The sequence below is a fragment of the Paenibacillus sp. p3-SID867 genome (genome assembly GCF_025142895.1).
Lineage (GTDB): Bacteria > Bacillota > Bacilli > Paenibacillales > Paenibacillaceae > Paenibacillus_AQ.
Genome location: NZ_JAMBDM010000001.1, coordinates 633,250 through 690,920, shown reverse-complemented (window position 1 = coordinate 690,920; position 57,671 = coordinate 633,250). Strand labels below are relative to the sequence as shown.

Sequence of the window (57,671 nt, the reverse complement as noted above, 5' to 3'; positions counted from 1 at the left end):
CGCAAAGAGTTTGCAAAAGCGTGCGGATGCAATGGGAACATCAGAACCTGAGGTTACGCCGGAAGGAACGAACCGGATTCGCTTAAAGGTGGCAGGCGTAACGGATGAGGCTGAAGTTCGAAAAACAATGAAAGAACCTGCAAACCTCACATTCCGAAGCAATGACGGCTGCAAAGAAGGCGAGGAGTTCTGTAAAATTGAGCTCCGCGGCGACGATTTCGTCGAGAACGGCGCATCGGTTGCCTATGATCAGCTTAATCAGCCTATGATAGATATTAAAGTGAAGGACAAAGGGAAGTTTGCTGAAATTACAGAACGTCTTCTCGGTCAAGAGCTGGCTATCTTCATGGACGACCAATTGCTGTCAGCTCCGACGGTACGAGCCGTATTAACGGACGGTACCGCTCAAATTACGGGGAATTATTCGCTGGATGAAGCAAAGCAGATCCGGGATACGATCAATCTCGGTGCCCTGCCGCTGAAACTGGTTGAGAAATATTCGCAGAGCGTAGGGGCTACGCTTGGCATGCAATCTCTTACAAAGACCTTACAAGCCGGTCTGATCGCTTCTGTTGCGATCCTGCTGTTCATGATTATCAGATATCGTGTACCGGGCTTGCTGGCAAGCTTTGCACTTATTTTGCATACATGGCTTCTGATCCTTATTTTCGTATGGGCTGACTTTACGCTGACGCTTCCAGGTATTGCGGCATTTATTTTAGGTATTGGTATGGCGGTTGATGCCAATATCATCACCTATGAGCGCATTCGGGAAGAGATCAGAACTGGCAAGAGTGTTCCATCCGCGGTGAAAGCAGGCGGTAAGTCATCCCTGCGAGCTATTATGGACTCCAACTTGACGACGATACTCGTTGCCGCTGTTATGTTCGGATTTGGTACTGGCGCGGTCAAAGGTTTTGCGCTTGTATTGATTCTGGAGATCATCGTGAGTATTGCCACGAACGTTTATTTCTCCCGTTTCTTGCTCAATCTGCTTGTGAATATTGGTTGGGCCCGCAAACCGAGCCAATATGGCGTAAAGGAGCGTGACATTCGTGAGCTTTAAGAACTTCGATTTCGTAGGCAAAAGCAGGTTTTTCTATATACTGTCCATTGCAATTACGATTCTGGGCTTGGTATTCCTCTTGACTCGTGGTCTTAACTACGGCGTTGATTTCCAATCCGGCTCGAACGTGGACATTTCCCTCTCCAAAACGCTGACTACGGAGCAGATTGATACCGTGTTAGAAGAGGCGGGAATCGGTGAAGATGCGAGCATTACACCTGGTAATGACCGCGTGAATATCCGATTCAGAGAGGTGCTGACCGAGGATCAGGATATGAAGATGCGTACCGGCATCGAGAAGCTGGATGAAAAGGCTACTTTCGAGGTCAACACGGTGGACCCCGAGATGGCAAAAGAGCTGGGCCGAAACGCAATTTATGCCGTATTGATCTCCTGTATCGGAATTATCATCTATGTCAGCATCCGCTTTGAATGGCGCTTTGCGATAGCAGCCATCGTAGCCCTGCTGCATGATGCGTTTGTGGTTATCAGTATTTTCTCTATCCTCGGTCTTGAGGTAGACCTGACATTCATTATTGCCGTTCTGACGATTATCGGTTACTCAATTAACGATACGATCGTCATCTTTGACCGGATCAGGGAAAATCTAAGGTTTGCCAAGATCAAGCGGTACTCGGATCTTAAGGATCTGGTAAACAAAAGCTTATCTCAGACACTCGGCCGTTCGATATATACGGCACTTTCCGTGTTTATTGCAGCGTTCTTCATACTTCTGCTTGGCGGTGAGTCGATTCAGATGTTCTCGCTGGCGATTTGTATCGGGTTGTTATTCGGCGCGTACTCTTCGATCTTTATCGCGAGTCCGTTGTGGCTCCTCCTTAAAGGGCGCAATGTCAGCAATAAACCAAATTCGCCTAAGCCAAGCAAAGATAAGATTGAAATCTAATTGAGCCGCTGTTGGTGTAACAGTCTAGATAGCAGAGGATCCTATACAAGTGGAAAGCCGCGTCGCTGGCGACGCGGCTTTCTAAAGTTAACAGCGTGATAAGCACAGGATCAATAGTGACATTGAGGGGGGCCTCAAGTGAGCAATGAACGTTTGAATCATACGGAGACTGTCCTTTGGACAGGCATTGTAACGGATTTTGCATTGGCCTTGTGCAAAGGGATCGCCGGTTATTTATCCGGGAGTAAGGCTCTAATCGGAGATGCTCTGCATTCTGCTGCGAATGCCGTAACTTTATTGGTGGACCGTTTGCCAAGCCTCGGTATATTCGGCAATAAAAACTTAATTCGGGACAAACGGAACGTTTCGGGCACAACGGAACCGGTCATCTCGATCCTATTTGCGGTTTTATTGATCATGGGTGGTATTCAAATTGCGGTATCCGCGATCCAAACCATGGCATCAGGCGACCTGGAGCCGCCGACCGAATCGGCATTGCTTGCAGTTTTTATATCACTCGCGGTGAATGAAGCCGTGTTTCAGTACCAATCCCGGCAGATAAAAAGAAACAATGACCCCAGGTACGAGGTGCTGTCCGCTGATCATCGATATACCTTGTACTCTTCGCTAACGGTATTGATCGGCGTGTCACTAGCGATGGGGGGCTCCTACTTCGATTGGACACCCCTGCTCTATATGGATTCGGTTGCGGCTCTGATTGTGGCTTGTCTCGTGATCCGCAAGGGGTATATATTAATCGTTCATTCCGTTTATGGTACCCTCGTGGAAGAGAAGCGGCATGAGCACGAAGCCGAATTCATGGATACGATTCAGCGGGTACATGGCGTGATCACGATCGAGGAACTGAAGGTTCAGGAATACGGGCAGATCCGTCATGTGAATATTGAAGTGAAAATTACCGTGAATCCCCGGACGTCCGTGTTGGAGGCTCAAGAAATTGCCGAGCGTATCCGGAAGCTGTTAACTCATCGTTTTATTCAGGTTACGGATGCCAAGGTTCACGTTGTACCCTATGAACCGGGTTATCCGTATAAATCGAACTTTGACTTGATGGACAACGATATGCCGACACTGCCGCAGTAGCGTCTGGAGCTAACAGGTATAAGACAGCAGGAAAAAGGCAGGAAAAGGAAGGTGAGTCCCTGTGCTGTATTCCAAATATGAATGGAGAATACACTCGGCAGAGTCATCGATCACCGATAGGCTGGCCCAGGATCTGTCGTTGCCACCGATGGTGGCTTCGCTCATGGCGTCACGAGGGATACATTCAGCCGAGGATGGACGGAGATTTCTATATGGAACGTTTGAGCTGACGCATGACCCTTATCTTATGCAAGGGATGCAGGAGGCTGTACCGCGTATTCGTAAAGCGCTGGAGGATCGGGAGCATATTCTAATCTACGGCGATTATGATGCAGACGGTGTTTCCAGCACGTCATTGATGATTCATCTGATGCGTTACTTGGGTGCATCTTATGATATTTATATACCTCACCGATCCAATGAAGGTTATGGTTTACATAATCACGCGCTGGATTGGGCCCATCAGCAAGGGGTCAGTCTGGTCATTACCGTCGATACTGGGATTAGCGCAGTCGAACAGATTGCGTATGCCAACAGCCTTGGCATCGACGTAATTGTCACGGACCATCATGAGCCGCCTGAGGTGCTGCCAGAAGCTTATGCGCTGATCAACCCGAAAATCCCTACATGTCCCTATCCCTTTAAGGGACTGGCGGGCGTAGGCGTGGCTTACAAGCTGGCACAGGCTCTCGTTGGAGACCCGCCGGAGGAATGGCTTCAGATTGTTTCTATCGGAACCATTGCTGACTTGATGCCGCTCACGGGGGAGAATCGGGTGCTTGTGAAGCACGGGATCGAATCGATGCGGAATACGAAGTATGAAGGCATTCGATGCCTGCTTGAGGTATCAGGGATCCATGTGGAGCAGGTGACAGCCGTTAATGTGGCATTCTCGATGGCACCACGGATTAATGCCAGTGGCCGTCTGGATCATGCAGGCCGTGCCGTTACGCTGCTTACAACAGAACACCGGGAAGAAGCGGAGCGGCTTGCCTGGGAATTGGATGGGCTGAACAAGGATCGGCAGCAAGTGGTTGAAAACATCGTCCAGGAAGCGCTGGGCATGGTTCAAAACCGCTGGAGAGGACAGGAGGTTCCTCCTGTAATCGTGTTGGCGGGGGAAGGCTGGAACGTGGGCGTAGTTGGCATTGTGGCCTCCAAAATACTGGAGCGATTCTATAGGCCCGTTGTTATTCTCGGGATTGATCCCGAGACGGGGAACTGCAAAGGTTCCGCCCGATCGATTCCAGGATTCGATATTTATGCGGCTCTGCATTCCTGCAAAGACGTCATGGACCACTTTGGGGGTCATCCATCCGCAGCGGGCATGAGCCTCCATCGGGACCGTTTGGAGGAATTTGAACAGGGACTTCATCGATATGCGGAAGAAGCGCTCGAAGAAGAGCATCTGATTGCAATCTGTGAAGCGGACCTGGAGGCTAGCTTGTCGGAGGTATCGGTGCCTGTTATTGAACAAATTGAACAGTTAGGCCCGTTTGGCATGGCCAATGCTGTGCCGAAGATTGTCTTTCGGGATGTTGTCATCAAGGATGTCCGCAAAATCGGCAAAGAGGGGAAACATCTGAAGCTTCGTTTGCAGCAAAAGCGGGAGGTTATCGATGCAATCTCATTCGGCTGGGGACATCTAGCCGATATTTTGCCGGTGGGATCGGTTGTGGATGTGCTTGGCGAGCTTTCCGTGAATGAATGGAACGGGAGCCGTAAAGTACAGCTCATGATTCAGGATATCTGCGCCCCTTATCAACAGGTGTTTGACTACCGCGGGATCAAGGAGCCGATACAGGAAATTCAGAGGTGGAGAGCGGAGCTGGAGCCGCATCTGCGCTGCACGGCAGTCCGTTCGGCAGTGGTGTACGCAAAAGATTCACATCCGGAAATAAAAAGTCAATTGTATGATATGTGCCTTTGGGTATATGATAGGAATGCTGGCATCATGCCGGATAATGATATTGCTGAGAACAGTCAAGAAGATATTTCCGTTTTGTTCGTACTGGATGTACCGGAGACGGCTGAACAATTGGATGCATTCATGTCAGCCTTCCATTCCGTTCCTAATATATTCATGCTGCATCCGACCCGGAACCTGCGCGAACGACTGCAAATTCCGGACCGCGAACAGTTTAAAAAGCTGTACGTTTCACTTGCCGGAATGACGTCCGCTCCCGTGTCGGAGAATGAGGTTGTAGCACGTCTGCAGAAGCAGACGTCCTTGTCCGAACGCATGCTGCTCAAAGTACTGGATGTGTTTGAGGAATTGGCGTTCATCCAGCGTGATGAGGGACAGATTACCTTTATACCGAAGCCGGAGAAAAAGCCGCTGGATGCTTCCCGTCACTTCCGTGAACTAAGCGATTTGGCAGATATGGAGCAGCATCTGCTGCATGCCGGTACGGAACAATTAACCCAATGGATGATGTCCCGCACAAAAGGCGTATCTTAACCGCAACTATACAGGAGGAGATTATTTTGGATTTTAAAGATTATATTCGTGTCATTCCCGATTTTCCGCAGGCGGGGATCAGCTTCAAAGATATTACTACACTGCTGAAGAATGGTGAGGTGTATCGCAAAGCCATCGAAGAATTGAAGGTCATGGTATCCGATCTCAAAATTGATGTGATAGCTGGTCCCGAAGCCCGTGGATTTGTTGTAGGTGCTCCGCTGGCTTATGCTCTTGGGGTAGGATTCGCGCCCATTCGCAAAAGCGGAAAGCTTCCCTACGAAACGATCGAAGTGGGATATGACCTCGAATATGGTAAAGATCGCTTGGCGATGCATACCGATGCAATCGAGAAGGGTCAAAATGTATTGATTGCGGATGATCTTCTTGCAACAGGCGGTACGATTGCGACTTCGGTTAACCTCATTCGTCAATTGGGCGGAAACGTTGTTGGAGCAGCATTCATGATCGAACTGGCTGATCTCAATGGCCGTTCGAAGCTGGATGGAATCGATGTATTTACATTAATGCAATACGAGTAATCGACAACATTCTCCCTGATTTTCCCGGGAAATAATAAAATGCCCTGAGCAGTCAGCTTAGGGCATTTTTCTATTTTGCAATCGAGTTGTCGTTTCAATCCGGCGTTTTTTCTACGAGCGGCTCATCATTTTTTTCATTGGAGAGGCCGGTAATCTCGAAGACTTTGAAGAGGAGGGCCATGAGAACACCTACGATAGTAGCCAGGGCCATACCTTTTAGCTCGATGTTAGCGATCTTCAATGTCACGCCGCTAATTCCTGTTACCAGAACTAGCGTAGCCAGGATCATGTTGCTTGCTTTGGAGAAATCGACCCTTTGCTCAACAAAGATCCGAAGACCGGAAGCTGCGATAACCCCGAACAGCAACAGAGATACGCCGCCCATTACAGGCGTAGGAATGTTGGCTACAACGGCGGAGAACGTTCCAGAGAAGGAGAGCAGAATCGCAATAACGGCTGCTCCGGCAATTACGAATATCGAGTATACCTTTGTGAGTGCCATGACCCCGATATTTTCACCATAGGTGGTATTGGGTGTGGAACCTACGAATCCTGACAGGATGGTGGATATACCGTTACCGAGAAGGGAACGGTGCAGGCCAGGGTCTTTGGAAAGGTCTCTGCCCACGATATTACTTGTTACCAGCAAATGCCCGATGTGCTCAACGATCACAACGATTGCCACCGGAATGATGGACCAGATCGCTCCGTTATCGAATACCGGGGTTGTCAGCTCAGGAGCAGACAGGAACTTCGCGTTCGCGATTTTCTCGGTGTCTACCACGCCTAGCGCGAAGGAGAGAGTGTAACCGACAACAATTCCGATCAGGATGTGAATGATTTTGGCGAAGCCGCGGAACAGGATGGATCCGAGTACGGTGACACCAAGTGTCACTAGTGAAATCGTAATGGTTGTAGGATCAATGGATTGTCCCTCTTCTGGCAAGAAGCCGGCCATACCAGCGGCAACCGGTACAAGCTCAAGCCCGATCATGGCAATGACGGCACCCATAACCGCTGGAGGGAATAAGAAGTCGATCCATTTGGTGCCCGCATATTTAACGAGGAGAGCTACCAGACAGAAGATAATCCCTGTTACGATAAAGGCGCCCAGTGCCTTGCTATAATTGGCTTCCGGATCGCCGGCGAGCACGAACAGAACCGGTGCGATAAAGGCAAAGCTGGAGCCGAGGTAGGCCGGGATCTTCCCTTTACATAAAAAAATGTAGAGCAGCGTGCCGATGCCGTTCATCAGCAGGATCATGCCGGGATCCACGCCGAATAGGTTCGGTACAAGCACCGTACTTCCGAACATGGCGAACAAATGCTGCAGGCTCAGAAGGAAACCTGGGCCAAACGGAAGTTTCTCATCTACTTGAATTTCTCGTTGCAAACCATTTCACTCCTCTTAGGACTTTAAATATAGGACCGTTCGCGTACGATCTTTAATAGATTAAATACAATCGTTCGTTTTTTCAACACTAATTTTTACAGTTCGTCAAAATATCCATTTCATGTCAAGTTTTGATGTCTCCGAGCCGGAAACGGGCATACTATAAGTGTCTGAATGCTCGACATGTTGACGTATAACGTCACAAGCGTCATAATGATAGGAAAACAATCACGAGGGAACCTGCACGTTTTGACAAGGGCGGGTTCCATTTTATATAGAAAGGGAAGAGAAGGACTCCAAAATGGGCATAGAGCGATTACTCGAAAAGGCCAGCGCCTATATAAAAGAACCCGATCTTCTCCGCATCCAGGAAGCTTATGAATTTGCGGAGCAAGCCCACCACGGACAAGTGCGGAAATCGGGAGAACCTTATATTCTTCATCCGCTTGCGGTTGCAGACATCGTGGTGAATATGCAGATGGACACGTTGTCTATTATTGCTGCGTTGCTTCATGATGTCGTTGAGGATACAACTGTATCGCTCGAGCAGATCCGTGAGCGCTTCGGGGATACCTGCGCACTGCTGGTGGATGGTTTAACGAAACTGGAACGTATCCAATTCCGATCCAAAGAAGAACAGCAGAACGAAAATTATCGTAAAATGTTTATCGCGATGGCTAGGGACATCCGGGTGATCGTGATTAAGCTGGCGGATCGGCTTCACAATATGCGCACGCTTAAGTATCAGTCCGAGGAAAGCCAGCGCCGTATTTCCTATGAAACGCTAGAGATCTTTTGTCCGATCGCTCATCGTCTAGGTATTTCCGCGATCAAGTGGGAGATGGAGGATATCGCGCTTCGTTACTTGAATCCGCAGCAGTATTACCGCATTGCGAATTTGATGCACAAGAAGCGGGCTGAACGTGAGCAGTATATCGACAATGTCATAGTCTGTATCCGTGAGAAGCTCGACGAGATGGGCATACAAGCCGACTTATCGGGCAGGCCGAAGCATATCTACAGCGTGTTTAAGAAAATGACGGTGAAGAACAAGCAATTCAACGAAATTTATGATCTTCTTGCAATCCGCATTATTGTGGACAATATCAAGGATTGTTATGCTACGCTTGGCATCATCCACACCTTGTGGAAGCCGATGCCTGGCCGTTTCAAAGATTATATCGCCATGCCAAAAACGAATATGTATCAATCCCTTCACACGACGGTGGTCGGACCGAATGGGGAACCGACAGAGGTTCAGATCCGGACCTGGGAGATGCATCGTACGGCAGAGTACGGTATCGCGGCTCACTGGTCCTATAAAGAAGGTTCCGCAGGCAACGGAGGCAGCTTCGATAATAAGATGACGTTCTTCCGTGAAATATTGGAGCTGCAGCATGAGACGAAGGATGCCTCGGAATTTGTAGAATCTCTGAAGATGGACTTTTTCTCCGATTTGGTTTTTGTGTTTACGCCAAAAGGCGAGGTGATCGAGCTGCCTTCAGGCTCCGTCCCTCTCGATTTTGCCTATCGAATTCATACTGAAGTAGGAAACCGGACGATTGGTGCCAAGGTCAACGGCAGAATCGTTCCGCTGGATCATCAACTCAAGACTGGCGATATCGTGGAAATTTTAACATCGAAACATTCGTACGGTCCTAGCCAGGACTGGTTGAAGATTGCCCAATCCTCCCATGCCCGCAGTAAGATCAAGCAGTGGTTCAAGAAAGAGAAGCGGGAAGAGAATGTGGAGAAGGGGCGCGATATGCTGGAGCGCGAAATTAAGCGCCTCGGTCTTGAGGTGTCCGAATGGACGACCGATGATAAATTAATGGAGGCGGCCAAGAAATTCGCCTTTAATGATATCGAGGATATGTTATCGGCGGTTGGCTTTGGCGGGATCACGGCCGCACAAATCTGTACCAAAGTGACCGAGAAGCTCCGTAAGGAGCAGGAGGAAGCAAATCAGCTTGAATTGACCTCCGAGATGAAGGAAATCAAGCCGGCGGAGAAACGAAGCCGTCCGACTAACGGCGTGCGCGTGAAGGGGATTGATAATCTGCTGGTGCGCTTCGCGAGATGCTGCAATCCCGTACCCGGCGATGATATTGTCGGTTACGTTACCCGCGGACGCGGTGTATCGGTCCATCGTTCGGATTGTGCCAATCTGCCGTCCATGGGTGAAGGCGAGGATGCCGCTCGCGTCATCGAGGTGGAATGGGAAACGGCGGTTGAGGCTAACTACAGCGTTGATATCGAAGTGACGGGCCATGATCGCAACGGACTGTTAAATGAAGTTCTTCAGGCCGTTTCAGAGAGCAAAACGAATATTTCCGCTGTGACCGGCCGATCTGACAAGAATAAAATGGCGATGATTCACATGACGATTTTGATCCGCAATACGGATCACCTTCATTCCGTTGTGGAGCGAATCAAGCGGGTGAAGGATGTATATACCGTTCATCGAATCATGCAGTGACGCAAGTGATGGCACGGTAGCGTGGTTAACGGACTCCGGGGTTTTATGGACATGTACAGTCTCGGATGATTATACGAATGCGGTCTGTTATCCTGCGGGAGACAGGCCGTTTTATTTTAAGTGTGAGGATCTGTCTGCCTGATATCGCAAGAAAAACTACCGATAAACGCGGCCTGTCTTCTTAGAGAGCATATCGATAGACATTTTTCTTAAGATATCAGAGTATAAACTTCGGAGGATCTGTCTGCCTGATATCGCAAGAAAAACCACCGATAAACGCGGTCTGTCTTCTTAGAGAGTACATCGATAGACATTTTTCTTATGGAAAAGAAGGAGCTAAACACAATGAGAGTGGTTATTCAAAGATGTAAGCATGCGCAAGTCACGGTTGACAATGAAATCGTTGGCCAGATTGAAGCTGGATTGATGGTGCTGGTCGGTGTGACGCATGAGGATGAAGAGAAGGATGCCAAATACCTTGCCGAGAAGGTTGCGGGACTGCGCATTTTTGAGGACGAGGATGGAAAAATGAATTTTAGCGTCCAGGACGTGGGCGGAGCCATTCTGTCGGTATCCCAGTTTACACTTTATGGTGACACCCGCAAGGGAAAACGTCCGAATTTCATGGCCGCCGCCAAACCGGATGAAGCAAATGCATTGTATGAATCGTTTAACCGCGAGCTCTTAGCGAAGGGGTTGCAGGTTGAGACCGGGGTGTTCGGAGCCATGATGGACGTGTCGCTAACCAATTGGGGCCCGGTAACCCTGATCATTGACAGCAGATCATAAGCGGCTAAAAAAGACGGACAGCATGCATCATATTGAAGAGATGGGGCATCCTGAGTGAACAAATGCTTGTGAGGCATTCACACAAAAAAGGAGCCGTGTTAGCTATGCGCCAACCTCCCAAATTTTCGATATGGAGCAGTTTGCCCACGATGGTCGGGTCCGGAGACATTAGGGAAGCAGCGAGCACAGAGCGCATGGTTGCAGCTTCGGAAGATCCTGTACAACTCATCAGCATAAAGGGACATATGCGGAAGCAGCTGCCGAGATCGTAGGACCCAATAGGATCGTGTGTCACTCCTGGTGACTTCATGAAAGAGCCTGAGAATATTCTCAGGCTCCTTTTCATAAGCTGTGAGTCCCACAGACCCCCTATCATGACCATGTGCCTGAATGGTGCAGATCGCGGGGCTTTCGTCCATTCCGCTGTTATAAAAAGGACATTCCAGGGTAATAACAAATCGAGGACAATCATGAAAGGAGACATGCCAGATGAGTAAAGTTGCATTTCTACTAGCTGACCAATTCGAAGATTCCGAGATGAAAACTCCTTATGATGCCGTGAAGGAAGCGGGGCATCAAGCTGATATTATTGGTTTGAAGCAAGGACAAGAGGTTAAGGGTAAACAAGGCAAGGCATCGTATACAACGGATAAAGCCATTGCCGACGTCAATATAAACGATTATGATGCGGTGGTTATTCCAGGCGGCTCTTCCCCGGAAAATTTGCGTCTGGATTCCCATATATTGCAGTTTGTTGCAGCAGCGGACAAGGCAGGCAAACCGATTGCCTCGATATGCCACGGGCCGCAAATTCTGGCAAGTGCCGACCTGCTGAAGGGACGCACGATCACTTCCTATCCTCCGCTTCAGGATGATATGGTAAATGCCGGCGCTAACTTTAAGGATGAAAAAGTCGTCGTGGATCGCAACTTCATTACGTCCCGGACGCCGAAAGATGAGCCGGCCTTTGTGCGTGAGCTCTTAAAGGCACTGTAAGAAGAAAGAAGCTGCATGCTGTATGGTTGTCCATGTTATACCGGTCTTTCAAACACTTGGGTTGAAAAAAAGGAGGAATGGACATGTCTAGACAAATTCAAGCTTATTTCAGAACGGAAGACGACGCTGAAGGCGCAAGGACGAGGCTGTTAACGTACAATACGGAGCAGCTGGAGGTGGGACAGCTTCAGGATTCGGTTCGAGGCGGAGGCAATATCCTCGTGCCGCTGGTGCCGTGGGGCAATTCCGGCACGGGCGGAGCGACTGCAGGGGCTACAACGATGGGAGCGCCTGGCGGAGTCGTCGGGGCTCCCGGGGTCATCGTGGGCTCCCGTGACGCCAATGACAGCCGCGATATAGCGCAAGATCGACCGCACGACGATGACACACTCGGCGACACTTGGCGCGAAGCAGACGTAACGGACCTGGACTATGATGATCTGAGATATACGCTGTCCGTTAAGGTAAGGGACGAGGATTACGATCAGATCGTCCATGATTTGCGGGCGAATAACGCTTATGTGGAGCGATTTGACTAATTAGCGAAGAAGCTAGCAGCGTTATTTCCCTTTTAGAAGATGGAAGATCATCATTCCCGGGGAGCTTACCTGGGAACGCAAAAGGGCTGTTCCGCTGATGGAGCAGCCTTTTTTGGTTATAATATTAAAAGCGCTTTCTTGCTTGTAACATAACTGTAATGTTTGTTCAATGTTTCTTTAATATTCCCTGTTTATAATAACAGCATGACCCCCTTTTTTATATAATATATGTTTTGGACCTACAACGTGGTTTGTAGGTTTTTTTCTTTTTTCGGGCAATTTCAACAAAGTTTCTTGACTTTAGTGTGGTAGTTCATTAGAATCTAAAAATATAATGTTTTGGGTATACTATATTTATCAATAACAGATTTCATGACGGGAACAAGTACTCCATCCCCACAAGACCAGAGAAGAATCCCTTGGCTGTAAGGATTCGCTTGATGAGTGGACGAATGACCTCCCCGAGAACAGACGGCGAAGCAAGCACCGGTTAACCGGTGGGATAGACAGTAGCCGAACTGCGCGGCCGGGCGTTATACGGATGAAGCGGATGATTGAACGCACTGATTAAAGGTGTGTCAACGCCGGAATGTGGGTGGTACCACGGGTGATTATATAACGATCTCTCGTCCCTGTTGTCTTAGGACAGCGGGGCGGGAGATTTTTTAGTTTTCACGGCTTGTTGCGAAATGACTCCCCAGGAGTTTTTGCATAGTTAGTTCTAAGTTAGTTTCAAGAAGTGAACCAGATCAAGGCCATGGACATGTTCCAAGGGTGAAGATGTCATAGGACGTGGAGGGATGAAGATGGCAAACGAGAAATTCGAGAAACCGACAGGCACGCAGGACATCCTGCCAGGTGCCGTCGAGAAATGGCAGTTTATCGAGGAGAAGGCACGCGATTTGTGCCGGAGATACAACTACCGCGAAATTCGCACACCGATCTTTGAGCAGACCGAGTTGTTCGAACGCGGGGTGGGCGAAACCACCGACATCGTAGAGAAGGAAATGTATACGTTCAAGGATAAAGGGGATCGCAGCATGACCCTACGTCCGGAAGGAACGGCAGGCGTCGTGCGGGCATATGTGCAAAACAAGCTGTATGGAGAGCCTGACGTCACGAAACTGTACTACATGGGTCCCATGTTCCGCTACGAGCGACCACAGGCGGGACGTTACCGTCAGTTCCATCAGTTCGGCGTCGAGGTGTTCGGCACGGCAGATCCGGCTATCGATGCCGAGGTGATTGCGCTGGGATACAGTTTCTATAAGGAGCTTGGGCTGAACGGGGTAAAAGCAGAGATTAACTCTGTAGGGACGCCTGAGGTACGGGCGGCTTACCGCAGTGCGCTGCTTGCTTTCCTGGAACCGATGAAAGAGAACTTATGCTCGGATTGCCAGTCTCGCATGGAACGCAACCCGCTGCGCGTGTTGGACTGCAAGAAGGACCAAGGGAAGTTCGATGGGGCGCCTTCGATTCTGGACAGCCTGGATGAGGAATGCAGCACGCACTTTGAGAAAGTGAAAGGGTACCTGGATGCGATGGGCATCGAGTATGAAATCAATCCAAGACTGGTTCGGGGATTGGACTATTATACGCATACCGCATTTGAATTCAAGGCCCAGGGCATCGGCGCGATTGATACGGTAGGCGGCGGAGGGCGGTTCAACGGACTGGTCGATCAAATCGGCGGACCGGATCAGCCTGGCATCGGGTTCGGGATTGGTCTTGAGCGAATCCAATTGATTCTGGAGCACCAAGGGGTCAATCTGTCGGCAGCCAAGCCGCTGGATGTCTATCTGGTTGCGCTGGGTGAAGCCGCTGAGCAGGAAGTGGCCAAATTGATCTACGAACTGCGAAGCAAGGGCGTAGCTGCCGAACGCGATTACCTTGGCCGAAAAATGAAAGCCCAGATGAAGTCCGCCGACCGTTTGCAAGCTCGTTTTACCGCCATTTTGGGTGAAGATGAACTGGCGCGCGGAGAGATTGCACTGAAGTCGATGGAGACCGGCGAGCAGCGTACGGTTAGATTGGACGCTCTGGTTCAAGAATTGGTTTAATCGTCGCATGAAGCGACTTAATTATAGTAAAGGGGAATGATAAACGATGAAAAGGACGCATCAATGCGGTCATCTGACAACCGCGAACATTGGAGAAACTGTAACACTGAACGGCTGGGTACAAACCCGCCGCGACTTGGGCGGCGTGCTGTTCATCGATCTTCGCGATCGGAGCGGCATCATGCAAATCGTATTTAACCCGGATTTCTCAGGCGAAGCTTTGGCTGTTGCCGATAAGGTCCGCAGCGAATTCGTGGTGGCTGTATCCGGTAAAGTCGTAAAGCGCGATCCGGAAACGTTCAACCCGAATCTACCTACTGGCGAAATCGAAGTTCAAGTGACAAGCATTGAAGTGTTGAATGCAGCCAAAACGCCTCCGTTCTTTATTGAAGACGGCGTGGAAGTGGATGAGCAGCTTCGTTTGAAGTATCGCTATCTGGACCTTCGTCGTCCAGAGATGCAAAAAACGCTGATGCTGCGCTCCAAAGCGTCGAAAGTATTCCGCGACTTCCTCGACGACGAGGGCTTCGTGGACGTGGAGACGCCAATTCTGACCAAGAGCTCCCCGGAAGGCGCACGCGACTATCTCGTACCGAGCCGCGTACACGCAGGTGAATTCTTTGCGCTTCCGCAATCTCCACAAATTTATAAGCAGCTCCTTATGGTGAGCGGGCTTGAACGCTACTACCAAATTGCACGCTGCTTCCGTGACGAGGACTTGCGTGCTGACCGTCAGCCGGAATTTACCCAGGTCGACATCGAGACGTCCTTCATGGAACGCGACGACCTGCTGAACATGATGGAGCAGCTGATGGTGAAGTTGTTCAAGGAAACCATCGGCGTTGAACTTGCAACGCCATTCCAGCGTATCAGTTATGCTGATGCGATGGGCAAATACGGCTCCGATAAGCCGGATCTCCGATTCGGTATGGAATTGATCGAAATGAACGATATCGTTGCAAGCAGCGGCGTCAAAGTATTCTCTTCCGTTATTGAAAAAGGCGGCGAAGTGAAGTGCTTGAACGCTAAAGGCTGCGGGACTTGGACACGTAAGGAGATTGACGATCTGGGGCCATATGCAGCCCGTTACGGAGCGAAGGGTCTTGCTTGGATTCAAGTGAAGGAAGGCGAGTTCAAGGGGCCGATCGTGAAATTCTTCAGCGAGCAGGAAATTGAAGCGGTAAGAGAACGCACAGGAGCCGAAGACGGCGACTTGCTGCTGTTCTCCGCAGACAATAAAAAAGTGGTTGCCGACGTGCTTGGCGCGCTCCGCTTGAAAATCGGACGTCAGCTTGGCCTGATCAACGACAACGAGTACAAGTTTGCTTGGGTGCTGGACTTCCCGCTGTTCAGCTATGATGAAGAGGCGAAGCGCTACGTGGCCGAGCATCATCCGTTCACCCGTCCAAAAGACGAAGATCTGGAATTGATGGATACGGATCCGCTTGCTGTACGCGCGGAAGCTTATGACATCGTGCTGAATGGATATGAAGTAGGCGGCGGTTCCATGCGGATTTTCAAACGCGAGATCCAAGAGAAAATGTTTGCGGCGCTTGGTATGTCGCCGGAAGTGGCGCACGACAAATTCGGATATCTCATGGACGCCTTTGAGTACGGCACTCCTCCACACGGCGGAATCGCCTTCGGGTTGGACCGTTTGGTGATGCTGCTTGCCGGACGCACCAACCTGCGTGAAACGATTGCGTTCCCGAAAACGGCAAGCGCAACGGATCTGTTGATGGATGCTCCTTCCCAGGTGGACGGAGGACAACTGGAGCAGCTGCATATCAAACTCGCCAAGAAGCCGGGCGACGAGAAATAAGTCCGTTGTTCTTGATAAAGGAGGTTGCTTGAATTATGCTGCACCAATTTTCCCGTACGGAATTAGCCATAGGCCCTGAGGGCCTTGAGATCATGAAGAACAGCACGGTGGCGGTGCTTGGTATCGGCGGCGTGGGGTCCATTGCGGTGGAGGCCCTCGCCCGTACCGGGGTTGGCCGTATCATTCTGATCGATAAAGATGTGGTGGATATCACCAACATCAATCGGCAGATTCATGCGTTAACGACCACGGTAGGCCAGAAGAAAGCGGACCTGATGGTTGATCGGGTCAAATTGATCAATCCGGAATGTGAAGCGATCGCTCTGAACATGTTCTACACCGAAGAAACGTATGAAGAGTTGTTTAAATTCGATCTGGATTATGTGATTGATGCGTCGGATACGATTATTTATAAAGTTCATCTGATCAAGGAATGCCTGCGGCGCGGTATTCCGATCATCTCCAGCATGGGGGCAGCCAACAAAATGGACCCCACGAAGTTCCAGGTAGCTGACATCTCCAAAACGTCCATGGATCCGATTGCCCGTATTGTACGCACCAAGCTGCGCAAAGACGGCATCAAGAAAGGGGTCAAGGTTGTTTTCTCACTAGAGGAGCCGATGAAGCCCCGCCAGGACGTTACGGAGAAGATTGTACCCGAGAATGCTCCTGAAATCCGGAAAGCGAAGCAGCCTCCGGCAAGCAATGCATTCGTTCCGCCTGTGGCCGGACTGATTATGGTGAGCGTAACGGTGAAAGAACTGCTCGAAAAAGGCGGCATCTCGTTATAACGAGGCGTCCGGACAAAATTAAACTCGGCTCGAGAAAATGATAGATAAACGGAAGGCAGGGAGTAAGAACAGCCTTTCGGCAAAATTGAGTTTGGTAACCAAACGCAGCGTCCAGCCAAAGGACGCTGCGTTTTTTTCTGCCGTGGACGAAAGCGATCAGGACAACAAACCCAAACAATAAAATTCCTATGACAGAGCATTGCTAGTATATCCGGGCAAGTTGTGCTACAATGAAACTCCTTTTTGTGTCACGGCCTTTAAAGCCAGACTTCGATGCGAAAAAAAATATGTTTCTTAGGAGGTAACTGAAAGTGTCAGAATCTTTTCAAAGTGCCTATCAAGAAGAAGAGTCAAGGCTAAACGAGGTTATCGTTGAAATTGACCGTCAGCTTGAACGTTTGCGCGGGATTCCGGTATACACGGGTCATGATTTTACGGAGCAGGTGCTCGAAGCGGGGCGGGAAGAGAAACGGCAGGCCCTCGCCAAAAGTTTGCCGGAGCCTTACTTCGGGAGGCTGGATTTTCAGGAGAGCGGAACGGGAGCGAAGAAACCGCTCTACATCGGGAAGATCGGCTTCGATAAGGAAGATGCCGGGGATCACCCGATGGTGATTGATTGGCGAGCTCCAGTCGCGAGTCTTTTTTATTCGTTTACCGGCGGTACCGACCCGGCTTCGTTCGAAGCACCCGAAGGAATCATCGAGGGGCTAGTGTATTTAAAACGCAACGTCGTGATCCGAAAGCAAATTTTGGAACGGGTATCGGATACGTACAATCGGGAAAGCGGCGGACCTGCGGTATCCGATGAGTTTTTGGTTTACCGTCTCGGGGAGAACAAGGATAACCGGCTGCGGGATATTGTATCCACGATTCAGGCCGAGCAGGACAAAATCATCCGGGCTGCCAAAAATACCGCACTTATCATCCAAGGGGTGGCGGGAAGCGGAAAAACGACGGTGGCGCTGCATCGGCTGGCATATTTGCTCTATCAGTACAAGGAGCAGGTAACCGCGGAGAAAATGATCATATTCGCACCCAACCTGATGTTTCTGGATTACATATCTGACGTGCTGCCTGAGCTCGGAGTCGGCGATATACAGCAGCGCACGTTTGGCGATTGGGCAGCGGAGCTGCTCGATATTCAGCTCGCTTCGGATGATCATGTACAGACGCTTCATCAATGGTTCGAGACAGAGCCAGGTCAGGGTACCCCGGATATTGACGATAATGTCAGCGGGCGCTACAAAGGCTCATTGAGACTGATGGAGATCATCCGGCGCTGCGTGGAATCCATCGAAGCGGAGGCTCTTCCGGACGGGGACTTCTCTCCATGGGATGGGGCTGTACTGAAACAGGAGACGATCGCGGAATGGTTCTACCAGGAATATAAACCGTATCCGCTGGCCAAACGGAAGGAACGGCTGCTGGCCAGGCTGCACCGCTGGGTCGAGATGGAGCTGAAGAAATCGCCATCAGCGGCCGTGATGAAAGAACGGAAGAAAAAAGCGGCTCAACGAGAAAAGGCTTATGGGAACCGATGGCCGAAATTTGAGCCGGTCTCATTATATAAACAATTGTTTGGGGCGGTTAAGGCAACCGGATCGTGGTTTGAAGAGCTATCCGCTCTGATTCCGTCCGAGGTGCTCGCCGCAACGCGTAAAGATCTGAAGAAGAATGTGGTCCGCGAAGAGGATTTGCCTGCCTTGCTGTATTTCCACTGTTTATTGAATGATATTACCGGAGAGCAGCGTTTTGACCATATCGTTATTGATGAGGCACAGGATTTCTCGCCATTTCAGGTGGCTGTGCTGGACCTGTTCGTCAGAGGACATTCCTTCACCATATTAGGTGATTTGTCGCAGGGCATTCATGCCTATCGCGGCGTTCATGCGTGGGAAGAGATGAGCTCCCTGTTTAAGGAAGAGGAAACAGCCTATTTTGCCTTGACGCGCAGTTATCGCTCCACGATGGAGATCATCGAATTTGCGAACGGCATTTTGGAGAAGGGTGTCAGCAGTGATCTGCTTGCCGTTCCGGTATTCCGGAGCGGCGATACCGTTCGCCTGATTCCTTATGATTCGGCGAAATCCAGAACGAGAGATTTGGAACGGGCGATGGAGGCACTCATCGCTAAGGAATATCGGACGGTCGCTATACTCACTCGAACCTTGCGAGAAGCGCAAGAGCTGCATGAGCAATTCATTACTGCATGGCCGATGCTGAATCTGATCGATGGCAGCAAAGGAACGTATCAGGGCGGTTATTCCGTGCTTCCTGTTTATTTGTCCAAGGGGCTTGAGTTCGATGCGGTTGTGGTGGCGGATGCAGATCGGGCGCATTACGCGGAAAAAGCTTGGGATGCCAAGCTGATGTATGTGGGATGTACGCGGGCGCTGCATGAGCTGTGGCTGCTGCATGGTGAGCAGCTGCCAACTTATATCAGGACGGAGACCTCAGAAATTACTGCCAGCGGCTGGCCCGTGGAGTAAGTTGAAATTGTGTTACTAACGTTGTAATGTTCAGTGTGAAGTGGAAAAATGGGAAGATGTCCCGTGGGGTGGCACATGTCTGCATGTGCTTTCTCTGCGGGACTTTTTGTTCTGCTTTTTGCTTAACCAAGCATTTGGTAGGAAGAGCCCAGATTCTCGATATACCGGATCAAGGTCCAAACGATGAGGATGGAAAGTGCAGCTGCCAAGATGATGAAGAGGGTCATTTTTCGCATAGGTTTTCGTTTCAATTCAAAAACCTCCCTTCGAGCTTTCATGGTCTAATGAGATTTCGTCTTCCTCACTGCGGATACCCTGTTTAATTTCCTATAATATGTAACGCTCCGGAAAGATTAAAAGTTCGTTATCATGTTAAGGGGCAGCGATTTTCGCTGGATTTCCGAATCACTAGAGTGGATGTCATAGGGTTTCTACAGGCATGGCGAAATTGAATATGGTATGATAGAGTGTGACGGATTTGATTGAAACCGGCTTATCTTTACATTGATATCAGACAAGGAAGTGTAGCAATGGATTTATTCAGTATCGGGCGTGAAGGGGACCGGGATTCCCGGCTGCTGGCCGATCGGATGCGCCCTTCGTCGCTGGATGAATATATAGGACAAGAACATATTATCGGTCCGGGCAAACTGCTCAGACGGGCCATAGAGGCAGACCAGGTCTCTTCCATTTTATTGTACGGCCCGCCGGGATGCGGCAAAACGACGCTTGCGCATATTATCTCACAGCAAACGAAGGGGTACTTCGTTCGGCTGAATGCCGTGGAGGCCTCGGTTAAGGACGTCAGGGAGGTCATTGAGCAAGCCCAGAGCAACCGCAGTCTGTACGGCACCAAAACGATCCTGTTTCTGGATGAGGTCCACCGCTTTAACAGCTCAAGACAGGACGCGCTGCTGCCTGCTGTGGAGAATGGCACGATTATATTTATCGGCGCGACGACAGAGAACCCCTTTCATTATGTAAATGGGGCCTTGATGAGCCGTTCAACCTTGTTCCAGCTTGAGCCGCTGAATAAGAACCATTCCTTGATCGCGATGCAGCGCGCGCTATCCGATCCGGATAAAGGTCTTGGATTCATGAAGCTTCAGGCAGATGAGGAAGCATTGGATCATATTGCAACGATGGCGAACGGCGACATCCGGCGTGCATTAAATGCGCTTGAGCTCGCTGCGATGACGACCCCGCCTGATGCAGGCGGCACGGTCCATATTACGCTGGATGTGGCCGAGGAATCGATACGCAAGCCGCTCGTCAAGGCGGACGAGTCCACGCAGTATGACGTGCTGTCCGCCTTTCATAAAAGCATTCGGGGTTCCAGCGATGCGGCATTGTTCTGGTTCCTGTATGCGGTCGAAAAGCTGGGGATGGACCCGATGGTGTTCATCCGCCGCTTGATTGCTGCCAGCAGCGAGGATATCGGGCTGGCTAATCCGCAAGCGATGGTGCAGGCGGTAAGCGCACTGGACGCCTACCGGAATAACGGCTGGCCGGAAGCCAAGCTTAATATCGCCCAGGCTATCCTGTTTGCGGTGGAAAGTCCAAAATCCGATGGCGTTGTGACCGCCATATCACGGGCGATGTCCGCCATGGATGAAGTAAAATCGGCGGAGGTCCCGCTTCATCTGCGTGATGCGCATTATTCGGGGGCGGTGAAGCTGGGGCATGTCGGCTATAAGTACCCGCATGATTATCCGGGCCATTACGTGAAGCAGGAATATTTGCCGAAGGAGCTCTCCCGCAGGGTGTTCTATCAGGCGACGGAGCAGGGGAACGAAGCCAAGATCGCTCACAACCAGCGATTACGACGCGAAGAATAGGGCCTTACTGCGATAATGGGATCTACGGCTGCTAGTTTAGTTAAATGGAGGTAACGAAAGATGAAAACAGGGAAACAACGGTTTGTCATCCTGCTGCTGTCCGTCGGTCTTATGCTGAGCGGCTGTTCGGGGAAAAGCGCCCAGGAGCAGGTCGAAAGTGGACAGGCAACCGAGGCAGCGCATGAGCATGGACATCAGACGCAGCTGTCCAACGGGGATATCCAGGAGGCGACGGCTTCGATTGATGAGCTGCCTGCCTTTTTGAAGAGCCAGACCAGCGAGCTCCAAACGATCTATGCCTTGTCCGCGCAGGTCAGTGATGTCCTGAAATACATCCCTTGTTATTGCGGCTGTGGGGACAGCGCCGGTCATGAGAGCAACCTGAACTGTTTTATTGATGAGATCCAGGAGGACGGCACCGTGGTGTGGGATGATCATGGCACCCGCTGCGGGGTATGCCTGGACATTGCCGTGGAATCTGCCAAAATGAGCAGCGAGGGCAAAAGTCTGACGGATATTGGGACCGCAATCGACGAGAAATACAGCACAGGTTATGCTAAGCCGACACCAACCCCGATGCCGCCTGCCGAAAGTTAATTCTACTGTGGTTAAACAAGAAGGTACCCGATGTGATCAGTGGATCACTCGAGTGCCTTTTTTCTGTTGGGATTCATGTCCTTTAAGGACGTTATCAGGAATCGCTCATACGCTTCATAGGATCAGCAGACGTGATCTACCTCACAGCATTAAACTATATATGGATGTAAATTGATTAAACGAAACTATATATAGTGTGTGAATGATTTGAGAAGAAGGAGTTGATCGTTTCATGAAAGTCATGAAGAGAGACGGATGCCTGGTGAATTTTGAGATAAGCCGGATTGTGAAGGCAGTGGATAAAGCTTTTATAGCTGTTGAGGGTGTGTCCCGCAAGGAGGCTTCCCTGCAGCTTGGCGAGGAGGTTGCCCGCGCCACCGCGGGGATGGAGCAGGTGAGTGTGGAGGAAATTCAAGATATCGTTGTTGAACAATTGGAAAGCACAGGTTATGCTGAGGCAGCGGCAGCCTACCAACATTACAGGGAAGCCCGTGATCTGGAGCGGATGCGGCGGGGAGAGCTCTACAAGATCAGCAGGGATGTGATTGGGGTAACGAATCTGGATCTGCTGCGGGAGAATGCGAATCTCAACGGGGAATCCTTCAGTGGAAAAATGAGTCGGATCGGCTCCGAGTATGCCAAATGGATGGCAAGCAAATTTATCTTGCCCGGAGAGCTCATGAGAGCGGTCAGGGATGGTTATGTGTACGTGCACGACCTGGACCAGTATGCACTCGGTACGACGAACTGTATTTTCATCCCGTTTGACCGTCTTTTGGCCAAGGGATTCAATACCGGTAACGGATCGGTCAGGCCGCCGCAGAGCATCATGACCGCGATGGCGCTGGTGGCCATCATATTTCAATCTCAGCAGAACAGTCAATTCGGCGGTGTGTCCGGAAATAAAATCGATTGGGATCTGGCCCCGTATGTCGGCAAATCGTTTCGCCGGCATTTTCGGAAAGGGCTTGCCTACTTCGGAGAGGTGGAGCAGGGCGAGCATAGACGCAATGTACAAGTTCTTCCCGATAACGAATTATACATAGACAACGAGCAGTTGAAGGACATGTTCCCGCGAATATATCACTACGCATATAACGAAACGGTGAATGAAGTAAAGCAGGCTGCGGAATCCCTGATTCACAATCTGAACACGATGAGCAGCCGTGCCGGCGGACAGATCCCTTTCACATCATTGAACTATGGAATGTGCACGTCAACGGAAGGAAGGCTGGTGTCCCACGCTCTGCTGGATGCCACGATGAGAGGGCTCGGCGGGGGAGAGACGCCGATATTTCCGCAGCATATTTTCCAGTGCAAGCAAGGGGTTAACCAGGCGGAAGGGGAGCCCAATTACGATCTGTTCCTGAAAGCCGTTGACTGCTCAAGCCGCAGGCTCTACCCGAACTTTGTCAACGTGGATGCGTCGTTTAATCTGGTCTACTATAAACCGGACGAGCCAGACACGATTATTGCCACCATGGGCTGCAGAACACGGACGATTTCAGACCGGTTCGGGCGAAACCGCCTGAGCGGAAAAGGCAATTTGTCCTTCAATACGATCAATCTGGTTCGTCTCGGCATCGAGCATGGCATCGTCGAAGGCAAGCGGGATATGCCCGACCTGAGCCTCTTCTACAAGCAGCTGGATCAGTATATGACGATTGCGGTAGAGGGTTTGATTCACCGCTACGAGCTGCAGGCGGACCAACCGGCCAAAGCGTCCGATTTTATGATGCGCGAAGGCGTGTGGGAAGGCGGCGAAGACCTGGCGCCGGTGGACAAGGTACGCGAACTGATTAAGCATGGCACTCTCGCACTTGGATTCATTGGGCTTGCAGAATGCCTGAAGGCGTTGACCGGACTGCATCACGGAGAGGACGAGAACAGCCGCAGGCTGGGAATCGAAATCATCCGACATATGCGCCGATTCTGCGATGCGGCCAGTGAAAAATACGACCTGAACATTACGTTGTTTGCCACGCCGGCAGAAGGGCTGTCCGGTAAATTCACGAAGCTGGACCGGCAAACCTTCGGTGTGATCGAGGGTGTGACAGACCGTGAGTATTATACGAACTCGTTTCATGTTCCGGTGTACTATCCGATGGCCGCGTACCGCAAAATCCGTTCCGAAGCTCCTTTCCATGAGCTGTGTAATGCAGGAGCGATTTCTTATGTGGAGCTCGACGGCAATGCCCGGCAGAATACGGCTGCTTTTCGGGACATCGTGCAGTTTGCCCTGCAGCAGAACATTGGATATTTCTCCGTAAACCATCCCGTCGACCGTTGTCCGGCATGCAACTACGAAGGGATCATCGGAAGCTCTTGCCCTGGATGTGGCGCTAAGGAAGATAATGGGAACTTCCAGCGGCTACGGAGGGTGACGGGATACCTAACGGGCAATTATACGGAGCGCTTCAATTCGGCCAAGCAGGCTGAGGTCAGGGATCGGGTGAAGCATCTGTGAATGTGTGCGGATATATCCCCGAGAGCATTAATGAAGGCCCAGGACTTCGGGCAGTTCTATTCGTGAGCGGCTGCCGTCATGCCTGCGCTGGATGCTTTAATACGGATTCCTGGGACTTTGAAGCGGGGGAGCCGTTTACAGAAGAATTGTCCGCGTCCATACTGCAGGACATCGTCGACAACCCTTTGCTGGATGGCGTGACCTTATGCGGTGGGGACCCGTTCTTCTCGCCGGAGGAATGCGCGGCACTTGTTCGCAAGCTCAGAACCCTCTGTCCCGGGAAAAGCATATGGGCCTACACGGGCTTCACCTTTGAAGCGCTGACGAGGCAGCCGAAGCTGCGCGAATTGGCAAAACAGTGCGACGTTATCGTGGATGGCAAATTCCAGTTGGAGCTAAGGGATGTCGCGCTTCCCTTCCGAGGCAGCTCGAATCAGCGTATCATTGACGTATCCGCCAGCCTGGAACGCGGAGAAACGGTAGAATATGTTCTTCGCTAACATGTAAAAAAGAGCACACACTTTACGGAATCTTCCGTGTGAAGTGTGTGCTCTTTTCGTTTATGCCAGCGGATTAATAAGGAACTTTATCCGCCGTTTCGATCGTTCCGCCGCCAAGGCATTCGTCCCCTTGGTAGAAGACAACGGCTTGGCCCGGCGTGATCGCTTTTTGCGGCTTTGCAAACGCGACATGAACGGTTCCGTCTTCGCGCGGAGTGATCGTTACTTCCTGGTCCGGCTGACGGTAGCGGAATTTCGCGGTGCAGGTGTAGGCGTCTTTGGGCATAGCGTCTTGTCCTGCAATCCAGTTCATTCCGGAGGCAACGAGTCCGGTTGAATACAAACACGGATGATCGCCTTGAACAACGTACAAAATATTGTTAGTCAAATCCTTGTCGGCAACAAACCAAGGCTCTCCGGAGCCTGAGCCGCCGATTCCGAGACCTTGGCGCTGTCCCAGCGTGTAGTACATCAGGCCATCATGGCGGCCTTTCACCTCACCGGTGACAATGTCCACCATATCGCCGGATTGGGCGGGGAGGTATTGTCCAAGAAATTCTTTGAAATTCCGTTCGCCGATGAAACAAACGCCGGTGCTGTCTTTTTTCTTGGCGGTATACAGTCCGGCTTCTTCGGCGAGTCGGCGAACTTCCGGTTTCGGCAGATGCCCGATCGGGAACATCGCCTTGGAGAGCTGCTCTTGGCTCAGCGCATTGAGGAAGTAGGTTTGATCCTTGTTGCTGTCGACGCCGCGCAGCAGCCGGTACTGTCCGTCTTCTTCGATGACGCGGGCGTAATGGCCGGTAGCGACATAGTCGGCTCCCAGATCCATGGCCTTGTTCAGAAATTCGCCGAATTTGATTTCACGGTTGCACATGACATCGGGGTTCGGCGTTCTCCCAGCTTTATATTCATCGAGGAAATAGGTAAATACTTTATCGAAGTATTCCTTCTCGAAATTGACGGTATAGTAGGGAATGTCGAGCTGCTCGCACACGCGGCGCACGTCTTCAGCGTCCGCTTCAGCTGTGCAGTAGCCAAGCTCATCGGTATCATCCCAGTTTTTCATAAAGATGCCGATCACTTCATAGCCCTGCTGTTTGAGCAGGAGCGCTGTTACGGAGGAGTCGACTCCTCCCGACATGCCGACAACGATACGAGTGTTATGTTTTTCTTTTGACATCGTTATCACCATTTTCATATTGAATTGTGCCCATGGAGGTATTTTAACATATTGGAACAAGGTTCACACGTTTCATTTTGTCCACTCAGGGTGAACATTTTTCAATCTTTCCAGCTGGAATATTACCCATTGAGGTCCAGGATATGTTACCATAAGCTGAGGGTAATGATCGGAATACGGAGAAAAATACAGGATAAGCTGCTTCACACGTAGATTACGCCGTATTTATCGCTCACCCGCCACCTACAACTCATTACAGGATGGACATAATATACAATTACCGAAAGAGGTGTCACCTTTGAAGATATCAACAAAAGGAAGATACGGATTAACCATTATGATGGAGCTGGCCGCCAGGTTTGGTGAAGGGCCGACTTCGCTGAAGAGCATTGCCGAGAAGAACCAGCTGTCGGAACATTATCTTGAGCAGCTGATCGCACCGCTGCGGAATGCAGGGCTGGTCAAAAGCATCCGCGGCGCATACGGAGGCTATATCCTGTCCCGTGATCCGGCATCCATAACGGCCGGGGACGTCATCCGCGTACTGGAAGGACCGATATCCCCTGTGGACTTCACGGAAGAGGACGATCCGGCGAAGCGGGATCTGTGGCTGCGCATCCGCGACAGCATTGCTGAAGTGCTGGATTCCACGACGCTGGATTATCTGATCAACTATCAGGAACAGTCTGCTGCAGACAACTATATGTTCTATATTTAAGGGTGACGGATATGAGATCAGTATATTTGGATCATGCCGCATCAACCCCGGTTCATCCGGAGGTTGCCGAGCGGATGATGAAGGTGATGACAAGCCAATACGGCAATGCTTCAAGCGTTCATGCTTTTGGACGGGAAGCGAAGAAGATCGTGAATGGGGCGCGTGATCGAATTGCGTCCCTTTTAGGATGCCAATCGGACGAGCTGGTGTTCACGGCCGGCGGAACCGAGAGCGATAATCTGGCTATACTTGGATTGCTGGAGTCGCTAGGTGTGAAGGGCAAGCATGTGATTACGTCGGCGATTGAACACCATGCGGTGCTTCATACATGCCATGAGCTGGAACGGAGGGGCTGTGAGGTTACCTATGTCCCCGTCGACTCTACCGGGCGTGTCTTTGTGGAGGACATTGCGGGTGCAATTCAGGACAACACAGTGCTTGTCACCATTATGTATGGCAACAATGAAGTAGGCACCGTTCAGCCGATCAGCGAAATCGGCGAGCTCTGCCGCAGCCGGGGCATCGTGTTCCATACCGATGCTGTTCAGGCCTTGGGATCGGAAACGATCAACTGCCGTGAGCTTCCTGTGGATATGTGGAGTTTTTCCGCCCACAAAATCAACGGACCCCAGGGTGTCGGAGCATTGGTTGTCCGCAGAGGTCTCAGCGTATCTCCACGTCTGTTCGGAGGGCTGCAGGAGAAGAAGCGTCGCGCCGGAACAGAGAATATGGCTGGAATTGCCGGTTTTACAGCAGCAGTGGAATGGACCGTTCATAATATGGAGGCGCGTATCCGGCATTATCGCGAGCTGAGATCGACGCTGCTTGAAGGGCTTCGTCAGGAGATTGGCGAGGATGCTTTTGTGATCAACGGAAATTCGGAACATTACCTACCTCACATCCTAAATATCAGCTTTCCCGGTGCCAACACGGAGACGATGCTGATGAACCTCGATATGGAAGGAATTGCGGCGGCAAGCGGCTCGGCTTGTACGTCGGGATCTCTGGAAATATCCCATGTACTCCAAGCAATGAAACTTTCTGATCCTGTTTTGCGCTCCGCGATTCGTTTTAGTTTCGGTTTGGGTAATACTACACAAGAAATGGAGTACACAGCCCAAAAAATTGGAACCATCCTTAATCGGTTACGTAAATAGATGTTAAGGGATTTCTCCTTCTAGGGAATAGGGGGTATGCGTTCGTCCATTTCATCCTTGGAAATGGCCCGTCAGGCTAACGAAATTTTGAGCGGCGGCTGATTTCAAACCATGAAGGATGAGGAGGTGTCCACTGTATATGAAACTTCAAGAAATGATTGGACTGGCTGTATTCGACGTGGAGAACGGTAAGGAAATCGGCAAAATCCACGATTTTATACTAGATGAGAACTGGTTGATTACCGGGTTGGAGCTGGAAGGCAAGGCTTTGTTTTCCTCGCATGTGAAATGCGTCTCATGGGAAGATATCGTAGCATACGGGGAAGATGCCGTCATGATCCGGAGCCAAGAGGCTGTCCGCAAGCTGGGCGCCAATGATATACCGCTTACGTACCTTTTGGGCAAGCGCAAACTGAAAGAGATGCAGGTCTTGACAGAGGATGGTATCCTGCTCGGGCGTATATCGGATGTTTATTTTGAGCAGGAACAGGGCAATACAATACTAGGGTTGGAAATATCCGATGGATTTGTCTCGGATTTGATCGAAGGTCGCAAATGGCTGCCTTGCACAGCGGAAATGGCTATCGGCGAAAGTGCCGTTATGGTACCCCCGATGAGCGAACAGCGTCTGGAAAAAGCCATTAATTCTGTGAACGGATAGGGTGAGGTAGGATGAAATGTCCAAACTGTAGTTCCAAAGATATCGGGAAAATCGGCTCCCACCAGTTTTATTGCTGGGGTTGCTTTATCGAATTGACAGTCAACGGAGAGAAAATGTCCGTATACCAGGTAGAAGAGGATGGCACGCTCAGCTCGCTGGATGATTTGTTCTTCGGTGATGAAATGCAGCCGGATTTCCCTCCTATGCACGCGTCTTCCTAAAGAACGCGTACATATTGTAAGATAACGACTCCTTGCTGAAGGCCTGTACGGCTGACGAAGCAGGAGTCTTTTTCACTTTGTCCGGCGGAAATGTTAGTTTATTTCTGGATGCTTGTACATATACTACAGGGTAGCTTTCGAAAAAGGAGGGTGCCTGTGTGGAACAGCTGACCGAGAACAAATGGTTTCGATTGTTGGTATGGTTAATGCTCGGACTCATCTCTCTTTACTTTGTCTGGCTGCTGCGTCCGCTGTTTCTGGATGTCTATCGATTTCTCAAAGCTGTCCTGGCGCCATTTCTGGTTGCCATGATCATATCTTATGTGCTCAATCCGGTTGTATGCATGCTCTCTGACCGCAAAGTTCCGCGGAGCATGGCGGTGCTGCTCATTTATGCCGTCTTTCTCACGTCCCTTGCCGTCATTCTGATGAACATGATTCCGATGCTGATTCGGCAGCTGGAGGAGCTCAACGAGCACTTGCCTGAATTAACGATGAACGCCCAAAGCTTGATGACCAATCTGGACAGCAGGCTGCTGCCTCCGGGAGTAAGGACAGGCGTCAACAGCTGGTTCTTGCAGATGGAATCGAGGCTGGCCGGAGGGATCTCGGATTTCATGGACAATATCGGCAACACGATTAATATCCTGTTTAACGTGTTAATTGTTCCATTCTTGATCTTTTACATATTAAAAGATTTTGAGGTGTTCCAGCGAACCGCGGTATCCTATCTGCCGCGGAGCCGCCGGAAGTCGATTGTTACGCTGCTTAAGGAAATCGACACGGCTCTTGGAAACTATGTCCGCGGACAATTCCTGGTATGCTTAATCATCGGCGTACTGGCTTATGTAGGCTATATGATCGTTGGTATGCCGTACGCATTGCTGCTGGCAAGCATCGTGGCGGTGTTTAACATCATTCCGTATTTGGGCCCTTTTCTCGGGGCGGCGCCTGCGCTTGTGATGGCGTCCACGATTTCCTGGAAGATGGTGCTGCTGGTGGTGGCCGTTAATATGATCTGCCAGACGCTGGAGAGCAACATCATTTCGCCCCAAGTGGTGGGGAAAAAGCTGCATATGCATCCGCTCCTGATCATTTTTGCGCTCCTTGTCGGCGGTCAGATCGCAGGAACCGTGGGCTTGATTTTGGCTGTTCCCGTCTTTGCCGTCATCAAAGTGCTGCTGCAGCATTTTTTCGCTTATTATGTCAGAAGGAAATCCGGCTGAAGACTCCAGTCTTGTAGCGGCAATGTTCATGCATTGACAGATAGTTTCGCCCTATATATACTTGAAATGATAAACCTATAAACGAACAAAACGATGAGAAAATCAAGTAGGCTTTGCGTACCTTGCCCAGAGAACAGGTTCCTGCCCGGAGAATTTCCGGCTGGCTGCGAGAACCTGGAAGCGAACCTAAGCCGAATGCTAATTTTTGAGTGTGATTCAAATTCACCGGGTGGCCCCCGTTATCCAGCCGTTACGAGGCGATCGTCACATATGTGATTCCAGGAGGACCCTGCTGGAGGATGAATGGACGATAACCAGGGTGGTACCGCGAGAACATCGTCCCTGAATTTAATTCAGGGGCGTTTTTTGTGTTCGGAACCAAGTGATCCGGGCGCCATATTATGACTGGAGGAAGTGTAGAGATGAAAGCTAGTGAAATCCGTTCCAAATGGCTAGAGTTTTTTGCAGAGAAAGGCCACAATATCGAGCCAAGTGCATCGCTTGTTCCGCACAATGACCCGTCCCTGCTCTGGATTAATGCAGGCATGGCTCCGCTCAAGCCTTATTTTGACGGGCGCGTGAAGCCGGAAAATCCGCGAATTGCGAACTCGCAGAAATGTATTCGGACCAATGATATTGAGAATGTCGGCAAAACCCGTCGTCACCATACATTCTTCGAAATGTTGGGCAACTTCTCCATTGGGGATTATTTTAAGGAAGAGGTTATCACCTGGGCTTGGGAGTTCCTGACGGACAAGAAATGGATCGGCTTCGATCCGGAGAAGCTGTCCGTTACCGTCTATCCGGAAGACGAGGAAGCCTTCAAATTGTGGAACGAAAAAATCGGACTTCCGAAGGAACGCATCATTAAGCTGCAGGATAACTTCTGGGATATCGGCGAAGGACCTTGCGGACCTTGTACCGAGATTTTCTATGATCGCGGCGAAGGATACGACACGGATGCTCCGGAATCCGAAATGTTCCCTGGCGGTGAGAATGAACGCTGGCTCGAAGTATGGAATCTCGTATTCTCCCAGTTCAATCACAACAAGGACGGCAGCTATACACCGCTTCCGAACAAGAACATTGATACGGGTGCGGGACTTGAGCGCTTTGCTTCCATCCTGCAAAACGTAGCGTCCAACTTCGATACCGACCTGTTCCAGCCGATCATTCAGAAGACGGCAGAGCTAGCCGGCGTTAAATACAATGAGAAGACGGAGTACGATATCGCGCTGAAGGTTATTGCAGACCATATCCGTACGGTTGCGTTCGCAGTAGGCGATGGCGTGCTGCCTTCCAACGAAGGACGCGGCTATGTCATCCGTCGTTTGCTCCGCCGTGCGGTTCGTTACGGAAAGGTGCTCGGGCTGGACAAACCATTCATGTATACTTTGACCGGAACCGTAGGTGATATTATGGGCGTATACTACCCAGAGGTCGTTGAGAAGCGCGCCTTTATCGAGAAGGTCATCGCAACGGAAGAAGAACAGTTCCACAAAACGCTCTCCGACGGCTTGAACATCCTGGCTGACGTTAGCGCCGAAGCGAAGAAGCAGGGCAAATCGGTCATCAGCGGCAGCGACGCGTTCAAATTGTATGATACGTATGGCTTCCCGTTTGATTTAACGGAGGATTATGCGTCCGAACACGGATTGACCGTGGACCGTGAAGGCTTTGATGCTGCGATGAAGGAACAGCGTGATCGTGCGCGTGCGGCCCGTCATGAAACGGAAAGCATGAAGATTCAAGGCGGTGTTCTTTCCGATTATACGGTTAAAAGTGAATTTGTTGGATATAATGACACCGTCAGCGAGGCGAAAGTGCTCGCCATTGTTTCCGGTGACAGCTTCGCAGACAGCGTCAGTGAAGGCGAGACCTGTCAGGTCATTCTGGACGTTACCCCGTTCTATGCCGAAAGCGGCGGTCAGGTCAGCGACCAGGGGATGATAGAAGGCGGATCCGTTCGTGCCAGAGTGGAAGGTCTTTTCAAGGCTCCGCATGGACAGCATGTGCATTTCGTAACCGTAGAGCTCGGCGAGCTTAAAGTGGGCGATACGGTCAAAGCGCAGGTGGACTCCGCTATGCGCAATGATATCGTCAAGAACCATACCGCTACACACCTTTTGCATAAAGCATTGAAGGAAGTGCTGGGCGATCATGTCAATCAGGCAGGTTCCCTTGTTGAACCGCAGCGTCTGCGCTTCGACTTCTCCCACTTCGGCAGCATTACGCCTGAGGAGCTGGCCGATATTGAGCGCCGCGTGAATGAACAGGTATGGAAGAGCATTCCGGTTGTTATCGAGCGCAAGGCGATTGATGAAGCGAAGGCGATGGGCGCTATGGCATTGTTCGGAGAGAAATACGGAGATATCGTCCGTGTCGTTCAGGTAGGAGATTACAGCATCGAGCTGTGCGGCGGATGCCATGTAGGCAACACCTCCCAGATCGGAATCTTCAAGCTGCTTGGCGAGAGCGGTATCGGCTCCGGCGTTCGCCGCATTGAAGCCGTAACGGGACGTTACGCTTATGAGCATCTGGAAGGCCAAATGGATCTGCTCAAGCAAGCCGCAGGTTTGTTGAAGAGCAATCTTGCGGACGTGCCGAAGCGGATTGAAGGCCTGAACCAGCAGGTGAAGGATCTTGCCCGGGAGAACGAGTCCCTGCAAGGCAAACTTGGAGCGATTGAGGCTAGCCAGTTGACCGATAAAGTGAAGCAGGTCGGAAACACGTCGCTGCTTGCAGCTGAAGTGCAGGCTGGCAGCATTGATGGACTCCGCGGCATTGCTGACGAATTGAAGGGCAAGCTGCCGGAGACGATCCTCGTGCTCGGCTCCAAAGCAGGCGACAAGGTGAATTTCGTCGTAGCCGTTCCGCAGGATCTGGTGAAGCAGGGCTATCATGCCGGCAAGCTCGTTAAAGAAGTGGCTTCGATATGCGGCGGAGGCGGCGGAGGCCGTCCGGATATGGCGCAAGCCGGGGGCAAGGATGGTTCCAAACTGACCCAGGCGCTGCAGCACGCCGAGGATCTCATAGCCCGGGGCGTGTAACAGATTTGTCCAGATTGTGTACAGCTGGCAATCGTAAGCGGGATCCAACGTTTTGCTGTACACAATCCCGAATTTTTTGGAACACTCTCTAAATATTTCGCTTTCGATTTCCGTAGAGACTTAGGATTATGTTATGATATAACTAGATCAAGCTGGTAAATATTTATTCGACGAAGCATGGTAAACATGTTCTTTGAAGAAGCGAGGTGTGTCACACATGGACTCCATGGATAAGACTGTCAAGTTCAATGTAAAAGGTGATGAAAAGGAGGCTTCCGCCCAGGACATTCTACTTTCGGTATACGATTCGCTGGTAGAGAAGGAGTACAATCCGATTAACCAAATCGTAGGGTATCTTTTGTCCGGGGATCCCGCTTATATACCTCGGCACAATAATGCCAGAAGTTTGATCCGGAAAAAAGAGCGAGATGAATTGATTGAAGAACTGGTCCGGTTCTATTTAGCCAGTCACCGTTAGGAGCACACAGGGATGAAGAAGATCATGGGATTGGATTACGGGGACCGCAGAATCGGTGTTGCCATAAGCGACGCGTTCGGATGGACGGCCCAAGGGGTTGAAGTTATCGAGCGCCGCCGTGATGAAGGCGAACTGGACAGAATTGCCGCACTCGTCAAAGATAACGAGGTCGGTGAAATCGTGGTCGGCTTGCCTAAAAATATGAACGGCACGATTGGTCCGCGGGGCGAAATCTGCATGGAATTCGCAAGCACATTGCGAGAGTCCCTATCCTTACCCGTTCACCTTTGGGATGAACGGCTATCAACAGTATCCGCTGAAAGGACATTGCTTGAAGCCGATGTCAGCCGAAAGAAGCGAAAACAGGTTGTAGATAAAATGGCGGCAAGCTTGATTTTGCAAAACTACTTGGATTCTAAAAGGTAAAGGTGAGGGTGATTACAATGGCTAATGAGCATATTGGTATGGAAGAAGAACCGGAAATTATTTATATTCCCGACGATGAAGGCAACGAGGAAGAATTCGAAGTCATCATGAAATTCGAAGTGGATGGCTCGGATGCTAAATATATGATGGTCGTACCAAGGGAGTCTGCCGACGAAGAGACAGACGAGGTCTACGCCTTCCGTTATGAGGAAGACGGAGACGACTTGAAATTGTTTATGATTGAAGACGATGAAGAATGGGCCATTGTTGAAGAAACCTTCAATACGCTCGTGGAAGAGCTGGACGGGAGAGACGAATGATGTCTGATTTTTCGGTTGAGAATATCGTATGGACCCAAGTACTTAAGGAAGCATTCGGTGAGAGTGTCGAGCTTGAGGACGATAAAGGCCATATCGAGGTTTATGATATTGCCGCCGAATTTGAAGTGGATGGTCAAGGGTATGCCATTCTGGTTCAGCCGGATCGAACCGATGAGGAGTACGAGGTGCTACGTATCGTCAAGGGCGAGGACGGCGGATTGCAGCTGGCAACCATTGACGACGACGAGGAATGGGAGAATGTGTCAGAGCTCTATGATGAGCTGACGTTTCCCGAAGGAGACGAGGATTAAGTTCCCTCCTGCAGGAGCACATGCTTAATTTTCAAATGAAAGTTCAGGAAGGGGCGGAGCTGTCCGCCCCTTTTGGTGTGAAGGGATGAGTAGATTGAAGAAACTGGCAATAGCAGTATTGGTCCTGATCCTCCTTGCGGGCGGGGCCGTATTTTACGTATGGAATGGTTTACAGCCCGTTCAAAGCTCGGAAACTCCCGTCGAATTCACCGTGGAGTCCGGCATGAGCACGTCCTCTATCGCCGATCTGCTTGAGGAAAAGGGACTGATCAAGAATGCCCTTATACTTAAAGGTTATTTAAAGCTTAGCGGGGAAGGAAGCCGTCTGATGGCAGGAACCTATGAGGCAACCCCAGGCACTCCGTTCAAGGAACTGTTATCGAAGATGAACAATGGCGAAGTGAAGCCCGAGGAGATGGTTCGTTTCACGATCCCTGAGGGATATACGATCCTTCAGATGGCAGAGACCATCGCTCAAGAGAGCGGAATCGATGAGAAGGAATTCTTGAAGGTTGTGGATCAGCCTGCCGGCTGGGATGTTCCGATTGCTGGAGAAATTCCCCAGGAGGCAGACCTCCGGCATCATCTCGAGGGATACTTGTTCCCTGCGACCTATGAACTTCCGAAGAAGGATATCACGGCAAAAGGCATTGTAGAAACCATGCTGAAAGAAACGGAGAAACGTTTGGCCGAAATTCCGGGTTGGGAGCGCCAATTGGAGGCTCGCGGCATAACGTTCCATGAACTCATGACCATCGCTTCGCTGGTGGAGCGGGAAGTGGTTGCAGATCAGGAGCGTGCCCTGGTGGCTGGCGTTATATATAATCGATTGGAAGAGGACATGAAGCTGGAAATCGATGCAACCGTTCAATATCTGTTGGATAAACCGAAGGAACGATTGCTTTATGCCGACCTTGAGGTTGAAAGCCCGTATAACACATATCGTCAAAAGGGTCTGCCGCCTGGCCCGATCTCGAGCCCGAGCCTGCAATCGATTCAGGCTGCTTTGAATCCGGAGAAATCCGATTATTTGTTCTATGTAACAAAGAAAGACGGTACACAAGAGCATCTGTTTGCCAAAACGTATAAAGAGCATTTGAAGAATATCGAGACCAGCAAGAAGATGGCACAACAATAATATTACGTGTTGAGCAAGTCCGCTGATACGCTGAGTGACAAGGAACAGATCCAGCTCGTACTCAGAAGAGTCTTGTTGAACAACCTCTAAGTAGGGAGGATTTTTTAAATGAGTATCAAACCTGAATTAATGGCAGCAGCCGGGTCTCTGGCTGATGCCGCTGCTTACCTGGAAGCGGGAGCCGACGCACTGCTCGTTGGCGAGGATCGATTCGGCATGAGACTGCCTGGCAGTCTGACATTGGACGAAATAACCCAAGTCGTACAGCTTGCTCATGAACGAGGAAGCAAAGTGTACGTCAGTTTGAACAACTTGATGACAAATGATTTGCTGCCCGAGCTGCCTGCCTATGTTAAGGCGCTCGGAGAAATCGGGGTAGACGCGGTAGAATTTAACGATCCATCCGTACTCACTACCGTAAAAGAGCTGGCTCCACAGGTAAAACTTCATTGGAACGCAGAAATGACCGCCACCAACTATTCAACGGCCAATTACTGGGGAAGCAAAGGCGCCTCCCGGGTTATTCTTGCGCGTGAATTAAATATGGACGAGGTAACCGACATGAAGCCGCAGCTTCAGCTGGAAGCACAGGTTCAGGTTCATGGCATGACCAACATCTATCATTCCAAGCGGCGCCTGGTGAACAGCTATATGCAGCAGCAGGGCAGACCGGTGAATGAAGGCAGCCTTGGCAAGGAGCGCGGTTTGTTTCTCATTGAAGCTGAGCGTCAAGAAGAGAAATATCCGATCTATGAAGATATCAACGGAACCCATATTATGAGTTCGGAGGATATTTGCATCCTGGAGGATTTGCATCTGTTAATGGCAGCAGGCATGGATAGCTTTAAGGTTGAGACGCTGCTGAAGCCGCGGCATTACAATGAGCTGGTGATTCGAACCTATCGCCAAGCGATTGATTTATATGCTGCAGATGCATCCACTTATGCTTTTCAGGAAGAGTGGATGGACGGAATTCGTGCGATTCAGGATCCGGAACGTGAATTGTCGTTTGGATTTTTCTATAAGGAACAAGTTTATTAAGGAGTGGACAGCATGGAAGCAATGGCACAGCCGAAGTACAAGGGCAAACGCTATCGCCTGGACAAGCCGGAATTACTCGCCCCGGCGGGTAATCTGGAAAAACTGAAATTTGCGGTGCATTATGGCGCTGATGCGGTATACATTGGTGGTCAGAAATACGGGCTTCGTTCAAATGCGGACAACTTCAGCTTTGAAGAAATGAAAGAAGGCGTGGAGTTCGCCAAGAAATACGGCACCAAAGTATTTGTGGCAACCAACATATATGCGCATAATGAGGACATTGAGGGAATTGAAGCCTACCTGCGAAGTTTGGAGGAAGCAGGCATTGCGGCAATCATCGCCGCAGATCCGGCAATTATTGAAGTGGCCAAACGTGCCGCGCCCAAGCTCGAAGTTCATCTGAGCACACAGCAATCCACGCTGAATTGGCAGGCCGTGAAGTTCTGGAAGGATGAAGGATTGCCGCGGGTTGTACTTGGACGCGAGGCGAGTCTGGAGGAAATCGCGGCGATTAAAGAGCATGTCGATATTGAGATTGAAGCCTTTATCCATGGCGCGATGTGCTCCTCGTTCTCCGGTCGCTGCGTGTTGTCCAATCATTTTACGGATCGTGATTCCAACCGGGGCGGATGCTGCCAATCCTGCCGTTGGAAATACGATTTGTTTGTGGATGGAAGAGAAGAGCAAGGCCAGTGGATATCGGAAGAGCAGCAGTTGATGGAACAGCCAGCCCCTGCTCCGTCCCCATTCAAACCGGGCGTTACACAGATCCCGCTGTTTCAGCCGGAAGACAACCAGTTTACGATGGGGTCGAAGGATCTCTGCATGCTGGGGCATATTCCGGATCTGATTCAGGTGGGAATCGACAGCTTCAAGATTGAAGGACGGATGAAATCGATCCATTACGTAGCGACTGTGGTTAATGTATATCGACAGGCGATTGATTCCTATATGGCTGACCCTGATCATTATGTATTGAAGCCGGAATGGATCGAAGAAATTAATAAAGCGGCCAATCGACCGCTGAATACCGGGTTCTTCTATGATACACCTGACCATGAGGATCATATCTATGAACCCGAAGAGAAGGCGGTCCCTTATGACTTCGCCGGCCTGGTGATGGAGTATGACGAGAAGTCGGGAACGGCTGTCATTCAGCAGCGGAACCACTTTAAGCCAGGGGATGAAATCGAGTTTTTCGGACCGGAAGGAACCTTCTTTAAGCAGGCAGTTGGTCCTATTGAGGATGAGAACGGCAATGAACTTGATGCAGCTCGCCATCCTTTGCAGCTCATTCGCATGAAGGTGGATCAGCCGGTGCGCCATTTTGATATGATGAGAAAGCGTAAAGGATAACAAAATATAGTTCTAAAGAACTACACAATTGAGAATCCGGGTCTGTGGATGGACCTTGGATTCTTTTTGTTTGTGAAAAAATTAGGGATTAAGAATTATTTTTTTGCGAAAACCCAAAGGAAAACACCTCCAATTGTCGAAATAAAGAGTAACGAATACGTTTCAAGGGATTGGACCGACGTATTAATAATATGATTGTGGTAGGTGAACAGCTAATGTCAGAAGTTGAGCAGCATGATAAGAAGCCGAAAAAGGGCAAGAAGCCCGGGGGTATCAAAGAGAAAAAAGAAAAACCTTCGGCATCAACAGGGATACATACTGCCAAGTCGTTTTTTGCAAACGTGGGAACGGCTGTAAGCCGGATGCCGATGAACCCGGCGAAATCCGTCGGAATCCGGTTGTTCCTGATCTTTTTGTCAGCGATTGTATTTTTTGTGATCGTCTTGGGTTATCTGTCCTACGATAAGGCGAAGAGCACGATTGAGAAGAATGCTGCAAACGGCAATCAGCAGACGATCATTCAAACCTCTGAGAAAATCGACATCATTCTGGAGAAGTACGAGAATGCCGGTAGACAAATCTTCTATGACATTGAATTGCAGAAGTTGTTGTCTGAATACACGGATAAAAAGTTAAGCGATTACGACGCGTTTACGGTGGAGCGCAGCATTCGGGATAAACTATCCAATCAGATAACATCGGATTCGTCGATCCGAGCCATTTATTTGATCCCTACCAAGGGTGAGAAGATCATATCGGCAGGTCAAGCCTCGGAGTCCTCGAAAACCGTCCTTGAGCAAAGCTGGTATACCGAATTGAAGGAAGGCGACAAGAAGATTATGTGGCTGCCAACGATGCAGAACAGCGGGGCACCATATTTCACGATTGCCCGTTCTTTGGGGTCTATGAACGATCTGACTTCAACGTATGTGGTAATGTTTGAACTTAACGCCTCGGTACTGGACACGCAGCTGAAGGGAATCAATCTGGGCGAGAACGGCCAGCTGCAATTGATCAGTCCGGAAGGCATCGTTGTTTCCTCCAGTGAGTCCTCCATTGTGGGTTCGGAAACCGCTTGGACGTTTGCGAAGGAATTTCCGGCCGACACCAAAACGGATGACGTAAGAACGAAGGATGAGGAAGGAAGAAATGTACTGGCGGTCTATAATACGCTGAACACAAACGATTGGAAGCTCGTAGGATCTGTCCAAACCAGCGAGCTGACAAAGGATGCATCAAGCATACTGGTCATCACGCTTATCGTGGCTGCCATCGACGTTATTTTTGCTATTCTGATCGGGATTTGGATGGTAAGAATGATTGCCCGTCCATTAGGCAAGCTTAACCTGTTGATGAAGGAGGGCGCCAAAGGCAATTTGAATGTTCGCACAGACCATAAGAGCCAGGACGAAATCGGTCAGCTCTCCGCAAGCTTTAACGATATGATGGAGCAGATTACCGGACTCGTTCAGCAAACGAGCAATACCGCTCAGGAAGTGCTTAGAACGGCAACCGAGTTAAGTGATGCCTCGAAGAAGACGGCAATTTCCGCCAAAGAAATTGCCGTAGCGACCGAGGAGATTGCCAACGGTGCCAGCAGTCTGGCGGTTGAAGCCGAGCGCGGCAGCGATCTGACCAACAATATCTCGAAGCAGATGCAAATGGTCGTATCAGCCAACGAAGAGATGGGCAAATCGGCCCGTCACGTGGAAAGCGCGAGTGAGCTTGGAACGAAGCATTTGAGTGACTTGCTGGATAAGACCCATCAGACTGAGGATATGACCCGTTCGATGATGCACAAGGTTGATGGCTTGAAGGAGACAACTTCCTCGGTTGTCAAAGTGCTGGACGTACTTCAGAATATTACAAAGCAAACGAATATCCTTTCATTGAATGCAACAATCGAGGCTGCCCGTGCTGGGGCGGCTGGTAAAGGCTTTATGGTCGTGGCCGATGAGATCCGCCAGCTGGCAGACCAATCCAGGCAGTCCATCGATATGGTCAGCCAGATTACAGACCGCATCATGACGGAGATGAATGAAACCGTCCAGGTATTGCTGGATGCGAATCCACTTTTCAAAGGTCAGATGGATGCTGTTAAGGAGACGAATGATATCTTCGTATCCGTTCAGCAGCAGATGGTCGATTTTATCGAGTCCTTGGATTCGGTAACGCATTCGATTGATGAACTGAATGAATCTCAGAATGTACTCTCGGAAGCGATGAGTAATGTGAGCGCGGTAGCCGAAGAATCCTCCGCAACTTCGGAAGAGGTGGCTTCTCTCTCTACAGAGCAGCAAAGCGTTAGCAGTCAGTTGGTTAATCTATCATCGCAGCTGGAGAATGTATCGAATGACCTGAAAGAGACCTTGTCTCGTTTTAGACTGTAAGATTGAAATATAATTCAAAGGCTGCTCTATCTGCTTAAGCTGATGGGGCAGCCTTTTTCATATTACTGAATTTATAAGATTTCAGCGAAGCGAATAAGCAACGAAGATATAGGCTCCACTTTGTGGGGCTATTTTTGATGCCGGATAAAAATAACTTTCAGAGGCAATGATAACGGAGAATATGGTTGAAGGAGTCGAGGTCACTTGAATACAAGGCAGCCTGGTCATACACCTGAATTCCTGTCAACGAATCTTAAGGGAAATCTGACAACATTTAGCTTGTTACTCAACGATCCTAGCGACCTTACCACGAAAGTGCTGCAGGTTGGAGGGAGCGCTTATACCTCTGCCATTGTCAGCCTCGAAGGGTTATCTGATCAATTGTTGATTAAGGAGCAGATAATCCAGCCGATCCAGCAAAATCAGGAGCTTTCCCAGGAATCCATGATAAGTGCTCATATGATGCTGCACGAGATTGAGAATCGGATGATATCGCTGCAGATAACCAATCGTACAAGGCGATGGGATGAGGTGATTCCTATCATTCTCTCGGGCGATACGGCTTTAATGCTGGAGGGGACGGATGAAGTCTTACTGATCAAAAGCCGCAAGTGGCCGGCACGCAGCATTGAGGAGCCTCAAACCGAAGCGCTGGTTCGCGGGCCGAGGGTGGGATTCACGGAGAGCATTTACACGAACATATCTCTATTACGAAGACATATTCGGGAGCCTAATCTGACGATCGACACGCACATTATCGGCAGACGATCCAATCAATCCCTTGCGGTCATCTATATTAAAGGCCTGACGAATCCCGATCTAATTGAAGAAGTGAACCGCAGGCTGAAGTCACTGGATCTTGATTATGCTCCTGAATCCGGGACGGTAGAGCAGTGGATTGAGGACAGCTTTTTATCGCCGTTTCCGCAGATCCTGAATACCGAACGACCTGATAAAGTGACTTCTGCCCTGCTGCAGGGAAAAGTAGCGATTTTGTTGGATGGTACCCCCTTTGTGCTGCTTCTACCGTTTACTTTTGTCTCTCTGTTACATTCCCCAGAAGATTATTATGAACGATGGAGCATTGGCTCGCTTATACGCTTGCTGCGTCTCGCGGCTATCGGAATTACCTTGTTTCTACCCGCGCTGTATATTGCTATTCTGTCTTTCCATCCAGGGATGATTCCGTTTAAACTCGTATTCTCGATTGCTGCTTCCCGGGAAGGCGTACCTTTCCCTGCTGTGATCGAAGCCTTACTGATGGAGGTTACACTGGAATTGCTGCGTGAAGCGGGAATCCGCCTACCGAAGCCGATAGGTCAGACGATTGGTATTGTCGGAGGACTTGTAATAGGGGAGGCTGCGGTTCAGGCTGGGATCGTGAGCCCGATTATGGTTATCATTGTGGCACTGACAGCGATATCGTCTTTTGCCATTCCATCTTACAGCGCAGGCATATCTTTTCGAATGCTGCGCTTTGCAATCATGATTGCTGCAAGCATTCTGGGACTGTACGGGATCGTGTTGACTTTTATCATGATCTGTATTCACTTGATGAGGCTGCACACTTTTGGAATCCCTTATCTCAGTCCCGTTGCACCCTCTATTCAGCATGATTGGAAGGATATGTTTATCCGCGTGCCGGTGACTTGGCTTACGCGCAGACCTTTATTTATGAAGCCCCAAGACATCCATCGGGCAAAAAAGCGGTGATTTGTAATGAACAATAACCAATTAAGCAATCAATCGATTGGCAGTAAGGAGATTGTATATTCTGTTAGTAATATGTTGATAGGACTCGGGATCCTTACGCTCCCTAATACGATTGCAAGGAACACCCATTTTTCGGATGGCTGGATGTCGATCATGCTTGGGGGCATGATCGCTCTTGGATTTGCATGGGCGATCGGGGCGTTGGCATCAAGGTTTCCCGGCAAAAATTATCATGCGATGGCAACGATCATCCTGAATCGAAAAGCAGCCCATGTGGTGACGCTGCTGATCAGTCTATACCTATTGTTGTTTGTCAGTTATCAAGTGCGCGGAGTTTCCACCATCACAAGACTATATCTATTTGATAACACGCCGGAGGAAATCATCGGTTTAGTTTACTTACTGGTGCTCATTTACGCAGTCGCAGGGCCGAGCATCGCTTTGATACGCCTGAATCTGATTTTTTTCCCCATCGTTGTATCGATCATGCTGCTGATCGTAATTTTGAATCTCGGAAGTTTAAACATGCATTATCTGCTGCCTGTGTTTAAAACCGACTGGAGACGAATCGTTATCACTTCAAAAGATACGGTATTCTCCTATTTAGGGCTCGAAATTATGCTGTTCTATAACATTTACGTTGTCAGGAAAAGCAAGCTTCTCGGTTCCGTCTTCCGGGGGGTGTTAATACCCATCTTTATCTACTTCATTATTTTCGTTTTTGTCATTGGTGTTTTTGGACCGATCGTGGTCTCCAATACACTGTATCCGTTAGCGGAATTGGCTAAAGAGGTTGAGGTCCCTGGAGGGATATTTGAACGGTTTGAATTTTTCTTTTTTGTCATCTGGTTGATGACGTTATTCAGCACGAATGCGATGGCGTTTGATGTAGCTTTACTGGCACTGGAATCCGTTTTTCCTAAATATCGCAGATTTACGATGATCCTCATTCTGGCACCAATCCTGTTCATACTCGGTTTATTGCCAAGCACGCTCAGGGAGCTTAACGTATTTGCCGAATGGATCAGCTATATGGGTATCGGATTTGCCTGGTTGCTTCCGGCTCTGCTGCTCTTGGTGGCCAAGATACGGGGGGTGAAGGGCAATGGCTAAAATGCTTCGGATGCTGATGTTGTTCATGCTGGTATGGCCTATGGCAGGCTGCTGGGACCGCATAGAAATCGAGGAGCGTGGATTTGTGGTAGGTACTGCACTTGATGCGGCAGAGGATGGACAAATTAAGCTTACGTTTCAAATTGTCGTGCCTACACAGATGAAAGGGTCCAGCGGTCAGAAGAATGAGGGAGGAAGTCCTTTTATCAATCTATCCTCAACCGCGGACAGCGTATTCAAGGCTGCACGGAAGATGTCGAATGAGATCAGCCGCTCTCCTTATCTTGCCCATAACCAAGTGATCGTCATCTCGGAGAAACTGGTTGAAACGGAGCACGTTGGCGATGTACTGGATTTATTCGTCAGGGATCCGGAGAACCGAAGAGCATCTAATATTATGGTCTCTCATGGAGAGGCAAGCAAGATACTGGAAACCCATTCGAAGATTGAAACCTTGCCTGCGCAATATATTCGTTCAACGCAAGAGAATAAGGACAAGAGCGAATCCATAACGCCTCCTACAAATATTGGTGAACTGCATCATTTTCTGCTATCCAAGTCCAGTTATGCCCTACCTAAGATTTCCATCACGGAGGATGACAGAATATCCACCAGTGGGGCCGCAGTGTTTAACGGTGAGAACTACGAGTTCAAGGGCTTTCTGGACCAGGATGAAACCACGGGCCGTAATATGATCCAGGGAACGGTCAAAACAGCATCATTGGAACTGGTTGTTCACGGCAAACAGCTTGTTTATGAAGTCAAGGAGTTCAACCGGATCATTCGCGTCCATCTGGATGATCGGGGTCTTCCTGAATTTGATGTTGAGATTTCGGTCAGAGGAAATATTGGAGAGTCGGAGCTGGATCAAGGTGAAAACGTTCGTGAATTAAACGGAGAGATCAAACGCAAAGCCGAGCAACGGATCAAGCAAATTGCCATGGACGTTATTCTTAAGGCGCAGAACGAATATAAAACCGACTTCCTGGGGTTTTGGAAAAAATGCCAAGAGCGGGAATATCGCACATGGGTGCGTTACAAGAATGACTGGGACCGTGGCCAATCTATATTTTCGCAATGCAAGATTCATGTGAACGTTGACGCAAAAGTCAGAACCATTGGAACCGTTACCGGTACCGAATAAGAGAAGAGGGGAAATGATGGACCTTCGCTATGACCTTTTGTTAAATCCGCTTGTTGTGATATGCACGCTCCTGCTCATCATCGTTCCGTTCACCCTATTCAAAATAAATCAGTATTTGCACAAATATGGTGACCCGCCCTGGAAGCAGCCAAAGAAACCGGATTAAGAGTCAACGTTTTAATCAGGGGGTGTCTTTTCTGGAGAGCTCATTTTGGTAGAGAAGCGAAGGTGATTGAGCCAGCTTCCATATGGAAATAATGATGAGACAATAGACCATATTGGAGGAGCAAGACATGAGGCTTATCCGCAATAAGCGAATTACATACGGATGGCTGATACTCACGCTTTTAATCGCCGTATTGACGCTGCGTCTTGCATGGGTGCAGCTTGTGATGAAGCATCAGCGGGTTCCCGGCAGCCGGCATACGATGGTTGAGGCATCGCTGATCCAGAGGGAGCGAGGCATTGTGCTGGATTCCGGTCGCGGTCATTTTACGGATCGGAACGGAAAACCGCTCACGGGCAAGCTCATCTGGGCAGCCGTGATGTTTCCTGCTGGCGAGCAGGAACTAAAGAACTCCCATCACCAGTTAGTGAAGCTGGCCCGTATACTGGGAACGAATAAGGATCATTTGATACAGACCTGGGGTAAGTTAAAGGAACCAGAATTGTGGCATGGGGACAAATCCCTCATTCCTCGTTCCTTAACCAAAGATGAGATAACGCAGATTCAAGAGCTTGAACTTCCGAAACTCAAGGTTCTTCCCTATGAGCAGCGATACGGCAATCGCCAATCGGGAATGCAGTGGCTTGGTTTTGTGTCCGGTCAGCGTAAGGAAAGCCTGTTCTTTGACGATTATCCAGTGGTTACCGGAACCAGTGGATTGGAGAAAACGATGGATTCGTTGATACGGGGGGAAGGGCCGACCATTGTCTATTTTCCGGTTAACAGCACCAATGAAGTCATTCAGGATATCAAGCCCATGGTGAAGGCGCCTGACAATCGGTACTATCCGTTACGGATATCCACCACGATTGATATCGATATTCAACAAGGGATTGAGGCTATAACGGAGAAAGCGGGCATGAAAGAAGGGGCGGTTGTTGTGTTGGATGCCCGAAATGCGGATATCGTGGCCATGGTTTCAAGACCATTCTACAATCCGGAGCAGATTCATCCGAAGGATGGTCAGTGGGAGAATCGTGGGTTGAAGGCAGCCACACCAGGGTCCATTTTCAAGCTGGTCACGGCTGCAGCCATACTTGAGCATGGTTTAAGCTCTGAAGACGAACATTTCCATTGTGATGGCGAATACGGTAAGTTTGGAATGTCCTGCTGGAAAAAGGGGGGGCATGGAACGATAGATCTTCGTGAAGGCTTCGCGGAATCATGCAACGTTGTATTTGCTACACTTGCGGAGAGACTGTCCGCTCAGCAAATGGCGGATGCGGCCGCCGCACTGGGATTCGGGCAAACGGTAGGTTGGAAATCTCAGCAGTTTCTAGGTCTCCGTTCTTTTGCGCCGTTGGATCATGAAGAGAAGGGTACGGTATTTTCCAGCTCGGCTGACGCCTCAGATGCAGGTGTTAGAGTCCAGACAGGCATAGGCCAAAGGGATGCTGCCGTATCCCCGCTGCAAGCCGCCAATGCGATGGTAACGCTGCTTCATGGCGGGGTGAAGACCCAGCCCCGTATTTTACAGCAGATTCGGTATGCTAACGGACAATTGCTGCAAGATACGGATCCTTTACAGGAACGAACATCTGGAAAGGGTATTTCCCGGGAAACCTCTTCCATTCTGCTCGAGTGGATGAAGGACGTTGTCGAAGAGGGAACAGGCAGCTCATTAAAAAATCGCATATGGACTCTTGCAGGTAAATCCGGTACGGCCCAGGTAACAGTGAAAGGCCGTGCCCGAAACAACCAGTGGTTTGTCGGGTACGGCCCAGTGGAGAAGCCACGTTATGCCGTGGCTGTATTGGTTGAGAATCGAAACCCGAACAGCAGCAATCAGGCAACCGACATATTCGGTCAGGTTTCCGATTTCTTGGCTTCGGTTGAATCGGCTTCCGGCTCTGCGTAAGAACGGGACATGTCCCATGGAGACACATCGAATTCTTCGCTCGGCAGCCGGATCCACTGCTTCAGATATCCCTGCGTAAGCAGTTCCTTGATGAGAATCAGCAGGATGGGCGCCAGGATCAAACCGGCAACTCCAAAAATGGAAAGCGAGATCATCATAAAGGACAACATCAGGAATGCAGAGGATACGCCGATCGAGTTTCCTGTAATTTTAGGCTCGAGCAGCTGTCTGGAAATGACAACCACGGCAAGCAGCACGATCAAGCCAATGGCGAGTCCCGTGTTCCCGACGATGAACAAATAGGTAATCCACGGAATAAGAATAACGGGAACACCCAGCAGCGGCAATACATCGAACACGGCGCAGATGAGCGCAACGGACAGGGAATTTCCCGTACCTAATATCAGAAGTCCTATATATACAATAACAAAGGTAATGCTGACCAGCTTCATCTGAGCTTTTAAATAGGAGCCAATTGCCTTGAATACATTATCTTTGAGGAAAACAAAAGCCGTCTTGAGGGTTCTCGGCGTCTTGTCTTTGGCGATTCTCCGCCAGCTGCCGATCTCAGTGCTCAGGAAGAAGGCAAGGATAATCGCAACCCCGAAATTCGCGATGAACGAGGAGAACGACCCCATAAATCCGACGACATAATGGAAAAATGATTCTGCAGCACCTTGGGCAAAGGTAGTGATGTCTTGGAAATAACCGTTCAGACGTTCTGTCAGATCCGGTGGCAGGGCGTCGAGCCTGGTCTGCAGGAATACGAGGGTTTCCGAGAAATGTTTCTGGATCGTTTGGGTGTAAGCCGGCAAATTATCCTGCAGGTTCATGAACTGCGACACGATGAGAGCCCCTGCTCCGAATAGGACGCCCAGAATGACGAGCAGGAAGAGCAGAACGGATATTGCCGCGGCAAATGGTTTCGGGAGCCCCCTGCGGTGCAAAAATTTGGAGAAAGGCTCGATAATCAGGAAAACGAGGAAAGATAAAAACACCGGAGCCGCAATTTGGTACAGCTTGCTGAATATGAACATGATGAGGTAAACCGTAAGCACGATTAAACCTATATCAAAGGCGGTTCTCCAATATTTTTTATACAAGGGAAGCATAGTGGGATATCGGCTCCTTTATACTTTATTAATTGATATCATTGTACACGATTTGTGAAAAAAAAGCCTATTTCTTTAAGTGCTATGCTAAAATAATAATAGTGGGTTCATTAGAAAAAGAAATAAAAAGCGGGGAGTTAGCATGCAAACATTACTGCTATGGTTGTTTTACCTTTCATCTTTTTATGCATTTATTCCCGGCATCTTGACCCGGATATTTGGTTTCCGAGTATTTCGCAGGGGAACAGGCTCGAACGACTTTGCCTTAACCTTTGATGATGGTCCTGATCCGCTCTATACACCAAGACTTCTGGATCTTTTGAAGCAGTATAATATGAAGGCGACGTTTTTCCTGGTGGGTTCCCATGCGGAGAAGCATCCAGAAGTTGTAAAACGCATTCATAGTGAGGGTCATCTGATCGGGATTCACAACTATGTTCACAAGAGCAATTGGTTCATGCGGCCGGTCACTGTCCGTAAACAAGTCAAGCGCACGGATGATATTATTTACTCCATCACTGGTGAACGATCGAGTTATTACAGACCGCCGTGGGGAATCGTGAATTTATTTGATTTTGCCAAGAATACCGGCTGCCGGATCATCCTATGGTCCTCGATGTTTAATGATTGGCGGAGCAAGATCGGCGCCGACAAGCTGACCCAGCGAATGCTTTCCAAGCTTAACGGTGGTGAGGTTATGCTCCTACATGATTGCGGCACGACAATGGGGGCGAATCCCGATGCACCGGAGCAAATGCTGATCGCGCTGGAACGTGTTCTGAAAGTCGCAGAGCAGAAGGGAATGAGAAGCATCCGAATCGACGATATGATGGCGAAGGAAAGCAAAGCGAAAGCGAAGAAACTGTCTCCTCTGAAGCGTATGATTGTCTCGTTGTGGCTACTGTGGGAAAAAGGATTTCATGCGGTATTTGCGCTCAAAACGGTCTCGCCGGCAGATCCGATGCTGCATTTCCGAAAGCGCGCTTTTACCGGCAAAACGGTCGTGATGGAAGATGGCAGCCAGCTTGAAAAGGGAGACCAGGTGCTGGAGCTCCATTTTGATAACAAAAAATTGTTTGAGATCGGCAGCCGCTCCCGTTCGGAAGTGCAGCTCGCCATCAAAATGATTCGTGCCGTGCAGAATGATCTTCCTTCTCTGGCTAATATGGTATTGGAACGGCCTGAGTACAAGGATATCAAGGGATTGTATGCTGTAACCATGATTTCACGGGGACCGGAGCAATTCGGATTTCATGTCATGGATTTACCGCGGGGACTGTTTGCAAGCTCGTCCAGACTGTATCTGAAACTGCTGCTTAGCGTTATTCATCCGAAAGGGCAGGCCCGTCTTAAAGAGGGCAGTCAGATCATGGAGCCAAAAATGCTGATGATGCCGGTGGATGTTCTGATCGGGCGTTATGCTGAGAGTCAGATTCAGCCTCCATCCGAGGAGCAGCAGGAAATAGAGCAGGAACATGTGGCTGACCTGGCGGTTGCCGGTGCATCGCAGGGCATGTAGTTCATCGAATCGATGGTTTACTGTTATTATGTTGGATTATCTAATAGATGTAGCGTGGATATAAAAAAGGGGTTATCCCCGCAGGCTTCAATGCCTGCGAGGGATAACCCCTTTGCTTTGTACGAATATTAGATTTTCAATACGCCGCCTGAGCTGGCGTTCGTAACAAGCTTCGAGTAGCGAGCAAGATAACCGGTCTTCACTTTCGGTTCGAAGTCAACCCATTTGCTGCGGCGTACAGCCATTTCCTCGTCGGAAACGTCCAGCAATTGAATGGTCCGGTTATTCAGGTCAAGTTCGATGATATCACCGTCTTCAACGAAAGCGATAGGTCCGCCTTCCGCCGCTTCCGGCGAGATATGCCCGATGCTGATACCGCGGGAAGCACCGGAGAAGCGTCCGTCTGTGATCAGACCGACTTTGGCTCCGAGTCCCATACCTGCGATCTGTGAGGTCGGCGCCAGCATTTCCGGCATACCAGGTCCGCCCTTAGGTCCTTCATAACGAATGACAACCACATGACCTTCCTTGACCTTGCCGTTGGCAATTCCGCTAAGCGCCTCGTCCTGAGAGTTAAAGCAGATAGCAGGCCCTTTATGGTATCCGCCAACCGATGGGTCAACGGCACCGACTTTGATGATAGAACCTTCAGGAGCCAGATTGCCATATAGTACCGCGAGACCGCCGCGTTCGGAATACGGGGAATCGATCGGATGGATGACGTTCTGATCCTGGATTTCACAGCCCGCTACGTTCTCGGCCAGCGTCTTGCCTGTTACAGTGATGCGATCCCCGTGCAGTGCGCCCGGCTTCTTGAGAAGCTCATGCAGAACCGCGCTCACACCACCTGCCAAGTGTACGTCTTCAATAAAGTAATCCGAAGCTGGAGCCAGCTTGGAGATGTGAGGAACGCGGTCAGCAACTTCGTTGATCCGCTCCAGTGGGTAATCGAGACCGGCTTCTTGTGCGAGAGCCAGCGTATGAAGCACGGTGTTGGTGGAACCGCCCATCGCCATATCCAGCGCAAACGCGTTGTCGATTGCTTCAACGGTTACGATATCACGCGGCTTGAGGTCCATTTTGACGAGTTCCATCAATTGTTTGGCGGATTTCTTGACGAATTCTTTACGCTCTTCGGCGATGGCAAGAATGGTACCATTACCCGGGAGAGCAAGACCCAGCGCTTCGGCTAGACAGTTCATGGAGTTAGCGGTGAACATGCCGGAGCAGGAACCGCAGGTTGGACAACCGAATTGTTCCAGCTCCAGGAGCTCATCATCATTGATTTTGCCGACCTGGTGAGCGCCGACGCCTTCAAATACGGAGGTCAGGGACAATTTGCGGCCTTTGCTGTCCACGCCGGCTTTCATCGGCCCGCCGCTGACAAACACCGTAGGGATATTGACGCGCAGGGCACCCATCAGCATGCCGGGCGTGATTTTGTCACAGTTCGGGATACATACCATGCCATCGAACCAGTGAGCCGATACAACGGTTTCTAGGGAATCCGCTATGATCTCGCGGCTTGGCAGCGAGTAGCGCATGCCGATATGACCCATGGCAATTCCGTCATCCACGCCAATGGTGTTGAATTCGAACGGAACGCCGCCAGCTTCACGGATCGCTTCCTTCACGATTTTACCGAATTCCTGAAGATGCACATGACCCGGAACGATGTCGATGTAAGAGTTACATACGGCGATGAACGGTTTACCGAAATCCTCTTCCTTAACGCCTGCTGCACGCAGAAGGCTGCGGTGCGGCGCGCGGTCAAAGCCTTTTTTGATCATGTCTGAACGCATTTTTTTGGTTGTCATGATGTCGATTTCCCCCCAGATCTATTATAAAATTGTTACGCTTTAGCGCGGTCTTCCGGCAAAGCAGCCGGGTACCTGTAATCAGCGAATAGGTTTTAAATGAGTCTATCACAAAAAGGTAGGTTTTTCTACATGATATTAATAGGAAGCAATGGAAAGACGCCAGCTGCGATGGCATGCAAAGAGCCTGTTTCCCTTGGGTGGGATCAGGCTCCTTTTTGAGTGGTGATGCTATTTCTTGCCGCCTTTGCGGCCAATTTCCTGATAGAATTCACGATTATGATTCCGCGAGGTGGCTTCGCCGCCCTTTTGACCGATTTCCTGGTAAAACTCGCGGCTATGGTTCTTGGACGTCGCTTTGCCGCCTTTTTTACCGATTTCCTGGTAGAATTCTCGGCTGTGTTTTTTCGCGGTCGCTTCGCCGCCAAGACGTCCTGCTTCTTCGCGGGTCATCTTTCGATTGCTGCTTGTTGCCATCACAAATCACTCCTTTACCGTCGTATTTGCTATGCGTATATGTTACTTACCACGGCTTATTTGTCATGAATCAAAACATTCGACTAAAGATTGGTAAATTTCCATTTCGGATCGATTTCTTAGTCCGGCGTTATTTCCGCTTAAATCAGAGTTTATTTCATGGTTTAATAAGAGTATGATCAAGAATAGGATAGGGAGGTTTTTTAACTTTGCCGTTTGTTCAAGTGAAGGGACGAACTGTTCCCTGCAAAGGGATTTTGTTTGATAAAGACGGAACGCTGCTCCATTTTATGGCGCTGTGGGGAGGATGGGCCGATTATGTGCTCAAGTTCATGGAGGAACGGTTGGGATTAATGGGAGCCGGTTTCACGCTGCCTAAAGAGCAGGTGCTGGGCACTAAGCATGATGCAAGCGGACGTATGACGGGGTACGACGTTCAGGGTCCTCTCGCCATGGGTACCGTGGAGGAGACGAACGGGCTGCTGGCTTGGCAGCTGTACGCTGCAGGAATGCCCTGGAACGAAGCGATTATGCAGGTCCATCAGATTACGAAAAACGCCATGTATGAGGTTCGTCAGCAGAAGCCGGCATTCCCGATGCCCGGGCTGGAGAATTTTCTGAAGAAATGCAGCTTGGCGTCCGTGAAGATGGCCGTGGTTACTTCGGACGACACCTCTAATGCCAAGGAACAGCTGGAGTGGATGGGGCTGCACACTTCATTTACAGCCATTTTGGGAAGAGATCAGGTTCGAAGCGGCAAGCCGCACCCGGAAATGACCGAGACCGCTTGCCGTCTGCTTGGGATTATGCCCGAGGAAGCGGTGGTGATCGGTGACAGCAACGCGGATATGCAAATGGCGAAGCAAGCAGGCGCAGCTCTGGCTGTGGGTTTAATGACAGATGAAGGGGAACCTGTACATCTGACAGATGCCGATGTCGTCATATCCGATTATAATGAATTAGACGTGTACAGGTAGACGTGTTAATTTAAGGGCTGTACGGAGGTGTAAAAGAGTGGAGAACAGGGAAAAGATCGAGCAGTTGGCAACATGGATCGAAGCGAGCGACTACATTGTTTTTTTCGGGGGAGCCGGTACCTCCACGGAGAGCGGGATTCCTGACTTCCGTTCGGCGGCCGGACTATACCAGAGCGAGCACCAATCTCCGTATCCGCCGGAGGTCATGCTCAGCCACACTTTTTTCATGAAACATCCGGAAGTGTTTTACGACTTTTACCGAAGCAAGATGCTTCACCCGCATGCGCAGCCGAACGGCTGTCACCGGTTGTTGTCGAGACTGGAGCATGACGGTAAGCTGAAGGCGGTGATCACGCAAAATATTGACGGTTTGCATCAGACCGCCGGATGCTCCGAGGTGCTGGAGCTTCATGGCTCTGTGCACCGCAATTATTGCATGGATTGCTCCCGGTTCTACAGCCTCCAGGATATTCTGGACATCAAGGAAACCGTCCCGCGCTGCAAGGATTGCGGAGGACTGGTGCGTCCGGATGTCGTACTGTATGAAGAGGAATTGGATCAGAACATCATCATGCGCTCGATCCAGGAAATATCGACGGCAGATTTGTTGATTATTGGCGGGACTTCGCTGACGGTACAACCCGCTGCGAGTTTGATATCCTATTTTCATGGGAGCAAGGTAGCTTTGCTGAATGCAGATCCAACCCCTTACGATCACCGCGCAGGCCTTTTGATTGCGGATCGGATCGGTCAGGTCTTGACGCAGGTGGATAAGCTGATCAACACGTAACGGCGATAGCGGCGGACGCGCTGCTGCACCTATGACTGTAATCGTTTTCTTGTCAAAGGACGACCAAACACGATAAGATGGAATTTAGCAATGGACCTATCACTTAGAGAGGCAGGGATTGCAAGTGACCTATGTGGCTAGCGAAGACCGCTATGAAGGAATGAAGTATAACCGCGTGGGGCGATCCGGATTGAAACTTCCGGCGATCTCCCTTGGATTATGGCATAATTTCGGTGGTGTCGACACGTATGAAAACGGGCGTAATATGATAACGCGCTCCTTCGATTTGGGCATTACCCACTTCGATCTGGCGAACAATTACGGACCGCCTGCAGGCTCTGCCGAAGAGACGTTCGGTAAAGTTCTCTCAAGAGATCTTAAGGCATACCGTGATGAGCTCGTCATTTCGTCCAAAGCGGGCTATTATATGTGGCCGGGACCTTACGGCGACTTCGGTTCGCGTAAATATTTGGTTGCAAGTCTCGATCAGAGCTTGAAGCGTATGGGCCTGGACTATGTCGATATTTTCTATCATCATCGGATGGATCCGGAAACGCCGCTTGAGGAAACCATGGTAGCGCTGGACCATCTTGTTCGTTCAGGCAAGGCGCAATATGTCGGAGTCTCCAATTATTCGCCGGAGAAGACGCGGGAAGCGATCTCGATTCTGAAAAGCCTGGGAACTCCGCTGCTCATCCATCAACCAAGCTACTCCATGCTGGACCGCTGGGTGGAGAACGGACTGCTCGATGTCCTGGAAGAGAACGGGGTCGGAAGCATCGCCTTCACTCCGCTGGCTCAAGGACTATTGACCAACAAATATTTGAATGGCGTGCCCGGCGATTCACGCGCCGCAAGCGCATCCGTATTCTTGAACGAAAGCAATATCACGCCAGAAGTGCTGCGCAAGATCAGAGCTTTGAACCAAATCGCTCAAGCGCGGAATCAGAGTCTCGCCCAATTCGCTCTCGCTTGGGTCCTACGCGGCGGCCGGGTGACATCTGCCCTGATTGGGGCAAGCAAGGTGAGCCAGATCGAGGACAATGTGGCTGCCTTGAACAACCTGGAGTTCTCGAAGGAAGAACTGGATCGCATTGAAGCGATCCTGAAAACGGAGAACGCCTCTTCTGCGGAGGGATAATGATTACCACTAAGGATTGCATGCTGAACACATAACATAGATACCAAGCTACATGAATGGAGCGCCTCAGGATGGATGACAGACCTGACAGGCGCTCCTTTTTCGTTCAGATATATCGGGCAAACGATATCGTTAAGAAAGTGCGGATGATGAGAGGATATCCTTGCGGTACCTTGTAGGGGATCGACCGACGAGACGCTTGAACTGACGCGAGAAATAGAGCGGATCGGTGAGTCCAACGGATGCGGAAACCTGCTCGATGGACAAATCGGGACGTTCGCGCAGCAGCCGCTTGGATTGGTCGATTCTTAATTTAAGCAGATACGTAATCGGAGTCATGCCCGTTTCCTGCTTGAAGATGCGCGACAAGTACGCCCGGTTGTAGCCCAGGCTTGCGCACATTTGTTCAATCGAGACGGGATGGGCGTATTGGGAAGCCATATAACTGATCATCTGCTTCACCGTGCGCTGAACCTGCGGCTCTGCCAGCGTTAAACGGGACGGTCGGTCACTCCGGTTCATGATCTCGGCCCAGATTAAATGCATATAACCGATGGCGGCGATATGGGAGCTCTCCTCCCTGGATTGAAAATGGCTTTGAATGAGGGACACGTAGCCCGGAATCGGGTTGTTCTCCATGAGATGGAGGACAGGCTTTTCGGGGGTGAGTCCCGAACGGTGTACCCCTTCGCCGGCGTGTTCTCCATCAAAGGCGACCCATCGGTAACGCCAGGGATGGCTCGCATCGGATACATAACTGACAATCTGACCGGGATGGATCAGGAAACAGTCGCCGGGGCCGAGCTGATACCTGTCGGTTTCGGTTCGGAATATGCCATGTCCCGACTCGATGATATGCAATAAGTAATGATCGTATATTTTCGGACCCAATGCATGCTCCGGCAGGGTCTGGCTCTCGCCGGCGAATCGGACGTGAAGCGAATCGCTGGCTTGCTGCGCAGGATTGGAAGCAACAGAATAGGTTGGTTTCATTATTCATTTTCCTTTACAATAAGTTTGGGAAAAAGAGGAACTGTGAGGACAGCGTTGATTCTATGAATTTATTGTACCTCCAGAAGTCACATAAATCCATATGTAACGCACAAGATTTCATTATCGGTTAACGAGATTTCCATTATACTGAAGACAGTAAAACTACCATATGTACAGGATGGAGTGATGGGCAGTGACGACGGAACAGCTTATGGAAAGATTTATGGACAAGCACGGTGAGAGCCAGCATAAGGTTCGCATATTTAACGCGCCCGGCCGCGTGAACCTGATCGGGGAGCATTTGGATTATAACGGAGGCTACGTGCTCCCGGCCGCCTTGGAGTTTGGCACGACCTTGATTATAAGGCCTCGCGATGATAACAAGGTGAGCTTTTCATCCACCAATATCCCCTATGAGTTAACGATCAGCCTGGATGAGGATTATGGCTACAAAAGCGATCAATGGACAGATTATCCGGTTGGCGTCATAACGGAGCTGAATAAAATCGGCTGTAACCTAAGCAGCGGTTACGACCTGCTCTACCATGGGGATATCCCGAACGGCGCGGGTCTCTCGTCCTCGGCGTCCATCGAAGTGGTCACGGCTTACGCCTTCTTGAAGATGGAAGGCAAGGAGACGGATACGGTAGAGATTGCGAAGCTCTCGCAGCGGGTGGAGAACCTGTTCGTCGGCGTCAACTCCGGCATTATGGATCAATTCGCCGTAGCCAACGGCAAGCAGGATCATGCCATTCTGTTAATGTGCGATACGCTCGAATACGAACTGGTGCCCTTCCGGACCGGAGCTTACAAAATCGTGATTTCGAATACCAACAAACGGCGCGGACTCGTGGATTCCAAATACAATGAACGCCGCAGCGAGTGTGACCGCGCATTGGAAATTTTGCAGAAGGAGCTGCCGGCGTTATCGTATCTCGCTCAGCTGAATCCGGATCAATTCGCCAGCCTACAGGACAGCATCCGGGATGAAACCGTCCGCAGACGTGCCCAGCATGTCGTTGAGGAAAACCAGCGTGTGCATGATTCCGTGAAGGCTTTGAGGAACGGAGATCTGGAAGCATTCGGACAATTTATGAATCAGTCCCACGACTCCTTGCGTTATCTGTACGAAGTAACGGGCGACGAGCTGGATGCGCTGGTGGAAGAAGCACAGCGGATTCCGGGCACGCTGGGTTCCAGAATGACAGGAGCCGGCTTTGGAGGCTGTACGGTATCTCTCGTACACGAGGATGCGGTGGAGCGTTTCATTGCGGAGGTGGGGCAGCAGTACGAAGCCAGAACGGGACTGAAGCCGGACTTCTATGTATGCGGCGTAGGTCAAGGTGTGCATGAAGTGAAGGAGGGCGAATAATATGGCTATTTTAGTGACTGGCGGTGCGGGTTATATCGGTTCTCATACCGTAGCGGAGCTGTTGGAGCAAGGGGAAGAAGTTGTTGTGATCGACAGCCTGGAGACGGGACATCGCGAAGCGCTGCTGGGTGGAAAGCTGTATGTCGGCGATCTGCGCGACAAGGCGCTGCTGAAGCAGTTGTTCTCGGAAAACGATATTGATGCCGTTATCCACTTTGCCGCGAATTCACTGGTTGGCGAGAGCATGAAGGATCCGGTGAAATATTACGATAACAACGTATACGGAACGCTGTGCCTGCTGGAAGCCATGAATGAAGCGGGTGTCCGGAAGATCGTCTTCTCGTCAACGGCAGCAACCTACGGCGAGCCTGAGAAGGTGCCGATCGAGGAAACGGACCGTACGCAGCCGACGAACGTGTACGGGGAAACCAAGCTGATGATGGAACGGATGATGTCCTGGTTTGATACCGTGCTTGGCGTGAAGTATGTGTCCCTTCGTTACTTCAATGCAGCCGGATCGCATGCCAGCGGAAAAATCGGCGAGGATCACCGTCCGGAGAGCCATCTGATCCCGCTTGTCCTGCAAACCGCTTTGAAACAGCGCCCAAGCATCTCGGTGTTTGGCGACGATTATTCAACACCTGACGGCACTTGTGTCCGTGACTACATTCATGTCAGCGATCTTGCGAACGCTCATCTGCGCGCGGTTGATTACCTCCGCCGCGGAGAGTCCAGCAATGTGTTTAACCTTGGCAATGGACTCGGGTTCTCGGTTAAGGAGGTTATCGAGACCTCAAAGCAGGTGACGGGGGCTGACATTCCGGTTGTCATGGAGGCGCGGCGTGCCGGTGACCCTGCCGTGTTGGTAGCATCTTCGGATAAAGCGCGTACCGTTCTCGGATG

At 50.2% G+C, this 57,671-nt stretch carries 48 protein-coding genes and 1 pseudogene (2 of these 49 only partly in view); 42 read left to right on the top strand and 7 right to left on the bottom strand.

Translation table 11 applies throughout. The annotated features are described in order from the left end of the window. The 5 genes from secD to M4D81_RS03155 form a co-directional block, all read left to right on the top strand. Positions 1–1,066, top strand: the 3' portion of a protein-coding gene (gene secD, locus M4D81_RS03175; RefSeq protein ID WP_074961948.1) for a protein translocase subunit SecD. Its footprint begins 185 nt before the window's first position; 1,066 of the gene's 1,251 nt are visible here — the last part of the coding sequence; its start codon lies off the left edge, out of view; its stop codon occupies positions 1,064–1,066. Then, entirely contained in the window at positions 1,056–1,973 is a 918-nt protein-coding gene (gene secF, locus M4D81_RS03170; RefSeq protein WP_074961950.1) for a protein translocase subunit SecF, read from the top strand. The genes secD and secF overlap by 11 nt, the downstream gene beginning before the upstream one ends. 138 nt (positions 1,974–2,111) lie before the next feature. Continuing rightward, entirely contained in the window at positions 2,112–3,077 is a 966-nt protein-coding gene (locus M4D81_RS03165; RefSeq protein WP_071222756.1) for a cation diffusion facilitator family transporter, read from the top strand. A gap of 61 nt (positions 3,078–3,138) precedes the next feature. Then, the gene (gene recJ / locus M4D81_RS03160; protein ID WP_260064429.1) at positions 3,139–5,538 is read left to right on the top strand and encodes a single-stranded-DNA-specific exonuclease RecJ; all 2,400 of its coding nucleotides are present in this window, start codon (positions 3,139–3,141) and stop codon (positions 5,536–5,538) included. A 26-nt stretch (positions 5,539–5,564) separates the two neighbouring features. Continuing rightward, the gene (locus tag M4D81_RS03155) at positions 5,565–6,080 is read left to right on the top strand and encodes an adenine phosphoribosyltransferase (RefSeq protein WP_260064428.1); all 516 of its coding nucleotides are present in this window, start codon (positions 5,565–5,567) and stop codon (positions 6,078–6,080) included. A 94-nt stretch (positions 6,081–6,174) separates the two neighbouring features. Here M4D81_RS03155 and uraA read toward each other — a convergent pair whose 3' ends face one another. Beyond that, entirely contained in the window at positions 6,175–7,473 is a 1,299-nt protein-coding gene (uraA, locus tag M4D81_RS03150; RefSeq protein ID WP_260064427.1) for a uracil permease, read from the bottom strand. Positions 7,474–7,774: 301 nt separating this feature from the next. Between uraA and M4D81_RS03145 the strand changes: the two genes are divergently transcribed. The 9 genes from M4D81_RS03145 (at position 7,775) to M4D81_RS03105 (ending at position 19,438) form a co-directional block, all read left to right on the top strand. After that, positions 7,775–9,952, top strand: a complete 2,178-nt coding sequence (locus tag M4D81_RS03145) for a RelA/SpoT family protein (protein WP_071222760.1) — start codon at positions 7,775–7,777, stop codon at positions 9,950–9,952. A gap of 345 nt (positions 9,953–10,297) precedes the next feature. Then, positions 10,298–10,741 carry a D-aminoacyl-tRNA deacylase gene (gene dtd / locus M4D81_RS03140; RefSeq protein ID WP_071222761.1) on the top strand — a complete coding sequence of 148 codons (444 nt, stop codon included), beginning with the start codon at positions 10,298–10,300 and terminating at the stop codon, positions 10,739–10,741. 104 nt (positions 10,742–10,845) lie between these two features. Continuing rightward, positions 10,846–11,013: a hypothetical protein gene (locus tag M4D81_RS03135; RefSeq protein WP_194541505.1), complete on the top strand. Its 168-nt coding sequence runs from the start codon at positions 10,846–10,848 to the stop codon at positions 11,011–11,013. 217 nt (positions 11,014–11,230) lie between these two features. Further along, entirely contained in the window at positions 11,231–11,737 is a 507-nt protein-coding gene (locus M4D81_RS03130; RefSeq protein WP_071222763.1) for a type 1 glutamine amidotransferase domain-containing protein, read from the top strand. An 83-nt stretch (positions 11,738–11,820) separates the two neighbouring features. Continuing rightward, positions 11,821–12,276: a hypothetical protein gene (locus M4D81_RS03125; protein WP_260064426.1), complete on the top strand. Its 456-nt coding sequence runs from the start codon at positions 11,821–11,823 to the stop codon at positions 12,274–12,276. 806 nt (positions 12,277–13,082) lie between these two features. Next, positions 13,083–14,336 (top strand): histidine--tRNA ligase, encoded by a 1,254-nt coding sequence (hisS, locus tag M4D81_RS03120; RefSeq protein WP_260064424.1) that lies wholly within the window; start codon positions 13,083–13,085, stop codon positions 14,334–14,336. Positions 14,337–14,382: 46 nt separating this feature from the next. Further along, positions 14,383–16,158, top strand: a complete 1,776-nt coding sequence (gene aspS / locus M4D81_RS03115) for an aspartate--tRNA ligase (protein WP_194541509.1) — start codon at positions 14,383–14,385, stop codon at positions 16,156–16,158. A gap of 35 nt (positions 16,159–16,193) precedes the next feature. Continuing rightward, a complete protein-coding gene (locus M4D81_RS03110; protein WP_071222767.1) occupies positions 16,194–16,949 on the top strand; it encodes a tRNA threonylcarbamoyladenosine dehydratase in 756 nt (251 codons plus the stop codon). Between the two features lie 311 nt (positions 16,950–17,260). Continuing rightward, the gene (locus tag M4D81_RS03105; RefSeq protein WP_260064422.1) at positions 17,261–19,438 is read left to right on the top strand and encodes a HelD family protein; all 2,178 of its coding nucleotides are present in this window, start codon (positions 17,261–17,263) and stop codon (positions 19,436–19,438) included. A gap of 122 nt (positions 19,439–19,560) precedes the next feature. Here M4D81_RS03105 and M4D81_RS03100 read toward each other — a convergent pair whose 3' ends face one another. Continuing rightward, positions 19,561–19,689: a hypothetical protein gene (locus M4D81_RS03100; protein ID WP_259445409.1), complete on the bottom strand. Its 129-nt coding sequence runs from the start codon at positions 19,687–19,689 to the stop codon at positions 19,561–19,563. A 279-nt stretch (positions 19,690–19,968) separates the two neighbouring features. On the opposite strand from M4D81_RS03100, the gene M4D81_RS03095 reads away from it, so the two are divergent. The 4 genes from M4D81_RS03095 to nrdG all read left to right on the top strand — a co-directional run bounded on the left by M4D81_RS03095 (position 19,969) and on the right by nrdG (position 24,840). Next, positions 19,969–21,276, top strand: coding sequence for a replication-associated recombination protein A (locus tag M4D81_RS03095; protein ID WP_260064421.1), 1,308 nt, complete (start codon positions 19,969–19,971; stop codon positions 21,274–21,276). Positions 21,277–21,336: 60 nt separating this feature from the next. Beyond that, the gene (locus tag M4D81_RS03090; protein ID WP_260064420.1) at positions 21,337–21,873 is read left to right on the top strand and encodes a PCYCGC domain-containing protein; all 537 of its coding nucleotides are present in this window, start codon (positions 21,337–21,339) and stop codon (positions 21,871–21,873) included. Between the two features lie 232 nt (positions 21,874–22,105). Beyond that, positions 22,106–24,340, top strand: a complete 2,235-nt coding sequence (locus tag M4D81_RS03085) for an anaerobic ribonucleoside triphosphate reductase (RefSeq protein WP_260064419.1) — start codon at positions 22,106–22,108, stop codon at positions 24,338–24,340. Then, entirely contained in the window at positions 24,337–24,840 is a 504-nt protein-coding gene (gene nrdG, locus M4D81_RS03080; RefSeq protein ID WP_260064418.1) for an anaerobic ribonucleoside-triphosphate reductase activating protein, read from the top strand. The genes M4D81_RS03085 and nrdG overlap by 4 nt, the downstream gene beginning before the upstream one ends. A 73-nt stretch (positions 24,841–24,913) precedes the next feature. On the opposite strand, the gene mnmA is transcribed toward nrdG, so the two are convergent. Further along, positions 24,914–26,023 carry a tRNA 2-thiouridine(34) synthase MnmA gene (gene mnmA / locus M4D81_RS03075; protein WP_162487654.1) on the bottom strand — a complete coding sequence of 370 codons (1,110 nt, stop codon included), beginning with the start codon at positions 26,021–26,023 and terminating at the stop codon, positions 24,914–24,916. A 298-nt stretch (positions 26,024–26,321) separates the two neighbouring features. On the opposite strand from mnmA, the gene cymR reads away from it, so the two are divergent. From cymR to M4D81_RS02985, 18 genes are all read left to right on the top strand, one after another. Continuing rightward, the gene (cymR, locus tag M4D81_RS03070; protein WP_071222772.1) at positions 26,322–26,741 is read left to right on the top strand and encodes a cysteine metabolism transcriptional regulator CymR; all 420 of its coding nucleotides are present in this window, start codon (positions 26,322–26,324) and stop codon (positions 26,739–26,741) included. An 11-nt stretch (positions 26,742–26,752) separates the two neighbouring features. After that, complete coding sequence (locus tag M4D81_RS03065; RefSeq protein WP_260064417.1) at positions 26,753–27,898, top strand: cysteine desulfurase family protein; 1,146 nt, start codon at positions 26,753–26,755, stop codon at positions 27,896–27,898. A 139-nt stretch (positions 27,899–28,037) separates the two neighbouring features. Further along, a complete protein-coding gene (locus tag M4D81_RS03060; RefSeq protein ID WP_260064416.1) occupies positions 28,038–28,559 on the top strand; it encodes a PRC-barrel domain-containing protein in 522 nt (173 codons plus the stop codon). Between the two features lie 11 nt (positions 28,560–28,570). After that, entirely contained in the window at positions 28,571–28,780 is a 210-nt protein-coding gene (locus M4D81_RS03055) for a hypothetical protein (RefSeq protein ID WP_071222775.1), read from the top strand. A gap of 158 nt (positions 28,781–28,938) precedes the next feature. Then, complete coding sequence (locus M4D81_RS03050; protein WP_071222776.1) at positions 28,939–30,006, top strand: AI-2E family transporter; 1,068 nt, start codon at positions 28,939–28,941, stop codon at positions 30,004–30,006. A 422-nt stretch (positions 30,007–30,428) separates the two neighbouring features. Beyond that, positions 30,429–33,056, top strand: a complete 2,628-nt coding sequence (alaS, locus tag M4D81_RS03045) for an alanine--tRNA ligase (RefSeq protein WP_260064415.1) — start codon at positions 30,429–30,431, stop codon at positions 33,054–33,056. A 217-nt stretch (positions 33,057–33,273) separates the two neighbouring features. Next, positions 33,274–33,534 carry an IreB family regulatory phosphoprotein gene (locus tag M4D81_RS03040; RefSeq protein ID WP_006208869.1) on the top strand — a complete coding sequence of 87 codons (261 nt, stop codon included), beginning with the start codon at positions 33,274–33,276 and terminating at the stop codon, positions 33,532–33,534. Between the two features lie 12 nt (positions 33,535–33,546). After that, positions 33,547–33,960: a Holliday junction resolvase RuvX gene (ruvX, locus tag M4D81_RS03035; protein ID WP_194541519.1), complete on the top strand. Its 414-nt coding sequence runs from the start codon at positions 33,547–33,549 to the stop codon at positions 33,958–33,960. Between the two features lie 17 nt (positions 33,961–33,977). Further along, positions 33,978–34,280, top strand: coding sequence for a DUF1292 domain-containing protein (locus M4D81_RS03030; RefSeq protein ID WP_071222779.1), 303 nt, complete (start codon positions 33,978–33,980; stop codon positions 34,278–34,280). Next, a complete protein-coding gene (locus M4D81_RS03025; protein WP_071222780.1) occupies positions 34,277–34,591 on the top strand; it encodes a DUF1292 domain-containing protein in 315 nt (104 codons plus the stop codon). The genes M4D81_RS03030 and M4D81_RS03025 overlap by 4 nt, the downstream gene beginning before the upstream one ends. A 94-nt stretch (positions 34,592–34,685) precedes the next feature. Continuing rightward, entirely contained in the window at positions 34,686–35,729 is a 1,044-nt protein-coding gene (gene mltG, locus M4D81_RS03020) for an endolytic transglycosylase MltG (RefSeq protein WP_260064454.1), read from the top strand. 108 nt (positions 35,730–35,837) lie between these two features. Further along, positions 35,838–36,770: a peptidase U32 family protein gene (locus M4D81_RS03015; RefSeq protein ID WP_260064414.1), complete on the top strand. Its 933-nt coding sequence runs from the start codon at positions 35,838–35,840 to the stop codon at positions 36,768–36,770. Between the two features lie 12 nt (positions 36,771–36,782). After that, positions 36,783–38,126, top strand: a complete 1,344-nt coding sequence (locus M4D81_RS03010; protein ID WP_260064413.1) for a peptidase U32 family protein — start codon at positions 36,783–36,785, stop codon at positions 38,124–38,126. Positions 38,127–38,341: 215 nt separating this feature from the next. Next, entirely contained in the window at positions 38,342–40,516 is a 2,175-nt protein-coding gene (locus tag M4D81_RS03005) for a methyl-accepting chemotaxis protein (protein ID WP_260064411.1), read from the top strand. A gap of 204 nt (positions 40,517–40,720) precedes the next feature. Then, the gene (locus M4D81_RS03000; RefSeq protein WP_260064410.1) at positions 40,721–42,229 is read left to right on the top strand and encodes a spore germination protein; all 1,509 of its coding nucleotides are present in this window, start codon (positions 40,721–40,723) and stop codon (positions 42,227–42,229) included. 6 nt (positions 42,230–42,235) lie between these two features. Then, a complete protein-coding gene (locus M4D81_RS02995) occupies positions 42,236–43,342 on the top strand; it encodes a GerAB/ArcD/ProY family transporter (RefSeq protein ID WP_260064409.1) in 1,107 nt (368 codons plus the stop codon). Further along, positions 43,335–44,486 (top strand): Ger(x)C family spore germination protein, encoded by a 1,152-nt coding sequence (locus M4D81_RS02990; protein WP_260064408.1) that lies wholly within the window; start codon positions 43,335–43,337, stop codon positions 44,484–44,486. The genes M4D81_RS02995 and M4D81_RS02990 overlap by 8 nt, the downstream gene beginning before the upstream one ends. Before the next feature lie 293 nt (positions 44,487–44,779). Next, positions 44,780–46,570 (top strand): peptidoglycan D,D-transpeptidase FtsI family protein, encoded by a 1,791-nt coding sequence (locus tag M4D81_RS02985; protein WP_260064407.1) that lies wholly within the window; start codon positions 44,780–44,782, stop codon positions 46,568–46,570. Here M4D81_RS02985 and M4D81_RS02980 read toward each other — a convergent pair. After that, complete coding sequence (locus tag M4D81_RS02980; RefSeq protein WP_071222789.1) at positions 46,519–47,682, bottom strand: AI-2E family transporter; 1,164 nt, start codon at positions 47,680–47,682, stop codon at positions 46,519–46,521. The genes M4D81_RS02985 and M4D81_RS02980 overlap by 52 nt on opposite strands. A 142-nt stretch (positions 47,683–47,824) precedes the next feature. Here M4D81_RS02980 and M4D81_RS02975 point away from each other — a divergent pair, with 142 nt between their 5' ends. Continuing rightward, positions 47,825–49,201: a polysaccharide deacetylase family protein gene (locus tag M4D81_RS02975; protein ID WP_260064406.1), complete on the top strand. Its 1,377-nt coding sequence runs from the start codon at positions 47,825–47,827 to the stop codon at positions 49,199–49,201. A 128-nt stretch (positions 49,202–49,329) separates the two neighbouring features. Here M4D81_RS02975 and ilvD read toward each other — a convergent pair whose 3' ends face one another. Both ilvD and M4D81_RS02965 read right to left on the bottom strand, forming a co-directional pair. Continuing rightward, complete coding sequence (ilvD, locus tag M4D81_RS02970) at positions 49,330–51,018, bottom strand: dihydroxy-acid dehydratase (protein WP_260064405.1); 1,689 nt, start codon at positions 51,016–51,018, stop codon at positions 49,330–49,332. A 237-nt stretch (positions 51,019–51,255) separates the two neighbouring features. After that, positions 51,256–51,495: pseudogene (locus tag M4D81_RS02965) on the bottom strand (KGG domain-containing protein); the annotation flags it as partial. Between the two features lie 209 nt (positions 51,496–51,704). On the opposite strand from M4D81_RS02965, the gene M4D81_RS02960 reads away from it, so the two are divergent. The 3 genes from M4D81_RS02960 to mgrA all read left to right on the top strand — a co-directional run bounded on the left by M4D81_RS02960 (position 51,705) and on the right by mgrA (position 54,403). Next, positions 51,705–52,472 carry an HAD family hydrolase gene (locus M4D81_RS02960; RefSeq protein ID WP_260064404.1) on the top strand — a complete coding sequence of 256 codons (768 nt, stop codon included), beginning with the start codon at positions 51,705–51,707 and terminating at the stop codon, positions 52,470–52,472. Positions 52,473–52,509: 37 nt separating this feature from the next. Further along, complete coding sequence (locus M4D81_RS02955; RefSeq protein ID WP_260064402.1) at positions 52,510–53,262, top strand: NAD-dependent protein deacylase; 753 nt, start codon at positions 52,510–52,512, stop codon at positions 53,260–53,262. A 124-nt stretch (positions 53,263–53,386) separates the two neighbouring features. Continuing rightward, on the top strand, positions 53,387–54,403 hold the full coding sequence (mgrA, locus tag M4D81_RS02950) for an L-glyceraldehyde 3-phosphate reductase (RefSeq protein ID WP_260064453.1): 1,017 nt from the start codon (positions 53,387–53,389) through the stop codon (positions 54,401–54,403). A 132-nt stretch (positions 54,404–54,535) separates the two neighbouring features. On the opposite strand, the gene M4D81_RS02945 is transcribed toward mgrA, so the two are convergent. Further along, a complete protein-coding gene (locus tag M4D81_RS02945) occupies positions 54,536–55,396 on the bottom strand; it encodes an AraC family transcriptional regulator (RefSeq protein WP_260064400.1) in 861 nt (286 codons plus the stop codon). Positions 55,397–55,589: 193 nt separating this feature from the next. Between M4D81_RS02945 and M4D81_RS02940 the strand changes: the two genes are divergently transcribed. Both M4D81_RS02940 and galE read left to right on the top strand, forming a co-directional pair. After that, positions 55,590–56,768 (top strand): galactokinase, encoded by a 1,179-nt coding sequence (locus tag M4D81_RS02940; RefSeq protein WP_260064398.1) that lies wholly within the window; start codon positions 55,590–55,592, stop codon positions 56,766–56,768. A 1-nt stretch (position 56,769) separates the two neighbouring features. Then, a protein-coding gene (galE, locus tag M4D81_RS02935) for a UDP-glucose 4-epimerase GalE (protein ID WP_071222797.1) crosses the window boundary here: on the top strand, positions 56,770–57,671 show its 5' portion. The gene runs 88 nt beyond the window's last position; the window shows 902 of its 990 coding nt (coding positions 1–902); its start codon is at positions 56,770–56,772; its stop codon lies beyond the right edge, outside the window.

Excerpts from the sequence above, each read along its gene's own strand:
- M4D81_RS03110 (WP_071222767.1), top strand. The coding sequence starts at position 16,194 with ATGCTGCACCAATTTTCCCGTACGGAATTAGCCATAGGCCCTGAGGGC.
- mnmA (WP_162487654.1), bottom strand. The coding sequence starts at position 26,023 with ATGTCAAAAGAAAAACATAACACTCGTATCGTTGTCGGCATGTCGGGA.
- M4D81_RS03055 (WP_071222775.1), top strand. The coding sequence starts at position 28,571 with ATGAAATGTCCAAACTGTAGTTCCAAAGATATCGGGAAAATCGGCTCC.
- M4D81_RS03065 (WP_260064417.1), top strand. The coding sequence starts at position 26,753 with ATGAGATCAGTATATTTGGATCATGCCGCATCAACCCCGGTTCATCCG.
- ilvD (WP_260064405.1), bottom strand. The coding sequence starts at position 51,018 with ATGACAACCAAAAAAATGCGTTCAGACATGATCAAAAAAGGCTTTGAC.
- M4D81_RS03130 (WP_071222763.1), top strand. The coding sequence starts at position 11,231 with ATGAGTAAAGTTGCATTTCTACTAGCTGACCAATTCGAAGATTCCGAG.
- M4D81_RS02975 (WP_260064406.1), top strand. The coding sequence starts at position 47,825 with ATGCAAACATTACTGCTATGGTTGTTTTACCTTTCATCTTTTTATGCA.
- M4D81_RS02985 (WP_260064407.1), top strand. The coding sequence starts at position 44,780 with ATGAGGCTTATCCGCAATAAGCGAATTACATACGGATGGCTGATACTC.
- M4D81_RS03015 (WP_260064414.1), top strand. The coding sequence starts at position 35,838 with ATGAGTATCAAACCTGAATTAATGGCAGCAGCCGGGTCTCTGGCTGAT.
- M4D81_RS03040 (WP_006208869.1), top strand. The coding sequence starts at position 33,274 with ATGGACTCCATGGATAAGACTGTCAAGTTCAATGTAAAAGGTGATGAA.
- dtd (WP_071222761.1), top strand. The coding sequence starts at position 10,298 with ATGAGAGTGGTTATTCAAAGATGTAAGCATGCGCAAGTCACGGTTGAC.
- M4D81_RS03005 (WP_260064411.1), top strand. The coding sequence starts at position 38,342 with ATGTCAGAAGTTGAGCAGCATGATAAGAAGCCGAAAAAGGGCAAGAAG.
- M4D81_RS02980 (WP_071222789.1), bottom strand. The coding sequence starts at position 47,682 with ATGCTTCCCTTGTATAAAAAATATTGGAGAACCGCCTTTGATATAGGT.
- M4D81_RS03025 (WP_071222780.1), top strand. The coding sequence starts at position 34,277 with ATGATGTCTGATTTTTCGGTTGAGAATATCGTATGGACCCAAGTACTT.
- M4D81_RS02995 (WP_260064409.1), top strand. The coding sequence starts at position 42,236 with ATGAACAATAACCAATTAAGCAATCAATCGATTGGCAGTAAGGAGATT.
- hisS (WP_260064424.1), top strand. The coding sequence starts at position 13,083 with ATGGCAAACGAGAAATTCGAGAAACCGACAGGCACGCAGGACATCCTG.
- alaS (WP_260064415.1), top strand. The coding sequence starts at position 30,429 with ATGAAAGCTAGTGAAATCCGTTCCAAATGGCTAGAGTTTTTTGCAGAG.
- M4D81_RS03060 (WP_260064416.1), top strand. The coding sequence starts at position 28,038 with ATGAAACTTCAAGAAATGATTGGACTGGCTGTATTCGACGTGGAGAAC.
- M4D81_RS03135 (WP_194541505.1), top strand. The coding sequence starts at position 10,846 with ATGCGCCAACCTCCCAAATTTTCGATATGGAGCAGTTTGCCCACGATG.
- M4D81_RS03095 (WP_260064421.1), top strand. The coding sequence starts at position 19,969 with ATGGATTTATTCAGTATCGGGCGTGAAGGGGACCGGGATTCCCGGCTG.
- M4D81_RS03125 (WP_260064426.1), top strand. The coding sequence starts at position 11,821 with ATGTCTAGACAAATTCAAGCTTATTTCAGAACGGAAGACGACGCTGAA.
- M4D81_RS03010 (WP_260064413.1), top strand. The coding sequence starts at position 36,783 with ATGGAAGCAATGGCACAGCCGAAGTACAAGGGCAAACGCTATCGCCTG.
- ruvX (WP_194541519.1), top strand. The coding sequence starts at position 33,547 with ATGAAGAAGATCATGGGATTGGATTACGGGGACCGCAGAATCGGTGTT.
- M4D81_RS03145 (WP_071222760.1), top strand. The coding sequence starts at position 7,775 with ATGGGCATAGAGCGATTACTCGAAAAGGCCAGCGCCTATATAAAAGAA.
- M4D81_RS02990 (WP_260064408.1), top strand. The coding sequence starts at position 43,335 with ATGGCTAAAATGCTTCGGATGCTGATGTTGTTCATGCTGGTATGGCCT.
- M4D81_RS03085 (WP_260064419.1), top strand. The coding sequence starts at position 22,106 with ATGAAAGTCATGAAGAGAGACGGATGCCTGGTGAATTTTGAGATAAGC.
- M4D81_RS02945 (WP_260064400.1), bottom strand. The coding sequence starts at position 55,396 with ATGAAACCAACCTATTCTGTTGCTTCCAATCCTGCGCAGCAAGCCAGC.
- aspS (WP_194541509.1), top strand. The coding sequence starts at position 14,383 with ATGAAAAGGACGCATCAATGCGGTCATCTGACAACCGCGAACATTGGA.
- M4D81_RS03090 (WP_260064420.1), top strand. The coding sequence starts at position 21,337 with ATGAAAACAGGGAAACAACGGTTTGTCATCCTGCTGCTGTCCGTCGGT.
- M4D81_RS03030 (WP_071222779.1), top strand. The coding sequence starts at position 33,978 with ATGGCTAATGAGCATATTGGTATGGAAGAAGAACCGGAAATTATTTAT.